This is a genomic window from Cupriavidus sp. HMR-1 (genome assembly GCF_000319775.1).
Lineage (GTDB): Bacteria > Pseudomonadota > Gammaproteobacteria > Burkholderiales > Burkholderiaceae > Cupriavidus > Cupriavidus metallidurans.
This window is the reverse complement of record NZ_ANKP01000050.1, coordinates 1-52,925: the sequence shown is the minus strand read 5'-3', so window position 1 is coordinate 52,925 and position 52,925 is coordinate 1. Positions and strand designations below refer to the sequence as shown.

48 protein-coding genes and 1 tRNA gene are annotated in these 52,925 nt (G+C 63.6%); 23 read left to right on the top strand and 26 right to left on the bottom strand.

The window, feature by feature from the left end; translation table 11 throughout:
* The first annotated feature begins 139 nt into the window (after nt 1–139).
* The 15 genes from argA (at nt 140) to D769_RS07860 (ending at nt 17,178) form a co-directional block, all read left to right on the top strand.
* Entirely contained in the window at nt 140–1,576 is a 1,437-nt protein-coding gene (gene argA / locus D769_RS07930; RefSeq protein ID WP_008643826.1) for an amino-acid N-acetyltransferase, read from the top strand.
* 99 nt (nt 1,577–1,675) lie between these two features.
* Nucleotides 1,676–1,951: an oxidative damage protection protein gene (locus D769_RS07925; protein WP_008643825.1), complete on the top strand. Its 276-nt coding sequence runs from the start codon at nt 1,676–1,678 to the stop codon at nt 1,949–1,951.
* 264 nt (nt 1,952–2,215) lie between these two features.
* A complete protein-coding gene (locus D769_RS07920) occupies nt 2,216–3,499 on the top strand; it encodes a nitrate/nitrite transporter (protein ID WP_008643822.1) in 1,284 nt (427 codons plus the stop codon).
* A 36-nt stretch (nt 3,500–3,535) separates the two neighbouring features.
* Entirely contained in the window at nt 3,536–4,918 is a 1,383-nt protein-coding gene (locus D769_RS07915) for a NarK family nitrate/nitrite MFS transporter (protein ID WP_008643820.1), read from the top strand.
* A 31-nt stretch (nt 4,919–4,949) separates the two neighbouring features.
* Nucleotides 4,950–8,708 carry a nitrate reductase subunit alpha gene (locus D769_RS07910; RefSeq protein ID WP_008643819.1) on the top strand — a complete coding sequence of 1,253 codons (3,759 nt, stop codon included), beginning with the start codon at nt 4,950–4,952 and terminating at the stop codon, nt 8,706–8,708.
* On the top strand, nt 8,708–10,261 hold the full coding sequence (narH, locus tag D769_RS07905; RefSeq protein WP_008643816.1) for a nitrate reductase subunit beta: 1,554 nt from the start codon (nt 8,708–8,710) through the stop codon (nt 10,259–10,261). The genes D769_RS07910 and narH overlap by 1 nt, the downstream gene beginning before the upstream one ends.
* Nucleotides 10,262–10,278: 17 nt before the next feature.
* Nucleotides 10,279–10,938 carry a nitrate reductase molybdenum cofactor assembly chaperone gene (gene narJ / locus D769_RS07900; protein WP_008643812.1) on the top strand — a complete coding sequence of 220 codons (660 nt, stop codon included), beginning with the start codon at nt 10,279–10,281 and terminating at the stop codon, nt 10,936–10,938.
* Between the two features lie 37 nt (nt 10,939–10,975).
* Entirely contained in the window at nt 10,976–11,659 is a 684-nt protein-coding gene (gene narI, locus D769_RS07895; protein WP_008643810.1) for a respiratory nitrate reductase subunit gamma, read from the top strand.
* A gap of 12 nt (nt 11,660–11,671) precedes the next feature.
* Complete coding sequence (locus D769_RS07890; protein WP_008643809.1) at nt 11,672–12,406, top strand: carbonic anhydrase; 735 nt, start codon at nt 11,672–11,674, stop codon at nt 12,404–12,406.
* An 80-nt stretch (nt 12,407–12,486) separates the two neighbouring features.
* Nucleotides 12,487–12,798, top strand: coding sequence for a cytochrome c (locus D769_RS07885; protein ID WP_085959061.1), 312 nt, complete (start codon nt 12,487–12,489; stop codon nt 12,796–12,798).
* Nucleotides 12,798–13,970 (top strand): cytochrome D1 domain-containing protein, encoded by a 1,173-nt coding sequence (locus D769_RS07880; RefSeq protein ID WP_008643807.1) that lies wholly within the window; start codon nt 12,798–12,800, stop codon nt 13,968–13,970. The genes D769_RS07885 and D769_RS07880 overlap by 1 nt, the downstream gene beginning before the upstream one ends.
* Before the next feature lie 2 nt (nt 13,971–13,972).
* Nucleotides 13,973–14,422 carry an AsnC family transcriptional regulator gene (locus tag D769_RS07875; protein WP_008643806.1) on the top strand — a complete coding sequence of 150 codons (450 nt, stop codon included), beginning with the start codon at nt 13,973–13,975 and terminating at the stop codon, nt 14,420–14,422.
* Entirely contained in the window at nt 14,419–14,910 is a 492-nt protein-coding gene (locus tag D769_RS07870; protein WP_008643805.1) for an AsnC family transcriptional regulator, read from the top strand. The genes D769_RS07875 and D769_RS07870 overlap by 4 nt, the downstream gene beginning before the upstream one ends.
* 2 nt (nt 14,911–14,912) lie before the next feature.
* Nucleotides 14,913–15,878 carry a radical SAM/SPASM domain-containing protein gene (locus D769_RS07865; protein WP_008643804.1) on the top strand — a complete coding sequence of 322 codons (966 nt, stop codon included), beginning with the start codon at nt 14,913–14,915 and terminating at the stop codon, nt 15,876–15,878.
* A 118-nt stretch (nt 15,879–15,996) separates the two neighbouring features.
* Entirely contained in the window at nt 15,997–17,178 is a 1,182-nt protein-coding gene (locus D769_RS07860; RefSeq protein WP_008643802.1) for a nitronate monooxygenase family protein, read from the top strand.
* Nucleotides 17,179–17,181: 3 nt separating this feature from the next.
* Here the strand turns inward: D769_RS07860 and D769_RS07855 are convergent, their stop codons facing one another.
* A complete protein-coding gene (locus D769_RS07855) occupies nt 17,182–18,516 on the bottom strand; it encodes a hypothetical protein (RefSeq protein ID WP_008643801.1) in 1,335 nt (444 codons plus the stop codon).
* A gap of 16 nt (nt 18,517–18,532) precedes the next feature.
* Entirely contained in the window at nt 18,533–18,979 is a 447-nt protein-coding gene (locus tag D769_RS07850; RefSeq protein ID WP_008643798.1) for a hemerythrin domain-containing protein, read from the bottom strand.
* A gap of 252 nt (nt 18,980–19,231) precedes the next feature.
* Here D769_RS07850 and D769_RS07845 point away from each other — a divergent pair, with 252 nt between their 5' ends.
* Nucleotides 19,232–21,247 carry a type IV pili methyl-accepting chemotaxis transducer N-terminal domain-containing protein gene (locus tag D769_RS07845; protein WP_085959060.1) on the top strand — a complete coding sequence of 672 codons (2,016 nt, stop codon included), beginning with the start codon at nt 19,232–19,234 and terminating at the stop codon, nt 21,245–21,247.
* Entirely contained in the window at nt 21,244–21,897 is a 654-nt protein-coding gene (locus D769_RS07840) for a response regulator (protein WP_008643789.1), read from the top strand. The genes D769_RS07845 and D769_RS07840 overlap by 4 nt, the downstream gene beginning before the upstream one ends.
* Before the next feature lie 60 nt (nt 21,898–21,957).
* Here the strand turns inward: D769_RS07840 and rpiA are convergent, their stop codons facing one another.
* A complete protein-coding gene (gene rpiA, locus D769_RS07835) occupies nt 21,958–22,644 on the bottom strand; it encodes a ribose-5-phosphate isomerase RpiA (RefSeq protein WP_008643787.1) in 687 nt (228 codons plus the stop codon).
* A gap of 118 nt (nt 22,645–22,762) precedes the next feature.
* On the opposite strand from rpiA, the gene tal reads away from it, so the two are divergent.
* A complete protein-coding gene (gene tal / locus D769_RS07830; RefSeq protein ID WP_008643785.1) occupies nt 22,763–23,719 on the top strand; it encodes a transaldolase in 957 nt (318 codons plus the stop codon).
* A gap of 63 nt (nt 23,720–23,782) precedes the next feature.
* Here tal and D769_RS07825 read toward each other — a convergent pair whose 3' ends face one another.
* Genes D769_RS07825 through rnr form a run of 3 tightly spaced genes read right to left on the bottom strand, consistent with a single transcriptional unit; the run spans nt 23,783 to nt 27,937 of the window.
* Nucleotides 23,783–24,517, bottom strand: a complete 735-nt coding sequence (locus D769_RS07825; protein WP_008643783.1) for an NAD-dependent deacylase — start codon at nt 24,515–24,517, stop codon at nt 23,783–23,785.
* 2 nt (nt 24,518–24,519) lie between these two features.
* Nucleotides 24,520–25,263 (bottom strand): 23S rRNA (guanosine(2251)-2'-O)-methyltransferase RlmB, encoded by a 744-nt coding sequence (gene rlmB / locus D769_RS07820; protein ID WP_008643782.1) that lies wholly within the window; start codon nt 25,261–25,263, stop codon nt 24,520–24,522.
* A gap of 43 nt (nt 25,264–25,306) precedes the next feature.
* Nucleotides 25,307–27,937, bottom strand: a complete 2,631-nt coding sequence (gene rnr, locus D769_RS07815) for a ribonuclease R (RefSeq protein ID WP_008643780.1) — start codon at nt 27,935–27,937, stop codon at nt 25,307–25,309.
* A gap of 69 nt (nt 27,938–28,006) precedes the next feature.
* Between rnr and D769_RS07810 the strand changes: the two genes are divergently transcribed.
* From D769_RS07810 to D769_RS07800, 3 genes are all read left to right on the top strand, one after another.
* Nucleotides 28,007–28,093 (top strand) — tRNA-Leu (locus D769_RS07810).
* Nucleotides 28,094–28,356: 263 nt separating this feature from the next.
* Nucleotides 28,357–28,791 (top strand): Rrf2 family transcriptional regulator, encoded by a 435-nt coding sequence (locus D769_RS07805; protein ID WP_008643779.1) that lies wholly within the window; start codon nt 28,357–28,359, stop codon nt 28,789–28,791.
* A 64-nt stretch (nt 28,792–28,855) separates the two neighbouring features.
* A complete protein-coding gene (locus tag D769_RS07800) occupies nt 28,856–29,467 on the top strand; it encodes an NAD(P)-dependent oxidoreductase (protein WP_008643778.1) in 612 nt (203 codons plus the stop codon).
* Between the two features lie 127 nt (nt 29,468–29,594).
* Here the strand turns inward: D769_RS07800 and D769_RS07795 are convergent, their stop codons facing one another.
* The 16 genes from D769_RS07795 to ndk all read right to left on the bottom strand — a co-directional run bounded on the left by D769_RS07795 (nt 29,595) and on the right by ndk (nt 47,022).
* Entirely contained in the window at nt 29,595–30,164 is a 570-nt protein-coding gene (locus D769_RS07795; RefSeq protein ID WP_008643777.1) for a phosphoribosyltransferase, read from the bottom strand.
* Between the two features lie 126 nt (nt 30,165–30,290).
* Complete coding sequence (locus tag D769_RS07790; protein ID WP_008643776.1) at nt 30,291–31,634, bottom strand: adenylosuccinate synthase; 1,344 nt, start codon at nt 31,632–31,634, stop codon at nt 30,291–30,293.
* A gap of 179 nt (nt 31,635–31,813) precedes the next feature.
* Nucleotides 31,814–32,965, bottom strand: a complete 1,152-nt coding sequence (locus D769_RS07785; protein WP_008643775.1) for an ATP phosphoribosyltransferase regulatory subunit — start codon at nt 32,963–32,965, stop codon at nt 31,814–31,816.
* Nucleotides 32,966–33,086: 121 nt separating this feature from the next.
* Nucleotides 33,087–33,989: a protease modulator HflC gene (gene hflC / locus D769_RS07780; protein ID WP_008643774.1), complete on the bottom strand. Its 903-nt coding sequence runs from the start codon at nt 33,987–33,989 to the stop codon at nt 33,087–33,089.
* Between the two features lie 11 nt (nt 33,990–34,000).
* Nucleotides 34,001–35,344 (bottom strand): FtsH protease activity modulator HflK, encoded by a 1,344-nt coding sequence (gene hflK, locus D769_RS07775; protein WP_008643773.1) that lies wholly within the window; start codon nt 35,342–35,344, stop codon nt 34,001–34,003.
* 105 nt (nt 35,345–35,449) lie between these two features.
* The gene (hflX, locus tag D769_RS07770) at nt 35,450–36,685 is read right to left on the bottom strand and encodes a GTPase HflX (RefSeq protein ID WP_008643771.1); all 1,236 of its coding nucleotides are present in this window, start codon (nt 36,683–36,685) and stop codon (nt 35,450–35,452) included.
* Between the two features lie 223 nt (nt 36,686–36,908).
* The gene (gene hfq, locus D769_RS07765; protein ID WP_008643769.1) at nt 36,909–37,148 is read right to left on the bottom strand and encodes an RNA chaperone Hfq; all 240 of its coding nucleotides are present in this window, start codon (nt 37,146–37,148) and stop codon (nt 36,909–36,911) included.
* A 208-nt stretch (nt 37,149–37,356) separates the two neighbouring features.
* Entirely contained in the window at nt 37,357–38,700 is a 1,344-nt protein-coding gene (gene der / locus D769_RS07760) for a ribosome biogenesis GTPase Der (RefSeq protein ID WP_008643768.1), read from the bottom strand.
* A gap of 231 nt (nt 38,701–38,931) precedes the next feature.
* Complete coding sequence (gene bamB / locus D769_RS07755; protein ID WP_008643765.1) at nt 38,932–40,083, bottom strand: outer membrane protein assembly factor BamB; 1,152 nt, start codon at nt 40,081–40,083, stop codon at nt 38,932–38,934.
* 33 nt (nt 40,084–40,116) lie between these two features.
* A complete protein-coding gene (locus tag D769_RS07750) occupies nt 40,117–40,749 on the bottom strand; it encodes a tetratricopeptide repeat protein (RefSeq protein WP_008643763.1) in 633 nt (210 codons plus the stop codon).
* Between the two features lie 83 nt (nt 40,750–40,832).
* Entirely contained in the window at nt 40,833–42,176 is a 1,344-nt protein-coding gene (hisS, locus tag D769_RS07745; protein ID WP_008643762.1) for a histidine--tRNA ligase, read from the bottom strand.
* A gap of 54 nt (nt 42,177–42,230) precedes the next feature.
* Complete coding sequence (ispG, locus tag D769_RS07740; RefSeq protein WP_008643760.1) at nt 42,231–43,523, bottom strand: flavodoxin-dependent (E)-4-hydroxy-3-methylbut-2-enyl-diphosphate synthase; 1,293 nt, start codon at nt 43,521–43,523, stop codon at nt 42,231–42,233.
* A gap of 48 nt (nt 43,524–43,571) precedes the next feature.
* Nucleotides 43,572–44,627, bottom strand: coding sequence for a RodZ domain-containing protein (locus D769_RS07735; protein ID WP_008643757.1), 1,056 nt, complete (start codon nt 44,625–44,627; stop codon nt 43,572–43,574).
* Nucleotides 44,620–45,396, bottom strand: coding sequence for a type IV pilus biogenesis/stability protein PilW (gene pilW, locus D769_RS07730; RefSeq protein WP_008643755.1), 777 nt, complete (start codon nt 45,394–45,396; stop codon nt 44,620–44,622). The genes D769_RS07735 and pilW overlap by 8 nt, the downstream gene beginning before the upstream one ends.
* Nucleotides 45,393–46,547 (bottom strand): 23S rRNA (adenine(2503)-C(2))-methyltransferase RlmN, encoded by a 1,155-nt coding sequence (gene rlmN, locus D769_RS07725; protein WP_008643752.1) that lies wholly within the window; start codon nt 46,545–46,547, stop codon nt 45,393–45,395. Before rlmN ends, pilW begins: the two co-directional genes overlap by 4 nt.
* A gap of 49 nt (nt 46,548–46,596) precedes the next feature.
* Nucleotides 46,597–47,022, bottom strand: coding sequence for a nucleoside-diphosphate kinase (gene ndk, locus D769_RS07720; protein WP_008643751.1), 426 nt, complete (start codon nt 47,020–47,022; stop codon nt 46,597–46,599).
* A gap of 341 nt (nt 47,023–47,363) precedes the next feature.
* On the opposite strand from ndk, the gene D769_RS07715 reads away from it, so the two are divergent.
* Complete coding sequence (locus D769_RS07715; protein WP_008643750.1) at nt 47,364–48,071, top strand: Bax inhibitor-1/YccA family protein; 708 nt, start codon at nt 47,364–47,366, stop codon at nt 48,069–48,071.
* A 63-nt stretch (nt 48,072–48,134) separates the two neighbouring features.
* On the opposite strand, the gene rlmD is transcribed toward D769_RS07715, so the two are convergent.
* A complete protein-coding gene (gene rlmD, locus D769_RS07710; RefSeq protein WP_008643748.1) occupies nt 48,135–49,535 on the bottom strand; it encodes a 23S rRNA (uracil(1939)-C(5))-methyltransferase RlmD in 1,401 nt (466 codons plus the stop codon).
* Nucleotides 49,536–49,624: 89 nt separating this feature from the next.
* Here rlmD and D769_RS07705 point away from each other — a divergent pair, with 89 nt between their 5' ends.
* Complete coding sequence (locus D769_RS07705) at nt 49,625–50,479, top strand: endonuclease/exonuclease/phosphatase family protein (protein WP_008643746.1); 855 nt, start codon at nt 49,625–49,627, stop codon at nt 50,477–50,479.
* 1 nt (nt 50,480) lies between these two features.
* On the opposite strand, the gene D769_RS07700 is transcribed toward D769_RS07705, so the two are convergent.
* The 3 genes from D769_RS07700 to D769_RS07690 form a co-directional block, all read right to left on the bottom strand.
* On the bottom strand, nt 50,481–51,317 hold the full coding sequence (locus D769_RS07700; protein WP_008643743.1) for a 3'-5' exonuclease: 837 nt from the start codon (nt 51,315–51,317) through the stop codon (nt 50,481–50,483).
* Complete coding sequence (rpoS, locus tag D769_RS07695) at nt 51,314–52,474, bottom strand: RNA polymerase sigma factor RpoS (RefSeq protein WP_035882326.1); 1,161 nt, start codon at nt 52,472–52,474, stop codon at nt 51,314–51,316. Before rpoS ends, D769_RS07700 begins: the two co-directional genes overlap by 4 nt.
* 6 nt (nt 52,475–52,480) lie before the next feature.
* A partial coding sequence (locus tag D769_RS07690; RefSeq protein ID WP_008643738.1) for a peptidoglycan DD-metalloendopeptidase family protein occupies nt 52,481–52,925 on the bottom strand: 445 nt, incomplete at its 5' end.

The window sequence follows — 52,925 nt, the reverse complement described above, 5'->3', positions numbered from 1 at the left end:
CGAGGCGCGCGCGCGGCGGCCTCCGCCGGCCGCTTGGCGGGATTCGGAGGAACCGGGGAAGTCGTGGCCTCGGCGGGCCGGGACGGAACAGGTTTGGCGGGGCGTTGTGCTGACATTGGCCGGGATTATAATCCGCCGCATGAACGCCAGAACCGACTCCCCGCAGCAGGACCCCGATCCTGCCTCCGCCCCGCTCCCGCTGCCCGTAAAGGCCGCGCCCGACACCCAGAAGCCGCCCGTCGCCACGGAGCTTGCCGAGCCCGCCGGCCCGGACCAGCAGCAGTTCGTCGACTGGCTGCGATCGGTCGCGCCCTATATCCATGCCTTCCGGGGCAAGACCTTCGTGATCGCCTTCAGCGGCGAACTGGTCAAGGCCGGGGTGCTCAACGGACTGGTCAACGACGTGGCGCTGCTGCACGCGATGGGCATGCAGATTGTGCTGGTGTTCGGGTCCCGACCGCAGGTGGAAGAACAGCTCGCGCTGCGCAATGTCCAGTCGCAGTACGCGGAAGGCATCCGAATCACCGACAACGCCGCGCTGGAATGCGCCAAGGAAGCCGCCGGCGAACTGCGCCTCGACATCGAGGCCGCGTTCAGCCAGGGGCTGCCCAACACGCCGATGGCTGGCGCCCAGCTTTCCGTGGTGTCGGGCAACTTCATCACCGCGCGCCCGGTGGGCATCGTCAATGGCGTGGACTATCAGCACACCGGTCTGGTCCGCAAGATCGACGGCGACTCGATGCGCATGTCGCTATCGCACGGCAAGGTGGTGCTGCTGTCGCCGCTCGGCTTCTCGCCGACCGGCCAGGCATTCAACCTGTCGATGGAGGACGTGGCCAGTGCCACGGCCAGCGCGCTCAAGGCGGACAAGCTGATCTTCATCACCGAGGTACCCGGCGTGCCCGACCAGGTGGGCAAGCTGATGAAGGAAATGTCGCTGCGCACCGCCGTGGAACGGCTCCAGAACAACCACCTGCCGCCCGACGTCGCGTACTACCTCCAGCATCTGGTCAAGGCGCTCAAGGGCGGCGTGCCGCGCGCGCACCTGATCCCGTTCTCGCTGGACGGTTCGGTACTGCTGGAGCTGTTCCTGCACGACGGCGTGGGCACCATGCTGTCCGACAGCGACCTGGAAAGCCTGCGTGAAGCCACGCTCGACGACGTCGGCGGCATCCTGCAGCTCATCGCCCCGCTCGAGGCCGATGGCACGCTGGTTCCCCGTGGCCGCCATCTGATCGAGCGCGACATCGACAAGTTCTCGGTGATCGAGCACGACGGCGTGCTGTTCGGCTGCGCCGCGCTCTACGAATTCCCGCGCGAGAACATGGGCGAGATGGCCTGCCTGACCGTATCGCAGGAAGCCCAGGGCACCGGCGACGGCGAACGGCTGCTCAAGCGAATCGAGCGCCGCGCCCGCGCGCTGGGCCTGGAACGCCTGTTCGTGCTCACCACGCGCACCGAACACTGGTTCCTCAAGCGCGGGTTCGTCCACGCCACGGTCGACGATCTGCCCGAAGACAAGCGCAAGCTCTACAACTGGCAGCGCAAGTCGATGGTCCTGATGAAGAAGCTCTGACGCCGCAGTAACAACAAGGTCGGCAGGGGCATGGGCGGATACTCCCGCCCGGCCGGCCAGCTTGGCTACAATAGCGGCCAAACGAACAAGGAGTCCCTCATGGCCCGCACGGTCCATTGCATCAAGCTGAACAAGGAAGCCGAAGGCCTCGACTTCCCCCCGCTGCCGGGCGATCTCGGCAAGAAGATCTGGCAAAACGTGTCCAAGGAAGCCTGGGCCGGCTGGCTCAAGCATCAGACCATGCTGATCAACGAGAACCGCCTGAACATGGCCGACCCGCGGGCGCGCCAGTACCTGATCAAGCAGACCGAGAAGTACTTCTTCGGCGACGGCGCCGACCAGGCCGCAGGCTACGTGCCCCCGCCGGCGGCTTAAGCACTGCCGCTCGCTCCTTTCCCGCCCGCGGGAGGGGAGCCGGGGGAAACGGCCGCCACGTCGAATCCCGCTTTGCCGGGATTCACCGACCGCATGGTCCGGAATTGGCCGACTCCCCCATCACTTCCCGCCGTCCATATGCCGATCGGACTAGTCCGTCCCGCATAGCCTCTCCCCCACCTACCTCTACGCCCGGCGAATAGTCGGCAAATCGCCACAGGCCTAATCTGGCGTCACTCCCCAAAGTGACTTCGGAACCCGGCCATGGCCACCCCAAACCTCCCCTCCAGCAAGCCAGAACCCGTCCCTTCCGGTGCTTGGACGACGCTCTGGTCCAGCACTTTCGCCTTCACGATCTGTTTCGCCGTCTGGATGCTGTTTGCCGTGCTCGGCATTCCGCTCAAGAAGGAACTCGGCCTGAATGACACCGAGTTCGGGCTGCTGGCAGCCACGCCGGTGCTGAGCGGCTCCCTGATCCGCGTGCCGCTCGGCATCTGGACGGACCGCTACGGCGGCCGCGTCGTGTTCTTCGTGCTGATGCTGCTGACGGTGATCCCCATCTGGCTGATCTCGTACGCGCATACGCTGTGGCAACTGCTGGTGCTCGGGCTGTTCGTCGGCCTGGCGGGCGGCTCATTCTCGGTGGGCACGCCGTATGTAGCCCGCTGGTTCCCGCGCTCGCGCCAGGGCCTGGCCATGGGCATCTTCGGTGCCGGCAACTCGGGCGCCGCCTTGACCAAGTTCGTCGCGCCCGCTCTGATCCTGGCCGCCGGCACCTGGGAAATCGTGCCGAAGGTGTACTCGGTGGCGATGCTGATCACCGCCATCGTGTTCTGGCTGTTCTCGCGCAGCAATCCCGCGCACCGCGTTTCGTCGGCCACCAGCTGGCGTGCGCAACTTGCCGTCATGCGTGATCCGCGTGTCTGGCGCTATTCGCAGTACTACTCGGTCGTGTTCGGCGGCTACGTTGGCCTCTCGCTGTGGATGACCAAGTACTACATCGGTGAGTACGGCTTCGACATGAAGACGGCCGCGTTCCTCGCTGCCTGCTTCTCGCTGCCAGGTGGCGTGCTCCGAGCAATCGGCGGCTGGATCTCGGACCGCTACGGCGCGCACCGCACCACGTGGTGGGTCATGTGGGTCAGCTGGGTCACGTTCTTCCTGCTCAGCTACCCGAGGAGCGACTTCACGATCCACACCGCCAACGGCCCGGAGAGCTTCCATATCGCGCTCTCGCCGACGGTGTTCACCATCCTGATGTTCGTGGTCGGTATCGCGTTCGCGGTCGGCAAGGCTTCTGTCTTCAAGTTCATCTCGAACGATTTCACACACAACATCGGCGCGGTCTCCGGCGTAGTCGGTCTGGCCGGCGGCCTCGGTGGCTTCATCCTCCCGATCCTGTTCGGCGCACTGGCCGACCTGACCGGCATCCGCACCAGCTGTTTCATGCTGATGTACGGCGCGGTCTGCGTGAGTCTGGTGTGGATGCACTACAGCCAGCGCGCGGCAAACGCCAGGCCGACGCCCGAAACCCTGCAAACCGCCTGAGTTCGGTCTCCTCGCAAACCAACCTAACTGCATATCATGTCAAGTTCCGTACTGACCCGCTGGGAGCCCGAGAACGTGGCCTTCTGGCGCGACCAGGGCGAGCGCATCGCCTACCGCAACCTCTGGATTTCGATCCCCGCGCTGATGCTGGCGTTCGTGATCTGGATGCTCTGGAGCGTGGTGGCGGTCAACCTCGACCGCGCCGGCTTCCAGTTCACCAAGAACCAGCTCTTCTGGCTGACCGCACTGCCCGCGCTGTCCGGCGCCACGCTGCGCATCTTTTACTCGTTCCTGGTGCCGATCTTCGGCGGCCGCCGTTTCACGGCCATCTCCACGGCGCTGCTGCTGATTCCGGCGCTGGGCATGGGCTTCGCGCTACGCGACCCGTCCACCAGCTACCCCACGCTGCTGATCCTGGCGCTGCTGTGCGGCCTGGGCGGCGCGAACTTCAGTTCGTCGATGGCCAACATCAGCTTCTTCTTCCCGAAGGAAAAGAAGGGCCTGGCCACCGGCCTGAACGCCGGCATCGGCAACCTGGGCGTCTCCGTGGTGCAGTTCGTCACGCCGCTGGTGGTTTCGGTGGCCGTGTTCGGCGCGCTCGGCGGTGAACCGCAGACCTACAAGGCGGCCGACGCCACCCAACAACTCTGGCTGCAGAACGCCGGCTTCATCTGGGTGCCGTTCATCATCGTCGCCTCGCTGGCGGCATGGTTCGGCATGCACGACATCGCCGACGCGCGCGCATCGTTCGCCGAACAGGCCGTGATCTTCACACGCAAGCACAACTGGCTGATGTGCTGGCTCTATATCGGCACGTTCGGCTCGTTCATCGGCTTCTCGGCCGGCCTGGCGCTGCTGACCAAGTCGCAGTTCCCCGGTGTCAACCCGACGGCCTACGCCTTCCTCGGACCGCTCGTCGGCGCACTGACCCGCCCGGTTGGTGGCTGGATCTCGGACAGGCTCGGCGGTGCCCGCGTCACGCTCTGGACCTTCATCGGCATGATCTTCGCAGTCTGCGCCGTGCTGGCCGCCTTGCCTGCCGATGGCGGCGCGGGCAGCTTCCCCGCCTTCCTCGGCGCATTCATCGTGCTGTTCGCCCTGACCGGCATCGGCAACGGTTCGACGTTCCGCATGATCCCCGTGATCTTCCTGACGGAGCGCCAGCGCGCGGCCGGCAAGGACGCCGCCTCGCAGCGGCAGGCCGTGCAGGACGCCGGCAAGGAATCGGCCGCCGTGCTCGGCTTCTCGGGTGCGATCGGCGCCTACGGCGGCTTCTTCATCCCCAAGAGCTTCGGCACCTCGCTGGACCTGACTGGTTCGCCCCTTGCCGCGCTCTACTGCTTCATCGTCTTCTACGTGACCTGTGTGCTCGTGACGTGGTGGTTCTACGCCCGCCGCAACGCCGCAATGCCGTGCTGACAGAACGAACCCCACAGGAGAACCCTACAAAATGAGTCACTTTCTCGATCGACTGAAGTTCCTGTCGCGCGTGAAGTCCACCTACTCGGACGGACACGGCGCGGTGGTCAACGAGGACCGCAAGTGGGAAAACACGTACCGCAGCCGCTGGCAGCACGACAAGATCGTGCGCTCGACGCACGGCGTCAACTGCACCGGTTCCTGCTCGTGGAAGGTCTACGTCAAAAACGGCCTGATTACCTGGGAAACCCAGCAGACCGACTATCCGCGCACGCGCCCCGATCTGCCCAACCATGAACCGCGCGGCTGCCCGCGTGGCGCGTCGTACAGCTGGTACGTCTACTCCGCGCAGCGGGTGAAGTACCCCATGATTCGCGGCCGCCTGATGGAAATGTGGCGCGAGGCCCGCAAGACGATGGATCCGATTTCCGCCTGGGAATCGATCAGCCAGAACCCGGAGAAGGCCCGCCGCTACAAGAGCGTGCGCGGCCAGGGCGGCTTCGTCCGCGCGGACTGGCAGACTGCCACCGAGATCATCGCGGCGGCCAATGCCTACACGATCAAGCAGTATGGCCCCGACCGCGTGATCGGCTTCTCGCCGATTCCGGCCATGTCGATGGTGTCGTACGCCGCCGGCGCGCGCTACCTGAGCCTGATCGGCGGCGCCTGCCTGTCCTTCTACGACTGGTACTGCGACCTGCCGCCGGCCAGCCCGCAGATCTGGGGCGAGCAGACCGACGTGCCGGAATCCGCCGACTGGTACAACAGCACCTACCTGATGGTGTGGGGCTCGAACGTGCCGCAGACGCGCACGCCTGATGCCCACTTCTACACCGAGGTGCGCTACAAGGGCACCAAGACCGTGGCCGTGTCTTCGGACTTCGGCGAAATGGTCAAGTTCGGTGACATCTGGCTCGCGCCAAAGCAAGGTACCGATGCCGCCCTGGCGATGGCCATGGGCCACGTGGTGCTCAAGGAGTTCCACGCCACCGGCAAGTCGGCCTACTTCCGCGACTATGTGAAGCAGTACACCGACATGCCGCTGCTGGTGCTGCTGCGCGAGCAGGACGGCACGCTGGTGCCCGATCACTTCCTCCGCGCTTCGCACCTGGACGGCAATCTCGACCAGGCGAACCATCCCGAATGGAAAACGCTGGCGATCGACGACGCCACGGGCGAAATCGTCGCGCCGAATGGTTCGATCGGCTTCCGCTGGGGCGAAGCCGCCCACGATAACGGCGCGAAGGTCGGCCGCTGGAACCTCGAGATGAAGGATGGCGGCAGTGGCCGCGAGATCGACCAGCGTCTGTCGCTGATCGGTCATGAGGATGAAGTGGTCGAAGTCGGCTTCCCGTACTTCGGCGGCGAGCACGATGCCCTGCTCAGGCGGCGCGTGCCCACGCGCCGCCTGACGCTGGCCGACGGCACCACGGTTCACGTGGCCACCGTCTATGACCTGCAGATGGCCAACTACGGCGTCGACCAGGGCCTTGGCGGCCCGAACGTCGCCACGTCGTACGACGACGATGTGCCCTACACCCCTGCCTGGCAGGAAAAGCACACGTCCGTGCCGCGTAAGCTCGTCATCCAGGTCGCCCGCGAGTTCGCCGACAACGCCGACCGCACGCAGGGCAAGAGCATGGTCATCGTTGGCGCCGCGCTGAATCACTGGTACCACAACGACATGATCTACCGCGGCATCATCAACCTGTTGATGATGTGCGGCTGCATCGGCAAGAGCGGTGGCGGCTGGGCGCACTACGTCGGTCAGGAAAAGCTGCGGCCGCAGTTCGGCTGGGCGCCGCTGGCGTTCGGGCTGGACTGGTCGCGCCCGCCGCGCCATATGAACGGCACGTCGTTCTTCTACAACCACACCAGCCAGTGGCGTCACGAGAAGCTCGGTGTCGACGAAATCCTCGCGCCGACTGCCGACCGCGCGCGCTACGACAAGCTGTCGCTGCTCGACCTGAACGCCAAGTCCGAACGGATGGGCTGGTTGCCTTCCGCGCCGCAACTGGGCCGGAACCCGCTCGATGTGGTGGCCGAGGCCCGCGCCGCCGGCAAGGACCCGATCGCGGATACCGTGGAGCAACTGAAGTCCGGCAAGCTGCAGTTCGCCTGCGACGACCCTGACAATCCCGCCAACTTCCCGCGCAACATGTTTGTGTGGCGCTCGAATATTCTCGGCAGCTCCGGCAAGGGCCACGAGTACTTCCTCAAGTACCTGCTCGGCACGCAGAACGCCGTGTTCGGCGATGAGAACGATGCGATCAAGCCCAGCGAAGTCACAGTTCGGCCGGCCGCCGAAGGCAAGCTCGACCTGCTGACCGTGCTCGACTTCCGCATGAGCACCACCTGCCTCTACGGCGACATCGTGCTGCCGACGGCCACGTGGTACGAAAAGGACGACCTGAACACGTCCGACATGCACCCGTTCATCCACCCGCTCTCGGAAGCCGTGCAGCCGCTCTGGGAAAGCAAGACGGACTGGGAAATCTACAAGGCGATCGCGAAAACATTCAGCGAGATTGCCGGCCCGTACCTTGGCACACGCGAGGATCTGGTCTGCACCCCGCTGCTGCACGACACCCCGGGCGAACTGGGCCAGCCGTTCGAGCCGAAGGACTGGAAGCACGGCGAGTGCGACCTCATCCCGGGCAAGACCGCACCGTCGATGACCGTGGTGGAACGCAACTATCACGACATCTACAAGAAGTTCACGTCGATCGGCCCGCTGCTCGACAAGCTTGGCAACGGCGGCAAGGGCATCAACTGGAACACCGAGCACGAAGTGCACGAGATCGGCCACCTGAGCAAGACGGTGACCGAGCCGGGCGTCAGCCAGGGCCGTCCGCGCCTGGAAACCGCGATTGACGCCGCGGAGATGATCCTGACGTTCGCGCCCGAAACCAACGGCCACGTGGCCGTCAAGGCCTGGGACGCGCTGTCGAAGATCACCGGCCGCGACCACACGCACCTGGCTGTCGGCCGCGAGCACGACAAGATCCGCTTCCGCGACGTGCAGGCCCAGCCGCGCAAGATCATCTCGGCGCCGACGTGGTCAGGACTCGAGTCCGAGGAAGTCAGCTACAACGCCGGCTATACCAACGTGCACGAGCTGATTCCATGGCGCACGCTGACGGGCCGTCAGCAGTTCTACCAGGATCACCGCTGGATGCTCGACTTCGGCGAAGGCGCGTGCGTGTACAAGCCGGCGATCGACACCAAGACGATCAGCCCGATGCTCGGCAAGAAGCCGAACGGCAACCCCGAACTGGTGCTGAACTGGATCACCCCGCACCAGAAGTGGGGCATCCACTCCACGTACTCCGACAACCTGCGGATGCTGACGCTGTCGCGCGGTGGCCCGCACGTGTGGATCTCGGAAGTGGAAGCCAAGGCCAACGGCATTCGCGACAACGACTGGGTCGAGGTCTTCAACGTCAACGGCACGCTGACGGCGCGGGTGGTCGTATCGCAGCGCGTTCCGCAAGGGATGTGCCTGATGTACCACGCCCAGGAAAAGATCGTGAACGTGCCTGGGGCCGAGACCAGCGGTATGCGCGGCGGTATCCATAACTCGGTCACCCGCGCGGTGACCAAGCCCACGCACATGATCGGCGGCTACGCGCAACTGGCTTACGGCTTCAACTACTACGGCACCGTCGGCAGCAACCGCGACGAGTTCGTGATCCTGCGCAAGATGAACAAGGTGGACTGGCTCGACCAGCCGCTACGAGAAGAACGTACCTCTGCAAACGAAGCAGAAAAGATCGAAGGAGCAAGGTAATGAAGATTCGTGCCCAGGTAGCCATGGTGCTGAACCTCGACAAGTGCATCGGCTGCCACACCTGCTCCGTGACGTGCAAGAACGTATGGACAAGCCGTGAAGGTGTCGAGTACGCATGGTTCAACAACGTCGAGACCAAGCCCGGTGTCGGCTTCCCAAAGGAATGGGAGAACCAGGACAAGTGGCAAGGCGGCTGGAAGCGCAATGCCGACGGCAGCCTCACGCCCCGTCAGGGCGGCAAGGCGAAGATCCTGGCGAACATCTTCGCCAACCCGAACCTGCCGCAGATCGACGACTACTACGAGCCGTTCACCTTCGACTACGAGCATCTCCAGAATGCCCCGCTGATGCAGACGCCGCCCACGGCGCGTCCCGTATCGGCGATCACCGGCAAGAAGATGGAGAAGATCGAATGGGGTCCGAACTGGGAAGACGACCTCGGGGGCGAGTTCGACCAGCGCAGCCGCGACAAGCTGTTTGAAGACATCCAGAAGGACATGTACTCGACGTTCGAGAACACCTTCATGATGTATTTGCCGCGCCTATGCGAGCACTGCCTGAACCCGACCTGCGTGGCGTCCTGCCCCTCCGGCTCGGTCTACAAGCGCGAGGAAGACGGCATCGTGCTGGTCGATCAGGACAAGTGCCGCGGCTGGCGCATGTGCGTGTCGGGCTGCCCGTACAAGAAGATCTACTTCAACTGGCAGACCGGCAAGGCCGAGAAGTGCGTGTTCTGCTATCCGCGTATCGAGGCCGGGCAACCGACGGTCTGCTCGGAAACCTGCGTGGGCCGCATCCGCTATCTCGGGGTGATGCTCTATGACGCCGACCGCATCGAGCAGGCCGCGTCAGTGGCTGACGAGCGCGATCTGTACCAGTCGCAACTCGACGTCTTCCTCGATCCGCACGATCCGAAGATCCAGGCCGAGGCGCTGCGTCAGGGCATCCCGCAAAGCTGGCTGGACGCCGCGGTCAAGTCGCCGGTCTACAAGATGGCCTGCGAGTGGAAGGTGGCCTTCCCGCTGCACCCGGAATACCGCACGCTGCCGATGGTCTGGTACATCCCGCCGCTCTCGCCGATCCAATCGGCCGCGGAATCGGGCTTCATGGGCATGAACGGCGTGATCCCGGACGTGAAGAGCCTGCGCATTCCGGTCAAGTACCTCGCAAACCTGCTGACCGCAGGCGATGTGAATCCGGTGCTGTCCGCGCTGGAACGCATGCTGGCGATGCGCGCATACAAGCGCTCTGAATCGGTGGACGGCCTGCAGGACCTGGCCGTGCTCGAACAGGTGGGGCTGACGCCCGCGCAGGTCGAGGACATGTACCAGATCATGGCCATCGCCAACTACGAGGACCGCTTCGTCGTGCCGTCGTCCCACAAGGAAATGGCGGAAGACAGCTTCGACGAGAAGGGAAGCTGCGGTTTCAGCTTCGGCAACGGCTGCTCGGGTGGCACGTCGGACGGCTCGCTGTTCGGCACGAAGAAGCCCAAGCCAGAAGTGTCGTACGCCGACTTGCCGCGCTCGCGCCGCAAGGCCATCACCGGTTAAAGGAAGGAGTTCGAAACATGCCCATTCATCAGGTACTCAGCACCCTGCTCTGCTACCCCGAACAGGAATGGCTCGACAGCCTCGAGGAAGCCAACCTCGCGCTGGTCGAATGGCCGCAGGCGCGGAACATGCTGGCGCCGCTGCTCGACGAGCTGCGCAGCCGCCCGCTGATCGAGCTGCAGGAAAACTACGTCGCCACGTTCGATCGCAGCCCGTCCCACTCGCTGCATCTGTTCGAGCATGTGCATGGCGAAAGCCGCGACCGTGGCCAGGCCATGGTCGACCTGATCGACGAGTACCGTCGTGACGGCTTCGAGCCGCTGGAGACCGAACTTCCCGACTACGTGCCGCTGTTCCTGGAGTATCTCGGCGCGTTGTCGCTGGATGGCAAGGAAGAGCGCGCGGAGCAGTTGCTCGGTGACGCGATCCACGTGCTGGCCGCCATCGGCGACCGCCTGGCCCGCAAGGAAAGTCCATATGCCGCCGTCTTCAGGGTGCTGCGCACGCTGACCGACGTGCAGCCCGTCGCGCAGCAGGATCCTCCGGTGCGTGACATGGATGAAGCCATGGAAACGTTCGGCCCCGGCGCCGATGGCGTGGAACCGCTGCTGGGCGTGAAACCAGCCATCGACGTGATCACCTTCCATAAGCGCGCCGCGCCGTCCCCTCGCCCGTGAGCCCGTCCATTACAAGGAACCAACCAGAGCCACTACCATGAACCTGGTCCATCAATTTATCTTCGGGATCTATCCCTACATCGCAGCCGCCATCTTCCTGTTCGGCAGCCTGGCACGCTTCGAGCGCGAGCAGTACACCTGGAAGTCGGACAGTTCGCAGATGCTCTATCGCGGTAACCTGCGCACGGGCAACATCCTGTTCCACGTGGGCATCCTTGGCCTGTTCTTCGGCCATCTCGTCGGCCTGCTGACACCGGTCGCGGTGTGGGACACGCTTGGCGTGTCGCATGGCCTCAAGCAGGCCATCGCCATGAGCGCCGGTGGCGTCATGGGCACGATGTGCCTGGCCGGCCTGCTGATCCTGCTGCATCGCCGCCTGACCAACGCACGCGTGTCCGCCGTCACGCGTTTCGGTGACAAGGTCCTGCTGCTGTGGCTGCTGGTCACGCTGCTGCTGGGTCTGTCGACGATCTTCGAGTCGGCCAGCCATATGGACGGCCACATGATGGTGCAACTGATGACCTGGGCACAGCACATCGTCACGCTGCGCGCGGATGCGGCCAGCTATGTGGCCGAGGCCCCGCTGCTGTTCAAGGCGCACCTGTTCATGGGCATCTCGCTGTTCGCGATCTTCCCGTTCACGCGACTGGTGCACGTCTGGAGCGGCTTTGCCTCGGTGACCTACCTGGGACGCGCCTGGCAACTCGTCCGGGGCCGGTAAGGCCGTGTCCCCATGCACGAGATCGAACGTCTGCTCAAGGGCTTCGAACGGTTCCAGCGGCGCTACTTCGAGGCCAGGCCGGAACTCTTCGATGCCCTGCGCACGGGTCAGAATCCCCAGACGCTGCTGATCGGCTGTAGCGATTCGCGCGTGGACCCGGGCCTGCTGCTCGGCTGCGATCCGGGAGAGCTGTTCACGGTACGCAACGTCGCCAACCTCGTACCGCCGTGCGGGGATGGCGCCAGCGGGCGGCTCCACGGTGTCTCGGCGGCGATCCAGTTCGCCGTGGAGCAGCTGCATGTGGCCCGAATCATCGTGATGGGCCACGCTGGATGTGGCGGCATCCGTGCGTTGCTGGCCCATCCGCAAGACGCCGCTACGAACGCGCCGCAGGACTTCATCGGGCCCTGGGTCCGCATTGCAGGCCCTGCCCGGCGCATGGTCGAGCAGACGCTGCCCAACGCCAGTCCCGCTGAACGGCAGCGCGCATGCGAACAGGCAGCGATCCTGGTGTCACTGCGCAATCTCGAGAGTTTTCCGTTCGTCCGCGAGGCCTGCGAGCGCGGTGCGCTCACGCTGCATGGCTGGTACTTCGACCTCCAGGCGGGCGCGTTGCTGGCCTACTCGGAACGGGCAGACGATTTCCTGCCGCTGGTCTGCCCTCTCACACTGGAGGCGCGCCCGCATCGTCAACCACCGAATCGCCCCAGCATTGACAGCGGTCAAGCCGAAATACTGGGTTCTTAATAATGATGTCGGCATTTGCCCCACTCGCTGGCGACCCCATGCCAACCCTGCGCTGGATCTGCATTCCCATCCTTTCGTGTATGACCGCCACGGCTATCGCCGCCGAACCACCCGCGGCCACCCCGGCGCCTGCCAGACAAGCCGAGCTTTTCCGCCTGCTGCGCGATGACTGCGGCGCCTGTCATGGCATGACGCTGCAGGGAGGGCTCGGATCACCGCTGACGGCTGCGGCGCTGGCCGACAAACCGCGCGACGGACTCGTCGCCACGGTGCTTCAGGGCAGGCCGGGAACCGCCATGCCGCCGTGGCAACCATTCATGACACAGGACGAAGCACGATGGCTGATCGATCGACTCCAATCCGGGCACGTGCCCGCCGTACCGAAACCATGATGCGCCGCACCGCACTTCCCGTCGTGCTGGCACTGAGCGTGCTGCTCACCGGCTGCGCCACCGCAGTACGTGGCACTGGCGATATGGGCGTCGTGGTCGAGCGCGCAGCCGGTCGCATCCAGGTCGTGGAAACCTCGGGCATGACCCGACTGGCCACCATCGATGGCTTCGGTGACCTGTCGCACGCCAGCGTGGTCTTCGCGCGAGACGGCCGATACGCCTACGTCTTCGGCCGTGACGGTGGCCTGACCCGCGTGGACCTGCTGAATGCCAAGGTGACCCACCGTACCATCCAGGCAGGCAACAGCATCGGCGGCGCCATTACCCAGGATGGCCGCGTGGTGGCCGCGCAGAATTACGAGCCCGGTGGCATCCGGTTGTTCGATGCCGCCACGCTCGAACCGCTCGCCGACATCCCCGCCATCGGCCCGGACGGGCGACGCTCGAAGGTTGTCGGTCTGGCCGACCTGCCCGGCAAGCGGCTGGCGGCGAGCCTGTTCGACGCAGGCGAGATCTGGATCATCGACGTGGCCGATCCGCGCCACCCCAAAGTCACCAAGCTGCCGGCAGGCAAGCAGCCTTATGACGGGCTGGTAACGCCGGACGGCCGCTGGTATCTGGCGGGACTATTCGGGGAAGATGGCCTGGCGCTGGTGGACCTGTGGCAAACCCCGCCTGCCGCGCGGCATGTCCTGTCCGGCTACGGACGTGGCTCCGCGCCGCTGCCCGTCTACAAGATGCCGCACCTGCGCGGCTGGGCCATGGCGCAGGGCAAGGCCTGGCTGCCCGCCATCGGGCGTCATGAAGTGCTCATCGCGGATACCGCCAACGCCTGGCAGGAAGCCGGACGCGTGGAAGTTGCGGGCCAGCCGGTGTTCGTGATGGCGCAGCCGGACGGACGACAGGTCTGGGTGAACTTCGCGTTCCCGAACAACGAAACCGTCCAGGTCATCGACACAGCCACCCGGAAGGTCGTGCGCACGCTCAAGCCTTGCCGTGGCGTGCTGCACATGGAGTTCACGCCCAAAGGCGAGGCAGTCTGGCTGTCGTGCCGCGACGACAATCGCGTGGTGGTCTACGACACGACTACCTACGAGCCGTTGACCACGCTGCCGGCGGACCATCCAAGCGGCATCTTCTTCACCTCGCGCGCGCAGCGCTTCGGGATGTGACCATGACGCTGGACGACCTGGACCGCCGCATCATCGACGCCTTGCAGCTTGGACTGCCTATTACGCCTCGGCCCTACGCCGACGCGGCGCAGTCGCTCGGCATCAACGAGGGCACGTTGCTTGGCCGGCTGCAGGCGCTGCTGGATGCGGGAATCCTGACCCGGTTCGGGCCGATGTACCAGGTCGAGCGCGTTGGGGGGCGTTTCATGCTCTGCGCATGCCATGCCCCCGTCGATCGCCTGGAAGCCGTGATCGAAGCCATCAATGCCTTTCCCGAAGTCGCCCACAACTACGAGCGCACACATCATCTGAACCTTTGGTTCGTGCTGGCTGTCGCGCGCGCGGAGGATGTCACCCCCACCCTGGAACGCATCGAGGTGGCCGCGGGCGTGAAGATCCTGCCGTTTCCAAAGGAACGCGAGTACTTCGTGCACCTCCATCTCCCGACATGACCCACGATTCGCTCGACCTCGCACTGATTCGCGCCACGCAACAAGGGCTGCCACTCGTGCCTGAACCCTTTGCCGCCATCGGCGCGTCGCTCGGCATCGACGAAAGCGAGGTCATTGCGCGGCTGCAGGCCATGCTGACACTTGGCACCTTGCGCCGCATCGGCGCGGTGCCCAATCACTACTTGCTGGGTTGGCGGGCCAACGGCATGACCGTTTGGGACGTTGACGACATGCATATCGACACGCTCGGCGAACGCGTTGGCGCGCTGCCGTTCGTGAGTCACTGCTACCGCCGCACGCGCCACGCCCCGGATTGGCCGTACAACCTGTTCGCGATGGTCCACGCGCATACGCGGGAGGAAGCACAGGAACTCGTCGCCCGGATCGCAGCGTTGCTGGGTGATGCCTGCCGGGCCCACGACGTACTCTGGTCGACCCGGATCCTCAAAAAAACCGGTCTTCGGCTGCCAGCCACAGGAAACGTCTGATCATGCTCCGCGTGTCCCGATTCATGGAAGCGCTGTGTGACGGCGCGCCAACCTCCGCACTGCCCCGCGATCGCCGGAATGATGAAAGCCCCGTTGTCATCTGGCATCCGTGCGCGCCCGACCCGTCCACGGCCGGCACCGGCACCGGCACCGGCACCGAACTCGATACCACCGAGGCCCTGGCGTTGCTCGAGCAACTCCATCTCGCCCGGGTCCGCTCGCTGATCCTCTCCGGCAGCGATCCGATGGCACGCTCCGATTTCTTCAAAATCATCGCCCGGGCCCGCGAGCTGGACCTCACTGTGCTGCTGTCCACCGACGGTAGCCGCCTGACAGGCATGAACGCCGTCAAGCTGGCCGCCTATGGTCTCGACTACGTCGGTATCCAGATTGATGGTCTGCAGTACACGCACAACCATGTGCAACGCTCCCGCCACGCCTACCAACGTGCCTTGCGCGGCCTGCGCGCTGCCCGCAACGCCCACCTGAGAGTCGGGATGCGCATTGCACTGAGCCCGATGAACGCGGCGGAGTTGCCCGCGGTGGTGGCCCTGGCGGACAGCGAGCGTATCGACAGGTTTCACCTCTCTCAGCCCTGCCCTGCGGACTGCGCGCACGACTCCACCCAGAACACATCACTTCGTGACATGACGCGTGCTTCGCTCGAGTGGCTGTTCGATTATGTGTGGATGCGAGCGCAGAAAGGCAATGCAGGCGACTTCGTCACCAGCCAGCACGCGGCCAGCAGCGCCTATCTGCTGCATTGGGCCTCAACACGCGTGCCACACCATCTGGCGGCCATTCGCGAGCGTATCGCGTGCGCCAGCAAGGCCAAGGGCGCTGGCATCCTTCTGATCGATGCGCTCGGCCACGTCCATCGGGGCTCGGCCCGGCTCGATGAAACGTGCGGCAATGTACGCGAACGACCGTTCAGCGACATCGCCGAGCAACGCTTGATCCACGCGTAGTTCCCCAGAGCTACGCCGATCGCACGCGCCAGCATCTACTTTGATATTCGACAAGAGTGGGACACGGAGCCTGTGCCACGCTTGCCCGTCACTACTACGCATACAAGGTGAACTCAACATGACAGAGCATTGGTTGACGCTGGCCGGCCGGCGATTGCTGCCGATCGTGCAGGGCGGCATGGGCATCGGCATTTCGGCGCACAGGCTGGCGGGAACCGTTGCCAGTCAGAACGGCGTTGGCACCATTGCCAGTATCGACTTGCGCCACCATCATCCCGACCTGATGGCCCAAACCGCCGGTACGCGTGACAAGGCACGCATCGAGGCCGCCAACCTGGTGGCGCTGGACCGCGAAATCCGCGCCGCGCGCGAACTCTCGGAAGGACGCGGCCTGATCGCCGTGAACGTGATGAAGGCCGTCGGCTCGCACGCGCAACTGGTTCGCCAGGCTTGCGAGAGCGGCGCCGACGCGATCGTCATGGGTGCCGGCCTACCGCTGGACCTGCCCGATCTCGCCGCCGACCACCCGAAAGTTGCGTTGATTCCGATCCTCTCGGAATCGCGCGGCATCGGGCTGGTGATCCGCCGCTGGATGAAGAAAGGCCGACTGCCGGACGCCATCGTGGTCGAGCATCCCGCCCATGCGGGTGGCCACCTCGGTGCGTCAGCCATCGAGGATATTGGCGACGACCGCTTTTCGTTCGACCGTGTACTGGACGAGTGCCGCGAGTTGTTCAAGACGCTGGGCCTGACGTGGGGCAGCATCCCGCTGATTCTTGCCGGCGGCATGAACAACCACACCAAGATCCGGCATTGGCTCGACAAAGGCGCTGCCGCGGTGCAGGTCGGCACCGCCTTCGCCGTCACAGAGGAATCCGACGCGCATCCAGCCTTCAAGCACGTACTGGCCACGGCGCGCCCGGAAACGTTGCGCGAATTCACCAGCGTAGCCGGTCTGCCCGCCCGTGCCGTGCTGACGCCCTGGCTGGCGAAGTACCTGTCAACAGAGAGCCGCTTGCAGCGCCGCGCGAAAACGCGCGATTGTCTGGAAGGATTCGATTGCCTGCAGGCCTGTGGCCTGCGAGATGGTATCGCCCGTATCGGCCAGTTCTGCATCGATCTCAAGCTGGCGCAGGCAGTGCGCGGCGATGTGGAGCGTGGTCTGTTCTTCCGTGGCAAGGGCACGCTACCCTTCGGCGAGGCGATCCGTCCGGTTGCGGACCTGATGCACTATCTGCTGACAGGCGAGAAGCCGGCGGATCTGACGGAAGATACCGCCCGCGCCGTCAGCATGGCCTGATGCTCAGTTCGGCGGGACGCCATGTTCCGCCACAGCTGCCGCCACCCGTGGCGGCAGCCCACCCTGTTTGCGCATGACGCGCATACAGCGCAAGGCACGCAACAACTGCACGCCCAGCCATCCGTTCGTGATGGCGAACAGTACACCGCCAACCTTCGCCAGCAACCCCGGCGCCAGCGGCACGGCCAGTAGCACCAGGAATGCCGCCAGCACCATCCACCCCTGCCTCTTCTGACTGTCCGGCGAGATGATCACCTGCATCGCCGGGACGCGCGCGCGTGGCGGCAACAGCCGGCGTAGATGCAACCAGACGAGAAATGGCACGATCTTGCCCAGCATCGCGTTCACGGGCAGCACCCCACCGCCAATCAGCGCCAGCACGCCGATGCACCACTGCGCTGCAGCCGGCATCTGATTCGGCGCCAGAGCGCTGGCAGTCGTCAGCAATGCAGCCAGCAGCAGGCTCAGGGCGGACACAGGCCAAAGCACCCATTGAGGGTCATGTCGCCGCCTCGCGCGCCATGCGGCCTTCAATGCGCAGGCGCCGAGCACCATGGCGAACAGCAGCCAGGGCACGAGCGCGAATCGCTCAACCGCCGCGCCTGGCCGCGCAATCACGACGATGCTGAATACCAGCAGCAGTAGCCAATGCCCGTAAGGCAAACAGCGTTCGAGCCAGGACGGCAAACGCTCCGTCTGCCAGAACATCGGTAGTACGGTGGTGGCTACGCCGCTCACCAGCGCCGCCAGCCAGCCGCCCAGCCCCCACGCGACATGCAGCGCCAGCACCTGTTCCGGCGCCACCGTCCACATTCCACCGAACAGGCCAGCCAGCGCCGCACCGCCCAGTGCCGTAACGATCAACGGGGCGCCGATCCATGCCAACGTCCGCGTGGTTGCATCGACTGCGGCGACCCTGAAGCCCGCCGCCAGCAACAAGAGGCCTACGAGCGTCAGGAACGTCCCGCCGGTCGCGACGGCCCAGCGAAATGCCGTGGCGCCGCTACCAAGGAATCCGGCCGCGAGCGCGGCGGCGGTCCCGGCTCCTGCTACGGCGACGAATGGTGACACCAAGCCCGCGAACGGAACGGATACCCCCGCAACGACCGGCATCATCTGGAACAAGGCGCCGAGCATGACCGGCAACAACATCCCTAGCGCCAGTGCGTGGACGGCCGCCAATGCCAATGGCGCGAAGCGATCAGGCAGCGCATCGACCGGGCCGAGTACCAGCAGCAAGCCAGCTACCACGCCCAGCCAGGGCGCAGGCATCAGGCAGCCAAACACCAGACTGGGACGCGGCGCGCTCGCGTAGTCGAGGTTGACGGCTTTCACCATGGCACGACTCGAGGTCTCAAGAGTGAGCGGCTTGTCCCGACGCGAAATCCGCCAACAGCGTATCCAGCCCCTTCACCTGGGCCTGACACATCGGAAACAGTACATTTTCTTCCTTGACGTTGTGCTGCTGCAGAAGGACAACCAGGGTATCGAGTTCCGCCGCCAGCGCGCCAACATCCTTCAGCTCCAACCATTCCCGCGCGTTGTCCAGCAAGCCACGCACCTCATCGTGTTCGTGGCGCATCACAGCGGTGGGGCCATTGCTGAACCCCACAGCTTGTTCGAACGCCGGAAACAAGCGCTGTTCTTCGGTACTGAAATTGCCCTGCAGGGCGGATTCCAAGCGCGCAAATGCACCGGCTGCGGTATCCCAGTCTTTCGCGCGCACGCAGGCTTCAACCTGCTCGATGGCTTCGTCGCAATCACGGTGTTGCCGCACCAGCGTGGTGATCGTCGTGGACATATCGCTTCTCCCGATCTCATGGTTTGATATGGCAACGATGCTAGGGCCACGTTAACGACATGGATTTGATCGGGACCAAAACTCGCTGACTTACCACGTGCCTCGCTAAGCATATTGAAACCAAAAACTTCCTTGATCTAGCGCAGTAGAGCCACCATCACACGCTGGCACAATCCGCGGCAGGGCCGCCCGTCCCCACACTCATACTGCAGCATCACCCTGCAATATCACCCGCCGGGCCGCACCTTCCCAATGCTAGCCCCTACGACTCCAGATACCACCGCCCCCTTGCCTGACAACGGCCACGTGCCGGAAGCGGTCCGGCTGACACCATTGCGCCACCGGCTTTCCACGCGGATCATCCTGCTGTCGTTCGCGTCACTGATGGTGGTGCTGGGAATGATTTCAGGCACGCTGTATCTCTCCTGGAAGCTGGAAGGAGCCGGTGCCGCCATCAACGACGCCGGAAGCCTGCGGATGCGCGCAAACCGGGTCGCCATTGAACTGACCCGTGCCCAGAGCGGCAGTCCCAACGATCTGGCAGGGCAAGTCGCGGCGCTGGACGCCACGCTCGCGCAGTTGCGCCGTGGCAATCCGGCCCGCCCGCTATTCCTGCCCGACGAACCCGCGATCCGGGCCAAGCTTGACCTCGTCGTCGCGGACTGGCAGCAGCGCCTGAAGCCGCTTGCGGTGGCCACCGCAAGCACCACGCCTGCAAACGCCTACATCGATGCCCTGCCGGTTTTCGTCAATGAGGCCGACAGTCTGGTAAAGCTGATCGAACGCGATAACGCGCGTAAAACCGATCTGCTGCGACTCTCTCAGGCAAGCCTTGCGATCATCGCGTGCGTTGGCACGGTCGCTGTGATCTATCTGCTCTACCTCTGGATCATTCTGCCCGTGCTGCGTCTGCAGGATGGCCTGCAGCGCATGGCTGCCCGCGAGTTCTCGCTGCGCTTGCCCATCGCAACACGTGATGAATTCGGCACGCTGAACGCCGGCTTCAACCGCATGGCCGACGAACTGCAGGAGCTCTATCAGGATCTGGCGGCACGCGTGGACAGCAAGACTGCCGAGTTGGCGCGGCAAAATCGGGATCTGGAAGCCCTCTACGACATGACCGCCTTCCTCAACCGGGCCAGTGATGCCGAGGCGATGGCACGCGGATTCCTGGAACGCGTGATGCGCCAGTTCGAGGCCGACGGCGGGACCGTTCGTGTGATCGATGCCACGCACGGGAAGCTCCACCGACTTGCATCAGTGGGACTTTCGGATGAACTGGCGGACAACAGCCGCTGTAGCGCGATCCATGACTGTCACTGCGGGGCCGCAGCTGAAGCGGGCATGATTACGGTGACGGACCTGCGCCAGTTCGTGCGTCAGGGCTCCGAAACACCGGAGTCTCCCTGTGGCCGCGAAGGTTTCACGGGCATGGCGGCGTTCCGGCTCGACTCTCCGCGCGGCACGCTCGGCACATTCACGCTGCATTTCCGCAATCCGCGCGAACTGCCACCTTCCGATCGCCAACTGCTCCAAACCCTCGCCCGCCACCTTGGCACGGCACTGGAGCACCTGCGGCTTGCCGCCAGCGCGCGCCAGCTTGCGGTCGTCGAAGAGCGCAATCTGGTGGCGCAAGGATTGCACGACAGCATCGCGCAAGGCCTGAATTTCCTGAACCTTCAGGTACAACTGCTCGGCGATGCGGTGGAACGGAACGACAACGCGGAAACGCGCGAGATCGTGCCACTGCTGCGACACGGCGTGGAAGAAAGTTACCAGGACGTGCGCGAACTGCTGCACAACTTCCGCTCCCGGCTGACGACGGGCGACATGCGCCCAGCGGTGGAGGACACCGTCGCGCGCTTCCGCCGTCAATGCCGCACGGACGCCACATTGACGATCGAAGGAAGCGGACCGCCGCTGCAGCCGGAGCAGCAGCTACAGGTACTGTTCATCCTGCAGGAGGCGTTGTCGAACGTGCGCAAACATGCGATGGCCGAGCATGTCACGATCTCGCTCACGCAGGGGCGCGACTTCCGACTCGTCGTCCAGGACGATGGCGAAGGATTCGATCCTTCCGAATTCGACGGCCAGGACAGCGCGCACGTCGGTCTGCACATCATGCAGGAACGGGCATCGCGGCTTGGCTCGACCCTGACGATCGACACCCGCCCAGGGGCTGGCGTCCGCGTCGCCCTATCATTGCCGCGCGGCGAAACCATGGCGCAGCCAGACGAGTTGCTGGCGGCGCAGGAGTCTTCCCAATGACCATCCGTATCCTACTGATCGACGATCACACATTGTTCCGCTCGGGTGTTCGTGCGCTGCTGCAGCGGCAGAGCGATTTCGAAGTGGTCGACGAAGCCGCCGATGGCGTGGAAGGCATCAAGCGGGCCAAGCAGCATCGACCGGACGTGATTCTGCTCGACCTGAATATGCCCGGCCTGTCAGGACTCGAAGCCCTTCAACTGCTGACGGAGGATCTGCCGGAATGCGCGGTGATTGTGCTGACGGTATCCGAGGAAGGAGAAGAACTGGCCAGCGCCCTGCGCAGCGGCGCGCGGGGTTACCTGATCAAGAACATCGAGACCGAAGCGCTGACGAGCGCGATCCGGCGGGCTGCCGCAGGGGAGCCGGTGATCTCCGACACGATGACCGCCAAGCTCGTGCAGCAATTCAAGGCTCCGGCGGCCGCACCTGCCCTGCTAGAGCGTGGCGACGCGGCCCCTCTGACGGCGCGTGAGCGGGACATTGTGCGCGGACTGGTACGCGGCGAAAGCAACAAGATGATTGCGCGCGCGCTGGGCGTGGCGGAGAGCACGGTCAAGATTCACGTGCAGAACATTCTGAAAAAGCTCAATCTGGCCAGCCGCGTGCAAGTGGCCGTCTACGCCGTGGAGCATGGGCTTACCGCATGAGGCAATCGAAGCCGGGGGCCATTGGCGCCCGGCCTCTCACTTATACGGCGCTTATGCGATTCAGTAATCCGAGCGCTGCACGCCCTGTTCGGTACCCAGCAACAGCACATTTGCTCCGCGCAGGGCGAACAGACCAACGGTCACCACGCCGGGTAGCTGGTTGATTTGCTGCTCCAGCGCCCTCGGGTTCTCGATCTTCAGGCCCGAGACATCCAGAATGACGTTGCCGTTGTCGGTCTTGTAGATACCGCCTTCCTTGGTCATGCGCAGACGCGGCTGACCGCCTAGCGCCGCCAGGCTTCGGGCTACCGCCGCGCGTGCCATCGGGATCACCTCGACCGGCAGCGGAAATGCGCCCATCGTCGGCACCAGCTTGCTGCCGTCGGCAATGCACACGAATCGATCCGCCACCGAGGCAACGATCTTCTCGCGCGTCAGCGCGCCGCCACCGCCCTTGATCATCGCGCCGGAGTTGTCGATCTCGTCAGCGCCATCCACATAGACGGGAATGCTGTCGACCTCGTTCAGATCGAGCACATTGAAACCGTGCTGTTGCAAGCGGCGTGTGGAGGCCTCGGAACTCGACACCGCGCCCGCAAAGCGCTCTTTGAACGCCGCCACGGCGTCGATGAAGAGATTGGCGGTGGAGCCGGTGCCCACGCCAAGAACAGCGCCTTCGGGCACTTCCTGCTTCACATAGTCAGCGGCAGCTTGCGCGACCAGCGCCTTGAGTTCATCCTGAGTCATGACTACAGCCAGAAAAGCGTTGGGAAACGTGTAGTGTAGCGGATTGGTTCCCCATCCCCGACGTTTACGCCACGCGCCACGCCGTTACAATGGCCTCTCCCTCCGACGGAACCCAATCATGAACGAGCTTGAACAACTGAGGCAGTTCACCACGGTAGTGGCCGACACCGGCGACTTCCAGTTGATGAAGCAATACAAGCCACAGGACGCGACCACCAATCCGTCGCTGATTTTCAAGGCGGTACAGAAGCCGGAATACCGCCCGCTGCTGGAACAGGCCGTGCGCGATCACCACGGCAATTCTGGGCTCGATGGCGTTATGGACCAGCTCCTGATCGCATTCGGCTGCGAGATCCTGGCCATCGTACCCGGCCGCGTGTCGACCGAGGTCGACGCCCGTCTGTCGTTCGATACCGAGGCCACCGTTGCCAAGGCGCGCCACCTGATCGGCCTGTACGAGCAACGTGGCGTGGCACGCGAGCGCGTGCTGATCAAGATCGCCTCGACATGGGAGGGCATCCGCGCTGCCGAGGTCCTGCAACGCGAGAACATCCGCTGCAACATGACGCTGCTGTTCTCGCTGGCACAGGCAGTGGCTTGTGCCGAGGCCGGCGCGCAGCTGATCTCCCCGTTCGTGGGCCGCATCCTTGACTGGTACAAGAAGCAGGCTGGCGAGAAATGGGACCCCGTGGCGAACGGCGGCGATAACGATCCTGGCGTGCGCTCGGTGCGTCAGATCTATGACTATTACAAGAAGTTCGGCTATGCGACCGAGGTCATGGGCGCCAGCTTCCGCAGCACCGATCAGATCCTGTCGCTGGCCGGCTGCGACCTGTTGACGATCAGTCCGGAACTGCTCGAGCAGCTTTCAGGCGGACAGGGTGCCGTTGCGCGCAAGTTGTCCGTGGAGCAGGCTCAAGCCGGCAACGTCGCACGAATCGCCGCAGATGAACCCGCCTTCCGCTGGCAACTCAACGAAGATGCGATGGCAACGGAGAAGCTCTCCGAAGGTATCCGCCTGTTTGCGGCCGATGCGATGAAACTGGAGAAACTCGTCGGCGAACTGGCCGGTTGAGTCGGGATCGCGGCTCGATCCAACGCCTTGGAGGGAGCCGCGGATCCGCAGTCGAACAGTCGTTCAGACTGCCTGCGGCCAGAGCAACGGCAGGCATTCACCCGCCGGCGCGGCCAGTACGATATCCGCCGTCTCGTCCAGTGCTGACGGCTGCGGATTCACCACGATCACGCGCGCGCCGTTCTCCTTCGCCACCCCCGGCAGCGCCGCCGCCGGATACACCAGCCCCGACGTGCCCACAACCAGGCAGAGGTCACAGGACTCGGCCGCATGGTCGGCGCGGAAACGGGCCACTCGCGGCAGGTCCTCGCCGAACCACACCACGCCGGGGCGCATCATCGCACCACATATCGCGCATCGCGGAGGATCGCCCGGAATCGGCGGCACGGTGTCGCAACGACCACAGCCATCAAGCCATTTGTTGGCGAAGAGGTTGCCGTGCAGTTCCACCACCTGCTCGCTGCCCGCCTTCTGGTGCAGGCCGTCGATATTCTGCGTCACTAGCGTCATCGGCTTCAGCCGGGCCAGCACCGCAAGCGCATGGTGGGCCGGATTCGGCCGGGCCGCCGCCACCAGCTCGCGCCGATGCTGATACCACTGCCACACCAGCGCTGGTTGACGACGGTACGCTTCTTCCGTCGCCAGTTCCTCGGGATCGAAGCGCTCCCATAGGCCGGTCAGCGCATCGCGGAACGTCGGCACACCCGACTCCGCGGAAATCCCGGCACCCGTCAGCACAAAGATCTGACGGGCCTCGGCAACCCAGCCACGCGCCTGCTCAAGGGCGAGGCTATCCATGATCAGCGCGGCAGACGGCGCTGACGCACCGCTTCGTACAGGCACACGCCGCTGGCCACCGACACGTTCAGGCTCTCGACGCCCCCCGCCATCGGAATCGCCACCAATTCATCGCAAGTTTCGCGCGTCAGGCGGCGCATACCCTCGCCTTCCGCGCCCATGACGATGGCGGTCGGTCCCTTCAGCTCGACGTCGTACAGCGCTTTCTCGGTGCCGTCAGCCGTACCGATCACCCAGATGCCACGCTCCTGCAGTTCGCGCAGCGTGCGCGCAAGGTTCGTCACCGTGATGTACGGCACGGTTTCGGCCGCGCCGCTGGCAACCTTCGCTACCGTGGCATTCAGACCGACGCTACGGTCCTTCGGCGCGATCACCGCGTGCGCGCCAGCGCCATCGGCCACGCGCAGGCATGCGCCGAGGTTGTGCGGATCGGTGACACCATCGAGCACGAGCAACAGCGGCGTGCCTTCGATGCCATCCAGGAGTTCGTCGAGGTTGAGCGCAAGCGAAACATCTTCGGCCCGCGCCACTACGCCCTGGTGGCGATCAGTGCCGGCCATGCCGCGCAGGCGCTCGGCATCGACCGGATGCAGCGTCACGCCAAGACTCTCCGCCAGGCGGATAAAGTCCTGCATGCGCCGGTCACGGCGATTCGCTTCGATGTAGATATCGGACACGCTCTGCGCGTTCTGGCGCAGGCGTGCGTTGACGGCGTGAAAGCCGATCAGGAGTTTGTGTTTGGCCATGGCGCGCATTGTACCCGCCATGGCCAACTTCAAACGCGCCAGATTAGCGCTTGCGGGCTGGCCGCGTGCTCTTGCCAGCGGGCTTGGGCGCGCGCTTGGTCGTCGGCTGCCGTTCGGTCTTCAAATGCGTCGGCTTTGGCTTGGCCGCTCGCTTCGCGGGCTTGCCTGACTGCGCCTTCTTCGCCGACCCACGGCCATGCGACGTATGCCCGACATGGGCGTCGCGCGGCTTGAGCGGCGTGATGACCGCCTCGAACACCGGTTGCTCTTCGATCACACGGTCCAGCGTTTCGTCGAACGACTCTTCCGGCTTCGAAGTGCCACCGAGCAGCGCGGCAAGCTGACGTCCCTTCTTGCGCGCCGGCACCGCATGGGCAGCCGGCACCCGCGGTTGCTCGGGCACGCCGGCCCGGGCGCGCAGCGTCTTGGCCGACGGCTCCTGCACCAGACGGAAGTCAATCTTGCGGGCATCGAGATCGACGCGCGACACCTGCACGCGCACGCGATCGGTGAGCCGGTAGCGGATGCCAGTCCGCTCGCCACGCAGTTCGTTGCGCGCCTCGTCGTACTGGAAATAGTCGCTGCCCAGTTCCGTCACGTGCACGAGGCCTTCCACATACAGCTCGTCGAGCTGCACGAAGATGCCGAACGACGTCACCGCGCTGATCGTGCCAGCGAAATCGCTACCCAGCTTGTCGCGCATGAAGTAGCACTTGAGCCAGGCCTCCACGTCGCGCGATGCCTCGTCGGCACGACGCTCGTTGGCCGAGCAGTGCAACCCCAGTTCGTCCCAGACGCCCTCGTCGCGCTTCGCGCGCGCGGCAACGTTCTCGGCACGCTTCTCGGCATCGGCGGCCTGCATCCGGCGCGCTTTCGGCGAGATCTGCGTATTGAGCTCCGTCCCCTGGATAAAGGCCGGCCGATACTTCGTATGTGCGAGGATCGCCTTGATCGATCGATGCACGAGCAAGTCCGGATAGCGGCGGATCGGGCTGGTGAAGTGCGCGTACGCCTCGTAGGCCAAGCCGAAGTGGCCGATATTGTCCGGGCTGTAGACCGCCTGCTGCATCGAACGCAGCAGCATCGTCTGCAACATCGGCGCATCGGGACGCGACTTGATCTTGTCCATGACCTCGGCATAGTCCGAGGCCTGCGGCTTGTCGCCACCGCCAAGCGACAGCCCGGCGGTTTTCAGGAACTCGCGCAGATTCTTGAGCTTCTCTTCGCTCGGACCCGCGTGGATCCGGTACAGCGCCGGATGCTTGAAGCGCTCGAGGAAGTCGGCCGCGCAGACGTTGGCCGTCAACATGCACTCTTCGATCAGACGGTGCGCGTCGTTGCGCGTGCGCGGCAAGATCTGCTCGATCTTGCCCTGCGCGTTGCAGACGATATAGGTCTCGGTGGTGTCGAAGTCGATCGCGCCACGGGCACGGCGAGCCTTGAGCAGGACCTGGAACAGCTCATACAGGTTCTGCAGGTGTGGCACCAGTTCCGCGCGCTTGTGGGCCTCAGGCCCCTTGGTGTTCGACAGAACCGACCAGACCTCGTTGTAAGTCAGGCGCGCAGCGGAGTGCATCACCGCCGGATAGAACTGGTAGCCCTTGAGTTCGCCCTTGGCCGTGATCACCGCGTCGCAGACCATGCACAGACGGTCGACGTTCGGGTTCAGCGAACAGAGGCCATTTGACAGCTTCTCCGGCAGCATCGGAATCACGCGGCGCGGGAAGTAAACCGACGTGGCGCGATCCAGCGCATCGGCATCGAGCGGCGTGCCCGGCCGCACGTAGTGCGACACATCGGCGATCGCCACGATCAGACGCCAGCCCTTTGCACGACCGATCTTCACCTGCTCGCAATAGACGGCATCGTCGAAGTCGCGCGCATCCTCGCCATCGATCGTAACCAGCGGAATGTCGCGCAGGTCGATGCGATGATCGAGGTCGGCCTGAAGCACCTCATCGGGCAACCCTTGTGCTTCCTTGACGGCAGCGGGCGAGAACTGATGCGGCACGCCGTACTTGCGCACGGCAATCTCGATCTCCATGCCGGGATCGTCGATATCGCCAATCACCTCGACCACGCGGCCCACCGGCTGCACGTAGCGATCGGGCCATTCCATCAGCTCGACGCTGACCACCTGCCCCACGCGCGCCTTGCCTTGGGCCTTGGGCGGAATCAGGATGTCCTGGCCAATGCGCTTGTCTTCCGGCGCCACCACGAGCACGCCATTTTCAGACAGCAGTCGGCCGATCACGAAGCGATTGGCACGCTCCACGATCTCGACGATCTGCCCTTCTGGACGGCCGCGGCGGTCATAGCCAACCACGCGCACCTGCGCGCGATCGTTGTGCATCGCCTTCTGCAGCTCGCGCTCGGGCAGGAAGATATCGTCCTCGCCGTCGTCGCGAATCAGGAAGCCGAAGCCGTCGCGATGGCCCTGTACGCGGCCAAGCACGAAATTGGGTTGATGGGCCAGCTCATAGCGGCCCTTGCGATTGAGTTCGATCTGGCCGTCGCGTTCCATCGCGGCGAGCCGTTTCTGAAAGCCGTCATGCTCCTTGCGCGTGACGGCCAGGGCCTTGGCGATATCGCCGGCCGACAGGGGCGACCCCGAAGTTCTCAGTACGCCAAGGATTTCTTCCCGGCTGGGGATCGGATAGTTGTTCTGATTCAATTTTTCTCGAAACTGTTTGACAAACGTTTTACGGTCGCTATAATGGCCGCTTCGGTTGTTTCGACACCTGCCCAGGTGGCGGAATTGGTAGACGCACTAGGTTCAGGTCCTAGCGGTGGCAACACTGTGGAGGTTCGAGTCCTCTCCTGGGCACCAAGATTTGGCGAGAAACCCGCAACACACGTTGCGGGTTTTTTGTTTTTGCATCGCCGAATCCTTCAAATCTCGTTCCTCTCTTTTGTTCACTCTCTCTATGGCGCAAAGCCGTGGATGAGTGTATCAGCTTCAGTGCCGATTCCGGCATTATCTCGCCACTCTCGTAGCATCCATCACGAAAAACACGCGGTATTGCCACGCCAACTCGTCGCTTGACGCGCCGGCGATATGTAACTACCATAGTTTCACATTGAAATTTCCGTATGAGCACCAGTAGCCGGTTTGCCGTCGCCGTTCACATCCTCACCCTGCTCGCGCAGGCTGAGGGTCCGGTGCCGTCGTCGATGATCGCGGGCAGTGTGGGAACCAACCCCGCACTCATCCGGCGCATGATCGGCGCGCTCACCGAGGCGGGCTTCGTCACCACGACAATGGGCAGCACCGGCGGCGCGATGCTTGCGCGGCCCGCCAGCCAGATCACATTGCTCGAGGTGTTTCAGGCCACGGAGACCACTGCGCTGATCACGCTGCACCAAAGCGCGCCGAATCCGGCTTGCCTGGTAGGTCGCGAGATCACCGGCGCTCTGCAAGTGGTTGCCGATCGGGCGCAAGCCGCCATGGATGCCACGCTCGCGGAAATCACGATTGCCAGCATGCTCGGCGAAGTCGAACATGCCGCCCGGCGCCGCAAGCGCTGATTTTTTTTGTCCGGATATGTAACCACATCGGTTTCATATCAACCACTTCCGAGAGGATACGACCATGAAGATCGCCATCATCGGCGCTACCGGCAACGTAGGTACGCGTCTGACCGACGAAGCACTCCGCCGCGGCCATGCCGTCACCGCAATCGCCCGCCAGGCGTCGAAACTGCCATCACGTGACCGCGTCACCACCCGCGACGCCGATGTCGCCGACGCCAAGGCACTGGCTGATGCCGTGCGTGGCAACGACGTCGTCATCAGCACCGTCCGGTTTCTGCAAGCCACGGCGGCACAGATCACAGATGCGGCCAAGACGGCTGGTATCAAGCGCCTGCTGGTAGTGGGCGGTGCGGGCAGCCTCTACGTGGCGCCAGGCGTGCAACTCATCGATACGCCGGAGTTTCCGGACATGTACAAGGCAGAGGCATCCGCAGGCCGTGATTTCCTGAACGCCCTGCGCGGCGAATCTCAGCTCGACTGGACGTTCCTGTCGCCGTCGGCACTGTTCACGCCCGGCGAGCGCACGGGCAAGTTCTGCCTCGGCAAGGAAGATCTGCTTGTCGCCGCTGACGGCAAAAGCTGGATTTCGATGGAGGATTATGCCATCGCGATGCTCGATGAGATCGAGCAGCCAAAGCATGTGCGGGAGCGATTCACGGTTGGGTATTGAATTCACCCGCGACAATCACCCGTCTCCCATTCGTGAGAGACGGGTTGGGGGCACGGGTCGACCACGCGAACCCCAATGCTCTCCGAGCCCTGCCCTCCCGCACTTGCGGGAGGAGGGACGGCGGCCTTCAGGCCGCCGAATCGTCTTCCTGCAGGCTGGCGCGCTTGCCGCGCTTGAGCCAGGCAGCAAGGTTATGCGGACGCAGCGTGTCGTACTCCTCGAACGGCTGGTGGATCCAGGGGTTCGAAGGCAGGAACGTCACGTGGTAATCGGGTGTTACCTTGGAGCAGGCCTTGTACCAGAGCACGGCCGAACGCACATCCGTCACCTCGGGATAGCGCTCCTTCAGGTGGCGCCCCACGCGCTCCAGCGTGACACCCGAGTCAACGAGGTCGTCAACCAGCAGGATCCTGCCGGACAGATTGCCACGCGTCATCGTGATGTACTGCGCGATATCGAGTTCGCCCTGCTGCGTGCCCGCCGCCTCGCGGTACGAGCTCGTGGCCAGGATCGCCAGCGGCACATCGAATATGCGCGACATCTGGTCGCCCACGCGCAGGCCGCCGCGCGCCAGACACAGGATCTGGTCGAACTTCCAGCCCGACTCGTGCACGTTCAGCGCCAGACGCGCGATCAGGCGATGATATTCATCCCACGAGACCCACAGGTTCTCGTCATCATTGATTGGCAGGTTCATGGCGTCTTTTCTTGTATCGATGGCCAATGGATAAAGCATCGGCCCGCATATCGCGGGCCGAGGACTATCTGTGAGGCCGTGGCGCTCGTGGCGCCACGATCATGCTCACGGGGTAATGCAGGCGGGTCAGGCGACCTGGTACGGATGACGCAGCAGAATCGTCTCGTCGCGGTCCGGACCGGTCGACACCATGTCGATCGGAATGCCGACCACTTCCTCGATTCGCTTCAGGTAAACGCGCGCCGCTTCGGGCAGCGCATCCCAGGTCTTCACGCCAAAGGTCGATTCGTTCCAGCCCGGAAACTCTTCATACACCGGCACGCAAGCGGCCACGGCATCCGAGCCACGCGGCAGGATATCGACGCGCTTGCCGTCGAGCTCGTAGCCCACGCACAGCTTGATCGTTTCCAGACCATCGAGCACGTCCAGCTTGGTCATGCACAGACCGGACACACCGTTGATCTGTACCGAGCGCTTCAGCGCAGCGGCATCGAGCCAGCCGGTACGGCGCGGACGGCCGGTCACGGAACCGAATTCCTTGCCGACGTTAGCCAGGCGCACGCCCACGGCATCCTGACGGGCAGGGTTGTCGTTATCGTACAGTTCGCTCGGGAATGGGCCAGCGCCAACGCGCGTGCAGTACGCCTTGGTGATGCCAAGGATGTAGTTCAGACGACCCGGGCCCACGCCCGCGCCAGCCGCAGCAGCGCCGGCCACGCAGTTGCTCGAGGTGACGAACGGATAGGTGCCGTGATCCACGTCGAGCAGCGTGCCTTGCGCGCCTTCGAACATCAGGTTGTTGCCTGCCGCATTCACGGCATACAACTCGGCCGACACATCCGCCACCATCGGCTTCAGACGCGGCGCAAATGCCAGCGATTCGTCCAGGATCTGCTGATAGTCGACGGCTTCGGCGCCGAGGTACTGGGTCAGCATGAAGTTGTGGAATTCGACGTTTTCGCGCAGACGTTCAGCGAAGTGCTTCGGATCGAACAGGTCCTGCACACGCAGCGCGCGGCGAGCCACCTTGTCTTCGTATGCCGGGCCGATGCCGCGTCCCGTCGTGCCGATCTTGGCGGCGCCGCGGCGGGCTTCACGTGCCTTGTCGATGGCCACGTGGTACGGCAGGATCAGCGTCGCGGCTTCGGAAATACGCAGGCGATTCTGCACCTGCAGGCCGGCAGACTCGAGCTCTTCGATTTCGCGGAACAGCGCCTCAGGCGACAGCACCACACCGTTGCCGATATAGCAGATGGTGCTTTCGCGCATGATCCCCGAGGGGATCAGTCGCAGAATGGTCTTCTTGCCGCCGATGATGAGCGTATGGCCAGCGTTGTGGCCGCCCTGGAACCGCACCACACCTTTAGCATGATCGGTAAGCCAATCGACGATTTTCCCTTTGCCTTCGTCACCCCATTGGGTTCCGATCACGACGACATTGCGTCCCTGGCCTACTGCGGATGCGGACATGTTGAATTGGTCAGAAGGTTAAAAACGTATTCTACTCTCGTTGTTCTACGGTTCCCGGTTTTCGGGCACGCGTATGACAGACGATTGTTGTCCAATGCGGGCGATTACAGCCCACCACGGGCATCAAACGTCATCTGAGAGCACCAAAAACGGCCGGCTCGCACGTCCGGCCAGGAATTTCAGCGAGGCACCACCACCCAGTTTGCGCCCTGGCGCTGCAGTTGCCGGTCGCAATTGAACTCGTCGAGTTCATGCGTGTGGCCCGGCAACGACTGGATCACGATCTCCCCATTTGCACGCAGCGCGGTAATGGCGGAACGCAGCGCCGGATCGGCATCCCACGGCGCGAAGATCGCCTGGGCGCGCACCTCGACAGGCGACAACGCCGCCACTTCGCGCAGATCCAGCGAAAAGCCCGTGGCCGGACGAGCGCGACCAAAGGCCTCGCCCACCTTGTCATAGCGGCCGCCACGCGCCACATAGTTCGGCAAACCAGAAACATAGGCCGTGAACATCACGCCACTGTGATAGTGGTAACCGCGCAAATCGGACAGATCGATGTTCACACTCGCATTGCTCACCTGCGCGGCAAGCGCAGCAAGCTCGTCCAGCGCACGGCCAATGGCCGGACTGGCAGGCAGCGTGACGCGGGCGCGCTCAATGACTTCGACACCGCCGTACAGCGTCGGCAGCGCCAGCAGCGCGTTCCGCTCCGTGTCGGGCAGGCCTTGGGTCAATTCGCGCAGGGCCGGCACATCCTTGGTTTCGAGCGCCGCAAACATCGCCTCTTCGATCTGGCGAATCGACGGCAACGCCGCGAGCAGCGCCTCGAGAATACCGGCGTGGCACAGGTCCAGACGAATATCCGACAGACCAGCCACCTGCAACGCAGCCAGCATCAGTTCCTGGATCTCGACGTCGGCTTCCAACCCGGCGTGGCCGTAGATCTCGGCGCCGATCTGGATCGGCTCGCGCGTCGCATTGAAACCCGCCGGGCGCGCGTGAAGCACATTGCCCGCATAGCACAGGCGCGTCACGCCCGGGCGGTTCAACAAGTGCGCATCGATGCGAGCCACTTGCGGCGTGATGTCCGCGCGAAGGCCCAGCGTGCGGCCCGAAAGCTGATCCACCAGCTTCAGCGTGCGCAGATCCAGGTCGTGCCCGGTACCGGTCAGCAACGACTCCAGGTACTCGAGCATCGGTGGCATGACCAGCTCATAGCCATAGGTGCGGAACAGGTCCAGCATTCGGCGACGCAGTTCTTCAATCTTGCGCGCTTCCGACGGCAGGACATCGGCAATGTTTTCGGGCAGGAGCCAGCGGTTGGACATGGGGAATCTCTTCTATCAAAAACACAGGCGGGAAAGGTTCATGCCCTCCAGCCGGACAAAACCCCGGAATATCCGGGGTTCTGTCGAATCACGCGATCAGGCGCCTGGTGCGCCATCCACGCTACTTCTTTCCGCCTGACGGGGCCGGCGCGGTGTTGCCACCCGGCGAACGCATATAGCGGAAGAAGTCCGAATTGGGCTCCAGCACCATCACGTTGCCCTTGTCGCGGAACGTGTTGCGGTAGGCCTCCATGCTGCGCCAGAACTGGGCGAAGCTCGGATCCTTGCCGAATGCATCGGCATAGATCTGCGAAGCCTTGGCATCGCCCTCACCCTTGACCACCTGCGCATCACGATATGCCTCGGCCAGCACCACCTCACGCTGGCGATCAGCATCGGCCCGGATTTTCTCACCTTCCGCGGCGCCAGTCGAACGCAGTTCGTTGGCCACGCGCTTGCGCTCGGCCTCCATGCGTCGATAGACGGACTCGCTGATGGCCGGCAGCAGATCCACACGCTTCAGGCGCACATCGATGATCTCGACGCCCACCGACTGCGCGTACTCCGCCATGCCACCCCGGATGTTCTGCATGACCTGCTCGCGCTGGCCCGCCACCACATCCGCCACGGTGCGCTTGCCGAACTCTTCACGCGCCACGGCGTCGATACGCTGCGTCATGCGGTCCTGCGCGCCGCGCAGGTTGCCACCAAACGCCACGAAGAATTTGCGCGGATCGGTGATGCGCCACTTCACGAACCAGTCCACCACCATCGACTTCTTCTCGGCGGTCAGGAAACGCTCGCTGGCTGCAACATCGATCGTCTGCAGACGACGATCCATGAACACTACGTTCTGCAACGGTGGCGGCAGCTTGAAATGCAGACCGGGCTCACGCACGACCTGCTTGATTTCGCCGAAAGCGAAGACGACGGCGTACTGGCGCTGGTCGACCACGAACAGCATCGACGAAGCGACGGCCAGCAGAACAAACAGGCCAATGACAAAGGAAATCAGTCGATTCATGACGGGTCTCCTTAGCGAATGTCGCGGTCGCGATTGCGCATCGACTCACGTGACCGGATATCCGGTGTGGTCGCATCCGGTACCGCCGGCGCATTCGTGCCCGCCGCTGCCGAGGACGGCGCGGCGGACGAGCCCGGCACCTGTGTCATCAGCTTGTCCAGCGGCAGATACAGCAGGTTGTTGCCCGACTTGGCATCGACAAGAATCTTGTTCGAATTGGCGTAGATCTGCTGCATGGTCTCCAGATAAATACGGTCACGCGTGACCTGCGGTGCCTTGGCATACTCGGTCTGCACCGAGCGGAAGCGCGCCGCGTCACCTTCGGCCTGCGCCACCACACGGGAACGATAGGCCTCCGATTCTTCCTTCAGGCGAGCCGCCGCGCCCTTGGCGCGCGGAATGATGTCGTTCGCATAGGCCTGACCTTCGCTGATCGCGCGCTCGCGATCCTGGCTCGCCTTGTTGACGTCGTCGAATGCGGCCTGCACCTGCTCGGGCGGCTGCACGCTCTGAACGTTGACGGAAATCACGCGGATACCAGTCTTGTAGGCCGTGAGGATCGACTGGATCGACTTGGCCAGCGATTGGGCAATCTGCTCGCGATTCTCGTAGAGCACCGCATCCATCTTGTTGCGGCCGACGATCTCACGCACCGACGTCTCCGCGGCCTGCGTCACGAGTTCTTCGTCACCACCGCGGTCGGTCTTGTTGAAGAACAGGAATTCGCTGGCGTCCTGGATGTCGTATTGCACCGTGAACCGGACGTCGATGATGTTCTCGTCCTGCGTCAGCATCGACGAGTCCTTCAGGTTGCTGTCCTTGATCGACGTGGCACGACCGACCTCGACCGAACGCACGGCCGACAGGTTTACCACTTCGGCCGACTGGATCGGCCATGGCATACGCCAGTTGATGCCGGGACCGGTGGAGTACTTGAACTTGCCGAACTGCAGGATCACAGCGGTCTGCCCTTCCTGCACCATGAAGAAACCGCTGGCCAGCCAGATGCCGATCACGGCGGCGATGATCACACCGATACCGACATTCGAGCCCTTGCCCGATGGACGCGGGCCGCTGCCGAAGCCCTGGCCACCACCGCCGTTGTCCTTGCGGCCCAGCAGGCCGTTCAGGCGGCGATTGAAGTCGCGCCAGAGCTCGTCGAGATCGGGCGGGCCGTCCTGAGGGCGTTGGTTTTGCTGGCGGCTATTGTCCTTGTCTTCATCGTCCTGTCCGTTGCGGCCCCAGCGGGGGTCGTTCAGCGAGAAGATGGCGCGCAGGCGCGGCCAGCGCGCAAACCGCAGGGCGCGGCTGCCTGGCACGATGTGCGGGTCAGGATTCCGAGGGAACAGGGGCATGAAGAGCACGGGTCCGGGAAGTTTGGATCAGAGGGATTCTAGCAGCCATCTTGATCACTTTTGCCCAGAATCCCCAATTGGGCGGGGATTCTCGTTCAAAAACGATCAATTGGCACCTTGCTGGTGGGTATCTGGTTCGTCATCGACGTCCCACGGCTCCCCATCCTGGGCGGGCTGCAGCCCTTCCAGCCTTGGATCATAAGGGGCCGGGGCCTCCGGCCGCGACGACAGCCACTGGGCCATCTCGACGATGGCCTCGCGGAGACCGTCCAGCCCCAGGCCATCCCGGGCGGAGACGAACACCTTCGTTGGAACACCGTCTTCGTCGCGCTCGATACGGGGGCCGAGTTCGAGCAACTCAGGTGCCGCATCGATCTTGTTCATGACCACGATCTGCGGAATGTCCGAGGCGTCGATCTCGGCGAGTACACGATTGACCTGTTCAATCTGCTCGTGGCGCACCGGACTCGATGCGTCGACCACATGCAGGAGCAGGTCGGCATGCACGGTCTCGTCGAGCGTGGCGCGGAACGCCGCCACGAGTTGTGTCGGCAGATCCCGGATGAACCCGACGGTGTCGGACAGCACCACATTGCCGAATCCGTCGAGAAACAGGCGGCGCGAGGTCGTATCGAGCGTGGCAAAAAGCTGATCGGCCGCATAGGCCCGCGCCTTGGTCAGCGCATTGAACAGCGTCGACTTGCCGGCGTTCGTATATCCGACCAGCGAGATACTGAGCGTGTCATTACGGGCGCGGGCGCGGCGCTGGGTATGGTGCTGGCGCTGCAGGCGCGCCAGATCGGACTTGAGCCGTTTGGCGCGATCATCGAGCATCCGCCGGTCCAGTTCGAGCTGTCGCTCGCCAGGGCCGCCGCGCATCCCGATACCACCCTTCTGCCGCTCCAGGTGGCTCCACGCGCGAACCAGGCGCGACGCCTGGTACTGCACCTGCGCCAGTTCCACCTGCACCTTGCCGACGTGGCTCTGTGCGCGCTGACCAAAGATATCCAGGATCAGACCGGTTCGGTCGATCACATGGCGCCCCAGGAATCGCTCCAGGTTACGCTGCTGGGCAGGACTCAAGGCGTGGTTGAACACCACCACATCGGCATCCAGCGCGTCAGCGGCCTGTCGCAGTTCCTCGGCCTTGCCGGAACCGATGAAGAGCGCCGGATCGGGGCGCGAACGCTTGCCGGTCAGCGTGTGCACAGGCACCGAGCCGGCCGTGGTCGTCAACAGCGCCAGTTCGGAAAGGCTTTCCTGGAAGTCATGCTTGCCGAAGTCGACGCCAACCAGGATGGCGCGGGTCGGTTCGGTTTGGGAGGTAGCTCTGGGTTGCAAGCGGGTGGACGCAGTGCGCCGAAGGAATCGTGGTTAAGACAAAATCTGGCCGCGCTGGCGCAGCCTGCAGCCCCCGGACGCCGTGAGGCTCGGGACAGGTTCAGGTTGCAAGCGGGAAGCGGCGGATGGGTTCGCCCGTTCCGGGCGGAAAAGACGGCTGATGAGCCGAGGCACGCGATGCGACGGCCGCACGGAGATGCGGCCGCCCATGGGAGAGGAAAAATCAGCTCTCGGGAGAATCATCCACACGGAAATTGACGGCGCGCGCCGGCACGACGGTGGAAATCGCATGCTTGTAAACCATCTGCGTCACAGTGTTACGCAGCAGGACGACGTACTGGTCGAACGACTCGATATTGCCTTGCAGCTTGATGCCATTGACGAGGTAGATGGAAACTGGCACGTGCTCTTTGCGCAGCGCATTCAGGAACGGGTCTTGTAGCAATTGCCCTTTGTTGCTCATGGCACACTCCAAATTTATAGATTTAGTGATGGATCATGGGGACGAAAATCCCCGGTTCAAGCCAGTTGGCGCAAGATGCGCCAAAAAAAGATCAAAAACGGTACCAGGCTGGCATCTACGAGCAGGGTTTCCCCGCTACCGTGAATTTAGCCGCAGTTCCAAACGAACGCAAACGAAACTTGGCGGCAAAACCTGTCCCTTTTCCTGGTCAATCCTTCGAGTCGGCGTACGGGTTTTTGTTCGTACGAAATTCGATCCGAAGCGGTGTTCCCTTGAGTTTGAACGCCGTGCGGAAGCGGTTCTCGAGGTAGCGCCGGTACGCGTCGGTCACGCCGGACAGCGCATTCCCGTGCACAACGATGATCGGCGGATTTGAACCACCCTGGTGCGCGTAGCGCAGTTTCGGACGGGACACACCCACGCGCTTCGGCTGCTGGAACTCCACCGCTTCCTGGAGCACCCGCGTGATCTGCGGTGTCGGAAGCTTGATCATCGCGGCGGCGTATGCGTCGTCCACCGAGCGCAGCAGCGCGCCAATGCCGGTGCGCTCGCGGGCGGATACGAAGTGGAGGTTCGCGAAGCTCAGGAACTGCAGCTTGCGCTCGAGGTCGTGCTTGACCCGATCGCGCTGATGGCCGTCCAGGCCATCCCACTTGTTCACGCCCACCACCAACGCCCTGCCCGACTCCACAATGAAGCCGGCGATATGCGCGTCTTGCTCGGAAATATCCTGCTGGGCATCCAGCAGCAGCACCACCACGTTGGCGTCCGCGATCGACTGCAGCGTCTTGACCACCGAGAACTTCTCGATCGCTTCGAACACCTTGCCGCGCTTGCGCAGGCCAGCCGTGTCAATCAGCGTGTATGGCTTGCCGCCGCGCTCGAACTCCACATAGATCGCGTCGCGCGTGGTACCCGGCATATCGAAGGCAATCACGCGCTCTTCGCCGATCAGGGTGTTCACGAGCGTGGACTTGCCGACATTCGGGCGGCCAACGATGGCGATCTTGACGCCGTGCTGACCGGCATCTTCCTGATCGGCCAACTCCGGACGCTCCTGAACGGCCAGGTCAAGGGCTTCATCGACCAGTTCGTGCACGCCGTCGCCATGCGTCGATGAGATCGCGTACGGGTCACCCATGCCGAGTTCATAGAAATCCGCGGCCACCGAGGTGTACTTCATGCCCTCGGCCTTGTTGATCGCCAGCATCACGCGACGACCTGTCTTGCGGAGGTAATCCGCGATGACACGGTCCTGCGGCGCCAGCCCCAGGCGACCATCGACAAGGAAGATGACGACATCCGCTTCCACCACGGCCTGGCGCGTCTGCTTGGCCATTTCGGCCACGATACCTTCCTTGGCCACCGGCTCGAAGCCCCCGGTATCGATCACGATGAAGGGGCGATCGCCGATACGGCCCTCGCCGTAATGGCGGTCCCGTGTCAGGCCCGGCAAATCGGCGACGAGCGCGTCGCGCGAGCGGGTCATGCGATTGAATAGCGTCGACTTCCCTACATTGGGCCGGCCGACGAGTGCGATAACTGGTTTCATTCAATAAACGGAAACAGGGGGAGGCTTTCGCCGTCCCCCAGCTATTCCGGAGTCATGTTGATCCGACAACCACCGTGCCTATGCACGTCTGGCCGCTTTTCCTGTCGGCGGAACCGGAGCCTTGGGCCCGATTCCGCAGTTGTTGGCACGACCAGGGATCATGCTACCGGATTGGCGCCGCCCGCGCGACAGGGGCACGGGCGGCCTTGGGTGCGTTACGTGCGCTGGCGATCAGTCCGGCACGAAGCCGTAAATATCGCCATCGCGGGTCTGGACCACCAGGGTCTGACCGGCCATGACCGGCGCTGCGGTAACCGCGCTGCCGTCGGTCTTCATACGGGCCAGGATCTTGCCGTCTTCGCGCGACAGGAAGTGAACGAAGCCCTCGAAGTCGCCCACCACCACCGAGCGGCCCACGGCCACGGGCGCGCCGAGACTACGATACCGCAGCTCAGTGTTCTTCCAGCGTTCATTACCGTTCTGGCGATCGAACGCGTACACCGCCGACGTCTCGTCGCTGGCATACAGCGAGGTATCATCCTGTGCCAGCCCGCTCGGCGACGAGAAATCCTTGCCCCATTGCGGCTGGCCGTTGGTCAGTTCCAGGCACGACACGCGCCCCTGGAACGTCGTCGCGCACACCTGGCGACCATTAACGGCCGGCATGCCGGTCACATCGTTCAGACGCTCGATCTCCGAGACGCCCTTCGGGTACGACACGGTGCTTTCCCACCGTAGCGCGCCATTGGCCGGGGCAAGCACGCCGAGCTTGCCGCCCGGGAAGCCGGTGACGATGCCGTCGCCGGCGAACACCATGCCCATGGCGGCACGCAGGTTCAGCGGGGTCTGCGTGCGCTGATAGATCCAGCGCCGCTCGCCCGTCGTGGCATCCATGCCAATCAGGCGCGTATCGGTGGTACGAACGACCACCAGACCGTTGCCAACCAGCGGAGCCGACAGCACCTCGCCGTTGACTTGCTTCTTCCAGATCTGCTTGCCGCTGGCGTCGAACGCGTAGATCGCACCCTTTTCACCCGCCACGGCCGTTACCGTACCGTCGGTGCCGGGACCGGACGTCAAGTCCAGATCCGTCTTCGCCTTCCAGCGCGTCTGACCGGTTGCGCCATCGAGCGCCAGCACGGTGCCGCCGTTCGACGACACATAAACCGTATTACCCGACGCCACCGGCGACATCACGTACGGGCCACCCTTACCCACGTCGGCCTTCCAGGCCTGCTTGACCGACAGCGTCGCTGCAATCGGCTTCAGCTCCGTGGGCGGATGCTTGTTTTCCTTGCTGAACAGCGAGCAGCCTGCCAGCAGGCCGAGGCAGGTGCCGGCAACGATCGTGCGGGTGGCAGCTACGCGAAGCAATGACGTCATACGGTGCAATCCTTAGTGAGGAACTGGGGCCGCTCAGGCCGCGCCCAGCGCATCGAGTTTGAACTGGATGATCTGGCGCATGGCCGCCTCACCGCTGCCGAGCTTGTCGAGCGCGCTGCGATAGGCGGTACGCGCTTCCTCGCGCTTGTCCTGGGCGGCCAGCAGATCGCCACGACGGTCTGCGAACAGCGCAGCGTAAGGCGCGGCCGGCTCGTCCTTCAGTAGCGCCAGACCCTGGTCATAGGCCTTCTCGTCCAGCAGCACGCCAGCCATGCGCACACGGGCCAGCGGCGCGTAGTCGTCACCGCCATGGTCGATCGCCCACTGGAGCTGGGTCTTGGCGCCAGCCAGATCACCGGCTTCGTACAGCACCTTGGCCGCAACCAACGCGCTCATCGGGCCATAGGCGGTACGACCAAACTTCTCTTCGAGGTCGGTAGCGGCGCGCTTCACGCGGTCGGCGTCGCGGCTTTCCGCAGCCTTGGTGACCTGCTCATACAGCATCGACGCATCGCGCGCCTGGACACGCTGCCAGTAACCCCAACCACTCCAGGCAGCCAACCCGAGCAAGATGACAATCAACGCCCAGGTGACAGCGTTGCCATACTGTTTCCACCAGGCCTTGAGACTCTCAAGCTGTTCCTGTTCTTCTAGATCGTAAGCCATGTCGAGGCAGTTACCTGCTTAGGTTGAATATAACCGACCGCCGTCAGGGACAACGACCGGGTGCTGCGATAGGGAACGGCAGATTATTGCTCGTCGTCGCCTTCGATCTCATCGACCATCGCGTCGATGATGAATTCGACAACCTGCTCGGCCGGCACAGTGGTTTGCTGGCCACCTTCGGCCGCATTGCCGCCGCGCAGTTGCTTGACCTGCACCGTGCCTGCGGCGATTTCGTCGTCGCCAATGATAACTGCAAAGGATGCGCCACTTGCATCGGCACGCTTCATCTGCGACTTGAAGCTCCCGCTCTTGCCGTCCGGCGTAGCATGGAGGACCACGTCCAGCCCGGCGTCACGCAGGCGTTCGGCGGCGATCATTGCCTGCTGGTTCGCCAATTCACCCTGGTGGACCATGTAGACGTCACAGCCCTGCACATCCGGCACCAGGTTTTCTTCGCGGATCAGTTCGATGATCCGCTCGATGCCCATTGCCCAGCCGCATGCCGGCGCAGGCTTGCCGCCCATCTGCTGGATCAGCGGGTCATAACGGCCACCGCCGGCGATCGTGCCCTGGGCACCCAGCTTGTCCGTGATCCACTCGAACACGGTCAGGTTGTAGTAGTCCAGGCCGCGCACCAGACGCGGGTTGATCTTGAACGGAATATTGTTGGCAAGCAGGATCCTCTTGACGCCCTCGAAGTGCGCGAGCGACTCTTCCCCGAGGAAATCGATCAGCTTCGGCGCATTGGCGGCCATCTCCTGCAGCGCCGGATTCTTCGTGTCCAGCACGCGCAACGGGTTCGTGTACAGACGACGCTTGCTGTCCTCATCGAGGATGTCCTGGAAGCCTTCCAGGTACTTGATGAGCTGCTCGCGATGCGCGGCGCGCTCGTGTGCCTGGCCCAGCGAGTTCAGTTCCAGACGCACGTTGGTCAGCCCGAGGTCGTCCCACAGGCGCTGGCACATCAGGATGATTTCCGCGTCGACGTCCGGGCCGGCAAAGCCGAGCGCTTCCGCGCCGAGCTGGTGGAACTGACGATAGCGGCCGCGCTGCGGACGCTCGTGACGGAACATCGGACCGATGTACCAGAGACGCTTGGGGCCGTCATACAGCAGGTTATGCTCGATCGTCGAACGCACGGCCGCGGCGGTGCCTTCCGGACGCAGCGTCAGATTCTCGCCGTTCAGGGAATCGGTGAAGGAGTACATCTCCTTCTCGACGATGTCTGTGACCTCGCCGATACCGCGCACGAACAGCTGGGTATGCTCGACGATCGGCGTGCGGATCTGCTGGTAGCCATAGGCGCGCAACATGCTGCGCGCCGCGCTTTCGAACATATCCCACAGCGGGGCGTCAGTGGGCAGCATGTCGTTCATGCCCTTCACGCCCTGCAGTGCCTTGGCGGCCTTCGTCTTGTCTTCGCTCATGTCTGATTTGTTGTTACGGTGATGCCCGATCCTTGCGCGATGGCGCCGAATCGATCAGGCCACCGCTTCTTGTGAAGCCTGTTTCGCGCCCGGACCGTAGTGCGAACGTACATACTCGTCGACGATCGCCTGAAACTCCTGCGCGATGTTCTCGCCGCGCAGGGTCTTCACCTTGACGCCGTCCACGAACACCGGCGCCGCAGGCGATTCGCCCGAACCCGGCAGCGAAATACCGATGTTGGCGTGCTTGCTTTCGCCAGGGCCGTTGACGATGCAGCCCATCACGGCCACATCCATTTCTTCCACGCCCGGATAGTCCGTCTTCCAGACCGGCATCTGCTCGCGCAGATACGACTGGATGCTTGCCGCCAGTTCCTGGAACGTCGTGCTGGTGGTGCGGCCGCAACCCGGGCACGCGATCACCATCGGCGTGAAGTTGCGCAGCCCCATCGTCTGCAGGATTTCCTGACCGACGTAGACTTCCTTCTCGCGCGGCGCGCCGGGTTCCGGCGTCAGCGAAATCCGGATCGTGTCGCCGATACCTTCCTGCAGCAGCACCGACAGCGCAGCCGTCGACGCAACGATGCCCTTGCTGCCCATGCCGGCTTCAGTCAGACCCAGATGCAGCGCATAGTCGCAGCGGCGCGCCAGCTCGCGGTACACCGCGACCAGTTCCTGCACCTGCGATACCTTGCACGACAGAATGATCTGATTGGCCGGCAAACCGATCTCTTCGGCCTTCTGGGCCGACTCGATCGCCGACGTGATCAGCGCCTCTACCATCACGCTTTGCGCGGGCCACGGTTCGGCGCGCTGGGCGTTCTCGTCCATGATGCGTGCCAGCAGATCCTGATCCAGGCTGCCCCAGTTCACGCCGATACGCACCGGCTTGTTGTAGCGGCATGCCATCTCGATCATCTCGGCGAACTGCTTGTCGCGCTTGGCGCCCTTGCCCACATTGCCGGGGTTGATCCGGTACTTCGAGAGCGCCTGCGCGCACTCGGGATAGTCATGCAGCAGGGTATGGCCGTTGTAGTGGAAGTCGCCCACCAGCGGCACATTCACGCCCATACGGTCGAGTTGCTCGCGAATCGCCGGCACGGCCGCGGCGGCTTCCGGCGTGTTCACCGTGATACGGACGATCTCCGAACCGGCGCGTGCCAGTTCCTTGATCTGGATTGCGGTGCCAATGGCATCCACCGTATCGGTGTTGGTCATCGACTGCACGCGCACTGGCGCGCCGCCGCCGATCGTCACGATGTTGTCGCCCCACACAACACTGGCCTGGCGCGAAATGCGACGCGGCAGCGGGCCCGGGATCACGGGCTGGAAAGCGTTCTGGTTCATTGCATTACCACCTTTTCTTGCATGGCTGACCGCGCCACCCGCAGCGCATTACTGCAGGGTCAGGCGGGCCACGTTATTCCGGTTGGACGCCTGGAAGTTCACTGCGGCACCATTGTGCGTCAGCGACTCAACGCCCTTCACATTCCCGAGAATGACCTTGTAGGGCCCGCCCGCGCCACCACCCGACACGGTATCGCCAGCCTTGGCCGTACCGCCGAGAATGACCTTGCCGGTGCGGTCTCGTACTTCATACCAGCTATCGGCCGAGAAACGGATCTGCACAGCACCCGCACTGTCGCCCTGCGCAGCGGGAACCGTGGCAGCCGGCGTAGCGGCTGGCGTTTTTGCCGCTTCAGCGGGCGCCTCTCCACCCGTGACCATCGGCAAACCCGCCGACGTGGTAGCCGGAGCCGGCGTGACTGCCACGGACTGCGCAGCTGATGCCGAAGCAGTCTCGGACGGCGCTGGCGAGTCGTTGCCGGTCATCACCGGCGGCAACGCTGCGCTCACCGTGCCATCGTTATTGCTCTGCTCCTGGGCCCGCTCATCGACAACAGCCGGTTTGGGCGCCTCGGCCGCGGCCTTGCTGCGGGCTTCGACCCATGCCTTGGCATGATCAAAGCCGAAATATCCACCAACGCCGATCAAGGCCAGCACGCAAACCAGCCAGACCCAGCGCCCACCGGCACCACCGCCAGTACCCTTCGAACCGAAGCGATTGCGATCGTCGAAAGCCTGATTGAGTGCGCCTTCATGACGCTGCGTGATCCCGGTAACCGGCGTGGCCTGAGCCTGCGCGTGATAGCGCCCCAGCAACCCGTCGATATTCACCTGGAGCGCCCGCGCGTAAGCACGCATCACACCCTTGGCGAACGTCACATCGGGCAGGCTCGATACATTGCCCGACTCGATGGCGACAAGCTTCGACGCTGCCACCTTCAGTCGTGCACTGACATCTTCCAAAGAAAGCCGCTGCGCCTCGCGAGCGTCTTTCAATTTCGCCCCGATCTCGCGGGCAACGGCCTCGCGGTCGGAGTCTGTCGCGCCACCGCCGACGTGACCCGTCGTCGCGGCCTGGCTGTCGGCGCGCTCTTGTTCACTCATCCCAAGCTCCTCTCTCGTATGCGGTCAACTCGCGCGAGTCGGGGAACCGGCTGCGCAGTTGTGCCGTGAGTGCGTTCTGTGTTTCGGTATCGCCCTGTCGGCGGGCGATGCGCGCACCCAGCCAGAGGGATTGCGCGCTGGCAAAGCGGCTGCTGTTGACGCGGCCAACGTAGTCCCTGGCCTGCGGCATCTCCCCGCGTTGGAAACTGAGCTGCGCGAGGTTCGTCAGCAACGCCGGATCATTGCGGTCGTAGCCATAGGCCGCCTGGAGACTCTTCTGCGCCGAAATCAGGTCGCCATTGCGCATCTCGCAAGCGCCCAGGTTCGTCAACGGCTTGACGGGGCCATTGATGGACGGTGCCTGCACCGCGCGCTGCAGCATGGTCTTCGCCTCTGCATAGCGGTTGTTCTGACACAGGAACCAGCCGTAGTTGTTCAACACATCCGGGTCGCTGTCGCGCATGCTCAGCGCGGTGCGGAAACTGTCCTCGGCCAGGGCGGTCTCGTTCATGCCCATGTAGATCAGCGCGCGAACGTGATAAGCGTCGACCAGCGTCGGATCGATATTGATGGCCTGCTTGACCTCGTCAAGCGCCACCGAATACTGGCGCGCCTCAAGGTACTGCGTGGCCAGGCGCAGCCTGATACTGGCGCGCTTGTCGGCCGGAGTCTGATCGGAAGCGGTCTTGATGTCCTGGGCGGGTGCAGGCGGCAACGAACAGGCGGACAGCATCAGCCCGAGCAGGGCAGCAACGATCAGACGGGTCATGCAGGACGGGCCTCCCGAGGGGCGCCGGCGTCAGCCACCGGCACCAGTGGCGTGATCTTGCCGAACTTGCCGCGCTCGGCCAGACGGGTACGATCCATGACTTCGCCAGCAAGCTGGCCACACGCGGCGTCGATGTCGTCGCCTCGTGTTTTGCGGATCGTTGTGACAATCCCCGCATCCATCAATATCTGGGCGAAGCGGCGAATCTGCTCGTTGTTCGAGCGCTTCAGCCCCGATTCCGGGAACGGGTTGAACGGAATCAGGTTGAACTTGCACGGCACGTCGGCCACAAGCTTCAACAGTTCCCGCGCATGTTCGACGCCATCGTTGACGCCATCGAGCATGCAGTATTCGAAAGTAATGAAATCGCGCGGGGCGAATTCCAGGTAGCGGCGACAAGCCGCCATCAGCTCGGCCAGCGGGTACTTGCGGTTGAGCGGCACGAGCACGTCGCGCAGCGCATCATTCGAGGCGTGTAGCGAAACCGCCAGCGCCACGGGCAAGTCCTTCGACAGGCGGTCCATCATCGGCACCACGCCGGACGTGGACAACGTCACGCGCCGGCGCGACAGGCCGTACGCATTGTCATCGAGCATCAGCCGCATGGCCGGCACGACCGCGTCATAGTTGAGCAGCGGCTCGCCCATGCCCATCATCACCACATTGGAGATGACACGCTCGTCCTTGGGGCCGCGACCCAGTTGGGCGCGCATCGCGAACTCGGCCATCCAGAGCTGGCCGATAATCTCACCGGTGGAGAGATTGCGGGAAAAACCTTGCTTGCCGGTCGAACAGAACCGGCAATTGACGGCGCACCCCGCCTGCGACGACACACACAGCGTGCCGCGCGTGTCCTCGGGGATGTACACCGTCTCCACCGCGTTACCGTCCCCCACATCGAGCAGCCATTTGCGCGTGCCATCGGACGATGTATTGTCCGAAATGGCAGCGGGCGAGCGGATCTCGGCACGCGTCGCGAGCTTTTCGCGCAGCGACTTGGCGAGATCCGTCATGGCGTCGAAGTGGCTGGCTCCAAACTGGTGGATCCAGCGCTGCAACTGCCGCGCACGGAATGGCTTCTCGCCGAGCTCGCCGCAATAGGCGGTGAGCGCGTCCGCGTCGAGATCGAGCAGGTTGACGAGATTGTTCATGACGGCAGTTCCAACTTGACTACAGGTTCAGTCGTGATGTCAGAGACAATCAGCGGCTGTAAACGTTCATGCCCGGGAAGAAGAAAGCCACTTCCGCGGCAGCCGTTTCCGGAGCATCCGAACCGTGCACGGCGTTAGCGTCAATGCTGTCGGCGAAATCGGCGCGGATCGTGCCCTTTTCAGCCTTCTTCGGGTCGGTGGCGCCCATCAGGTCGCGGTTCTTGGCGATAGCGCTTTCGCCTTCCAGAGCCTGGATCATGACCGGGCCCGAAACCATGAAGTCCACCAGATCCTTGAAGAACGGGCGCTCCTTGTGAACAGCGTAGAACTGCTCGGCTTCACCGCGCGACAGGTGAGCCATCTTGGCTGCAACGACTTTCAGGCCGGCGGCCTCGAAACGGGCGTAGATCTGGCCGATAACGTTCTTGGCCACAGCATCCGGCTTGATAATCGACAGGGTGCGTTCGATCGCCATGAAAAACTCCGAAAAATGAAGGGGTTACAAATGGATTAAACGTGCAATTCTAGCACGACCGCATGGCGGTTTCGAACATGCCTGCCAATGCATTTCCAGGCGTGCCCGACGCCGCAGACCACCGGGCAAAAAGATATCCATAAGTAACTTATCGACCGGAAATCGCGGGAACGGAAGCGCGTAGACCCCGTCAAATGTTTGCGTTTTCGGAAAACAACTATTGAACGGGGATATTGTCCATACAAAGCCCCCCTTGCAAATCCGCGGGCGCGATGCCACATTGGCGCTGTGCTGGCCGGGTTGCCCCGGCGCCTCACTGATATCTGATGACAGGAGTCACCATGAACAACAAGCTGAATACCTATGGTTTCGGCAATAGTGCTGCGAGCGCCACTGATGTAGCCGTCCGCAACCGGGTCCTTCGCAATACTTACTGGCTGCTGGCCATTTCGATGATTCCAACCGTGATCGGCGCCTGGATCGGCGTGGTCACTGGATTCACCGCGATGATCGCTGGCAGCCCGATGATGTCGGCCGTGCTGTTCCTCGCGGTCGCCTTCGGCTTCATGTTCGCCATTGAGAAGACCAAGAACAGCAGCATGGGCGTGGTCCTGCTGCTGGCCTTCACCTTCTTCATGGGTCTGATGCTGGCGCGCATCCTCAGCTTCACGCTGTCGTTCTCGAACGGCCCTGCACTGATCATGTACGCCTTTGGCGGTACCGCAGCCGTTTTCGGCGTGATGGCCACCATTGCCAGCGTGAGCAAGCGTGACTTCTCCGGCCTGGCCAAGTTCCTGTTCGTCGGCGTGATCCTGCTGATCCTGGCCAGCCTGGCCAACATCTGGCTGCAACTGCCGGCGCTGATGATCACGCTGTCCGTGATCGCTATCGGCATCTTCTCGGCGTTCATCCTGGTGGACGTGCAGCGCGTGGTGAATGGCGGTGAAACCAACTACGTGACCGCCACGCTCGCGATCTACCTGGACGTGTACAACGTGTTCGTGAACCTGCTGGCCTTGCTCGGCATCGCAGGCGGCAGCCGCGACTGACCCGCATCTGCCAACGAAAAAGCCGCCCTCGGGCGGCTTTTTTCATGAGCGCGCCATGTGGATTCAGTCGCGTTCGAACACCGCGATCGACTCCACGTGCGACGTATGCGGGAACATATTGACCACGCCCGCGCCGGCCAGGCGGTAGCCGGCCTCGTGCACCAGCAAGCCCGCGTCGCGCGCCAGCGTCGCCGGACTGCACGACACGTAGACGATACGCTTCGGCAGCACGTCGCTACCGGCCTGACTCAGTTCAGCAAGCGCCTTGCAGACAGCCAGCGCACCCTCGCGCGGCGGGTCTACCAGCCAGCGGTCGAAGCGGCCCAGCGCCGCGATGTCCTCGGCGGTCACCTCGAACAGATTGCGGCAGGCGAAGGACGTCTTGGCTGCCAGCCCGTTGTACTCGGCATTGGCCAGCGCACGCGTGGTCAGCGCCTCGCTTCCCTCGATCCCCATGACGGACGCACCCTGCGTCGCCAGCGGCAGCGTGAAATTGCCAATGCCGCAGAACAGGTCGAGCAGCCGGTCAGTCGGCTTCGCATCCAGCAGACGTAGCGCGCGACCAATCAGCACGCGATTGATCTGGTGATTGACCTGCGTGAAGTCGGTCGGCTTGAACGGCATCCGGATGCCGAATTCGGGCAGCGTATAGGCCAGCTCCTGCTCGGCCGGATAAAACGGATAGACCGTGTCCGGCCCCTTCGGCTGGAGCCAGAACTGCACCTGATGCTGATCGGCGAAGGCCCGCAGCAAGTCCTTGTCGGCGTCGTTGAGCGGCTCCAGGATGCGCAACACAAGTGCGGTCACCTCCGCACCAACGGCCAGTTCGATCTGCGGCATCCGATCATGGATCGACAGGCCGCCCACCAACTCGCGCAGCGGCACCAGTATTGCCGACACATGCGGCGGCAGGATCTCGCAGCGCGTCATGTCCGCCACATAGCTGCTCTTGCGCTCGTGGAAGCCCACCAGCACTCCACCCTTCTTGGCAACGTGCCGCACCGTCAGACGGGCGCGGTAGCGATAGCCCCAATCCGGGCCCGCGATCGGGCGGAACACGACGTCGGGCTTCACCTTCGACAGGTGCCAGAGATTGTCTTCGAGCACACGCTGCTTGATTGCCAGTTGCGCGCGCGAATCCAGGTGCTGCATCGAGCAGCCGCCGCACACGCCAAAATGCTGGCAACCCGGCTCCACCCGCATGACGGAGGCCTGCTTCACCTCGACGAGATGGGCCTGTTCGTAGCTAGGCTTGCGGCGATAGCTGCGATACGCCACCGTCTCGCCGGGCAGCGCGCCCTCGACGAAAATCACCTTGCCTGGCGTGCCGTCCTCGTTCTCCAGACGGCCGACGCCACGCGCCTCCATGTCGAGGCTGTCGATCTTGACGACGGGATCATTGGAAGCGGCGGAAGCGGCAGATGCCGCGTCCGGGCGGCTTGTCGGATTGGGCTGGGAAGACACGGCTTGAGACACCAGTGGGACCTGTCGTATTGTTTTGCAAAAGCGCGATTGTAGTCCAGTCGCGGCGCCCGACACCGAAGGGGCAGGCTATGGAACTGATTTCGTGGAATATCCAGTGGGGCCGCGGGGCCGACGGCAAGGTCGATCTCGCACGCATTGTTGACACCCTGCGTGGAATGGCCGATGCCGACGTGCTCTGCCTGCAGGAAATCACGCGCGGCTTCAGCGACCTTGCCGGCCACCCCGGCCCCGATCAGGTGGCCGAACTCTCCGCCCTGTTGCCGGACTACCAGGTGATCTTCGCCCCCGGCGTCGACCGGACCCACCGTGACGGCAGCCCGCGCCAATTCGGTAACGTAATCGCCACTCGCCTGCCAGTGCGCGAGATCTTCCACCATGCCCTGCCCTGGCCCGCCGATCCCGATGTCGCATCAATGCCCCGCGTGGCACTGGAAGTCACGGTGCAGGCCGGCAGTCGACTGCTGCGCATCATCTGCACGCACCTGGAGTATTACTCGACATCGCAGCGCACGGCGCAGACCGAAGCGTTACGCGACTGGCATGTGCAGGCTTGCGACCACGCGCGCCACCCGGGTCGATCGGAAAGCCGGCCCGGCCCGTTCACACCGGAACCCCGGCCGAGCGAGGCGATCCTGTGCGGCGACTTCAACAGCCGGCCGGAAGCTGGGGCCTATCTGCGCATGGTGGAAACCTATGGCGGCGTCACGCCGGACTGGCACGACGCATGGATCCATATGCATCCCGGGCAACCGCACGCACCCACCTGCGCACTGTTCGACAAGGAGCAATGGCCGGAGCCACCCTTCGCCTGTGACTTCGTATTCGTGACAGACGATCTGCTCGGGAATGTGGGCCGGTGCGAGGTCAACGACCGCACAGATGCATCGGACCATCAACCGATCCACCTGACGATGGATCTGTAGATCAGTCGTCGTCCTCGCTCTCCGGGCTCATCGGCTGGAGTCGGAACGCCCGCAGGTATTCCATCCACTGCTCCCCGGGAAGCTCTGCCAGCGTCTCCTGGGCCAGTGCCACCTCCATATCGAACTCGCGCGGCGTCAGGCCGCCGCGCATGAGCTGAAAGCGACAGTACATCAGGTACGTGTTGACGACATCGGTCTCGCAGTAGTCGCGGATCTCGTTCAGCTTTCCCGCCTGATAGGCTTCCCAGACCTTGCTGCCGTCCATCCCCATCTTGCCGGGGAATCCGCACAGCTTCGCCAGATCGTCGAGTGGCGCGCTCGCGCGCGGCTGGTACATCGCCAGCAGGTCCATCAGGTCGAGGTGCCGCATGTGATAGCGGCTAATGTAGTTGTTCCACTTGAAGTCGCGGCTGTCGTCGTCGCGGCCCTCGCCCATTTCCCAGTAGCGCGGCGCAGAGACGCCGTGAACCAGGCCACGGTAGTGCAGCACGGGCAGATCGAAGCCGCCACCATTCCAGGACACGAGTTGCGGGCTATAGCGCGCAATCAATTCGTAGAACTTCTGGATCAGCGTTGCCTCGCCATCCTCGAGCGTGCCCAGCGAGCCGACATGAAACACCGCCGATCCGTCGCGTTGCGTCCGACGCAGCACGCACGAAATGGCGGCCACGCGCTGCAGGTAGTGCGGCAGGAAGTCGGAGCCGGTCTTCTCCCGGCGGGCGGCGAACGCATGCTCGGCGACTTCGGCGTCGCTCATCGATGCGGGATGGTCATGCAAACGGCGCAGGCCGTCGACATCGGGAATCGTCTCGATGTCGAATACCAGCACAGGAGTCATAGAACGGCGTCCTTGCGTACACCTTGCGAAGCGAAATGCCGTTTGAGCTTGACCAGTGCTTCCTGCTGGATCTGACGCACGCGCTCGCGCGTGAGACCCATTTCCTCGGCCAGCTCCTCGAGCGTGGCCGGCTCGATGTGATTGAGGCCGAAACGGCGCTCCACCACATAGCGATGCTTCTCCGACAGTCGCGCCAGCCAGAGTTTCATCAGGTTTTCCAGCTCGCGGTGGGCCACCTCCTGATCGGGTGCGGCGTTATGCTCGTCGGAAAGAAAATCGAGCAGGCTGGAGCCCGGGTCGAGATCGAACGGCGTGTCGAGCGAGGTGGTATGTTCATTGAGTGCCAGCACATCCTGCACCTCGTCCGGCGTCTTGCCGAGCAGGTGGGCGATGTCCTCGAGGCTGGCGTCGCGGCCATCGGTGCCACCTTTTTCAAGATGGCGCTTGGCGCGCAGAACCTGGTTGAGTTCGCGAATCACGTGCACAGGCAAGCGCACGGTGCGTGCCTGGTTCATGATCGCGCGCTCTATGCTCTGGCGAATCCACCAGGTGGCATACGTCGAAAAGCGGAATCCGCGAGAAGGATCGAATTTCTCGATCGCATGCATCAGGCCCAGGTTGCCTTCCTCGATCAAGTCGAGCAGCGGCACACCCCGATTCAGATAGCCCTTGGCGATGCTGACCACGAGACGCAGATTGCGCTCGATCATCACCTGACGCGCGGAAAAATCACCGCCCTTGGCCAGCGTGGAGAAATGGAGTTCCTCCGGCGCGGACAGCAGCGGCTTGATACTGATGCGATTGAGATAATGCTGGACCGTGTCGGCGGCGAGTTCCGTGTGCAACACGGTACGGAAGTCATCGGGCTCGGCAGTGGTCTCACTGCTGCCCTCTTCCTCATCCTCTTCGGATTCATCCTCGTCGCCGTCGTCGTGATCGGCGTCGTCCGCATTCAAGTCCGTGTTGCGCAGGCCGACACGCGAAACTGGCGCGATCGGCTCATCGGTGACGGGTACCAGTTCGGCGGCCGGATCGTCGCCGAACATTTCCGTGTCGATCCCGCCGTCAGGTCTTGCCACTCCAGCCTTTCCTTCCGGCTGCTTGGGACGACGGGTCCTGCTGACAACTCCGGATGAGACAGTTTTCTGGCGTGGCATGAAACCTCACTGTGGCGGCAGATACCGCATCGGATCGACCGGTTTCCCGTTTTTGCGGACCTCGAAGTGCAGCTTGACCCTGTCAGAATCACTGTTACCCATTTCGGCAATCTTCTGGCCCTTGCGGACCGTCGATTGCTCTGTGACCAGCACCTTGTCGTTGTGCCCGTAGGCCGTCAAGTACGTGTCATTGTGTTTGATGATGACAAGATTCCCGTAGCCGCGCAAGGGGCCAACGTGAATCACTCGCCCCTCATCGGCGGCCAGCACTGCATCGCCCTTTTTACCCGCAATATCAATGCCTTTGTTGCTCTTCTCGTCAAATTTGCCGATCAATTGGCCGCTGGCCGGCCAAGCCAGGCGAATATCGGACGCCGGCGCGGAAGCCGATGCCGAAGGCGTTGCTGCCGGGGCTGCCGCGGCCGATGCAGGCGCCGCCGCTACAGCGGCT

Bases quoted from the DNA above. Each gene is read 5' to 3' on its own strand.
- argA (WP_008643826.1), top strand. From the start codon at position 140: ATGAACGCCAGAACCGACTCCCCGCAGCAGGACCCCGATCCTGCCTCC.
- D769_RS07925 (WP_008643825.1), top strand. From the start codon at position 1,676: ATGGCCCGCACGGTCCATTGCATCAAGCTGAACAAGGAAGCCGAAGGC.
- D769_RS07920 (WP_008643822.1), top strand. From the start codon at position 2,216: ATGGCCACCCCAAACCTCCCCTCCAGCAAGCCAGAACCCGTCCCTTCC.
- D769_RS07915 (WP_008643820.1), top strand. From the start codon at position 3,536: ATGTCAAGTTCCGTACTGACCCGCTGGGAGCCCGAGAACGTGGCCTTC.
- D769_RS07910 (WP_008643819.1), top strand. From the start codon at position 4,950: ATGAGTCACTTTCTCGATCGACTGAAGTTCCTGTCGCGCGTGAAGTCC.
- narH (WP_008643816.1), top strand. From the start codon at position 8,708: ATGAAGATTCGTGCCCAGGTAGCCATGGTGCTGAACCTCGACAAGTGC.
- narJ (WP_008643812.1), top strand. From the start codon at position 10,279: ATGCCCATTCATCAGGTACTCAGCACCCTGCTCTGCTACCCCGAACAG.
- narI (WP_008643810.1), top strand. From the start codon at position 10,976: ATGAACCTGGTCCATCAATTTATCTTCGGGATCTATCCCTACATCGCA.
- D769_RS07890 (WP_008643809.1), top strand. From the start codon at position 11,672: ATGCACGAGATCGAACGTCTGCTCAAGGGCTTCGAACGGTTCCAGCGG.
- D769_RS07885 (WP_085959061.1), top strand. From the start codon at position 12,487: ATGACCGCCACGGCTATCGCCGCCGAACCACCCGCGGCCACCCCGGCG.
- D769_RS07880 (WP_008643807.1), top strand. From the start codon at position 12,798: ATGCGCCGCACCGCACTTCCCGTCGTGCTGGCACTGAGCGTGCTGCTC.
- D769_RS07875 (WP_008643806.1), top strand. From the start codon at position 13,973: ATGACGCTGGACGACCTGGACCGCCGCATCATCGACGCCTTGCAGCTT.
- D769_RS07870 (WP_008643805.1), top strand. From the start codon at position 14,419: ATGACCCACGATTCGCTCGACCTCGCACTGATTCGCGCCACGCAACAA.
- D769_RS07865 (WP_008643804.1), top strand. From the start codon at position 14,913: ATGCTCCGCGTGTCCCGATTCATGGAAGCGCTGTGTGACGGCGCGCCA.
- D769_RS07860 (WP_008643802.1), top strand. From the start codon at position 15,997: ATGACAGAGCATTGGTTGACGCTGGCCGGCCGGCGATTGCTGCCGATC.
- D769_RS07855 (WP_008643801.1), bottom strand. From the start codon at position 18,516: ATGGTGAAAGCCGTCAACCTCGACTACGCGAGCGCGCCGCGTCCCAGT.
- D769_RS07850 (WP_008643798.1), bottom strand. From the start codon at position 18,979: ATGTCCACGACGATCACCACGCTGGTGCGGCAACACCGTGATTGCGAC.
- D769_RS07845 (WP_085959060.1), top strand. From the start codon at position 19,232: ATGCTAGCCCCTACGACTCCAGATACCACCGCCCCCTTGCCTGACAAC.
- D769_RS07840 (WP_008643789.1), top strand. From the start codon at position 21,244: ATGACCATCCGTATCCTACTGATCGACGATCACACATTGTTCCGCTCG.
- rpiA (WP_008643787.1), bottom strand. From the start codon at position 22,644: ATGACTCAGGATGAACTCAAGGCGCTGGTCGCGCAAGCTGCCGCTGAC.
- tal (WP_008643785.1), top strand. From the start codon at position 22,763: ATGAACGAGCTTGAACAACTGAGGCAGTTCACCACGGTAGTGGCCGAC.
- D769_RS07825 (WP_008643783.1), bottom strand. From the start codon at position 24,517: ATGGATAGCCTCGCCCTTGAGCAGGCGCGTGGCTGGGTTGCCGAGGCC.
- rlmB (WP_008643782.1), bottom strand. From the start codon at position 25,263: ATGGCCAAACACAAACTCCTGATCGGCTTTCACGCCGTCAACGCACGC.
- D769_RS07805 (WP_008643779.1), top strand. From the start codon at position 28,357: ATGAGCACCAGTAGCCGGTTTGCCGTCGCCGTTCACATCCTCACCCTG.
- D769_RS07800 (WP_008643778.1), top strand. From the start codon at position 28,856: ATGAAGATCGCCATCATCGGCGCTACCGGCAACGTAGGTACGCGTCTG.
- D769_RS07795 (WP_008643777.1), bottom strand. From the start codon at position 30,164: ATGAACCTGCCAATCAATGATGACGAGAACCTGTGGGTCTCGTGGGAT.
- D769_RS07790 (WP_008643776.1), bottom strand. From the start codon at position 31,634: ATGTCCGCATCCGCAGTAGGCCAGGGACGCAATGTCGTCGTGATCGGA.
- D769_RS07785 (WP_008643775.1), bottom strand. From the start codon at position 32,965: ATGTCCAACCGCTGGCTCCTGCCCGAAAACATTGCCGATGTCCTGCCG.
- hflC (WP_008643774.1), bottom strand. From the start codon at position 33,989: ATGAATCGACTGATTTCCTTTGTCATTGGCCTGTTTGTTCTGCTGGCC.
- hflK (WP_008643773.1), bottom strand. From the start codon at position 35,344: ATGCCCCTGTTCCCTCGGAATCCTGACCCGCACATCGTGCCAGGCAGC.
- hfq (WP_008643769.1), bottom strand. From the start codon at position 37,148: ATGAGCAACAAAGGGCAATTGCTACAAGACCCGTTCCTGAATGCGCTG.
- der (WP_008643768.1), bottom strand. From the start codon at position 38,700: ATGAAACCAGTTATCGCACTCGTCGGCCGGCCCAATGTAGGGAAGTCG.
- bamB (WP_008643765.1), bottom strand. From the start codon at position 40,083: ATGACGTCATTGCTTCGCGTAGCTGCCACCCGCACGATCGTTGCCGGC.
- D769_RS07750 (WP_008643763.1), bottom strand. From the start codon at position 40,749: ATGGCTTACGATCTAGAAGAACAGGAACAGCTTGAGAGTCTCAAGGCC.
- hisS (WP_008643762.1), bottom strand. From the start codon at position 42,176: ATGAGCGAAGACAAGACGAAGGCCGCCAAGGCACTGCAGGGCGTGAAG.
- ispG (WP_008643760.1), bottom strand. From the start codon at position 43,523: ATGAACCAGAACGCTTTCCAGCCCGTGATCCCGGGCCCGCTGCCGCGT.
- D769_RS07735 (WP_008643757.1), bottom strand. From the start codon at position 44,627: ATGAGTGAACAAGAGCGCGCCGACAGCCAGGCCGCGACGACGGGTCAC.
- pilW (WP_008643755.1), bottom strand. From the start codon at position 45,396: ATGACCCGTCTGATCGTTGCTGCCCTGCTCGGGCTGATGCTGTCCGCC.
- rlmN (WP_008643752.1), bottom strand. From the start codon at position 46,547: ATGAACAATCTCGTCAACCTGCTCGATCTCGACGCGGACGCGCTCACC.
- ndk (WP_008643751.1), bottom strand. From the start codon at position 47,022: ATGGCGATCGAACGCACCCTGTCGATTATCAAGCCGGATGCTGTGGCC.
- D769_RS07715 (WP_008643750.1), top strand. From the start codon at position 47,364: ATGAACAACAAGCTGAATACCTATGGTTTCGGCAATAGTGCTGCGAGC.
- D769_RS07705 (WP_008643746.1), top strand. From the start codon at position 49,625: ATGGAACTGATTTCGTGGAATATCCAGTGGGGCCGCGGGGCCGACGGC.
- D769_RS07700 (WP_008643743.1), bottom strand. From the start codon at position 51,317: ATGACTCCTGTGCTGGTATTCGACATCGAGACGATTCCCGATGTCGAC.
- rpoS (WP_035882326.1), bottom strand. From the start codon at position 52,474: ATGCCACGCCAGAAAACTGTCTCATCCGGAGTTGTCAGCAGGACCCGT.